The following is a 57,671-nucleotide window of genomic DNA, read 5'->3' as shown; positions in this document are numbered from 1 at the left end:
AGCACCTCGGCGGCGATGTCTTGCATATTTTGCATCAAATTTTCCTTACATTAGATAGATGATCGGCACAATGGTCGGATATTTTTTGATCTTTCTAAAAATGTGCTTGCGGATGACTTGGCGCACCTGAGCTTCGAGCATGCGGTTGTCTTTTAAAAGCTCCTCTTTGACATTGCTTAGAAACTGCACCAGCACCTCTTCCATCTCTTTGCTAAACTCATTATCCTGCCTGTCCGCGACCAGTCCGTAGCTGATGACGCGCGGCTTGTTGATGAGCTTTTGGCTGTGGCGCGAAATTTGCGCGATGATCATCACCACACCCGCTTCGGCTAAATTTTGACGGTCGATGACGACGTCGTCTGAAATTTGTTTATTGATTTGATTGTCGATAAAGACTTTGCCCGTTTTCACGGTCTTAGCGCGCTTCATGTATTTTTGACAGATCTCCATCTGATCGCCGTCGCTCATCAAGTAGATGTTTCGCTCATCCACGCCGCAGCTCATCGCCGTTTCTTTGTGCTTTGCGATGTGGTTGTATTCGCCATGCACGGGCAAGAAAAATTTTGGCTTGATGAGGCGCAGCATCAGCTTTTGCTCCTCCTGCGCCGCGTGACCGCTCACGTGGATCTCGCTAAAATCCTGATACGCCACGCTAGCACCGCTTTTGATGAGGAAATTTAAGATCGTCGAGACGCTACCCTCGTTGCCAGGGATCGCTTTGGAGCTAATAATAATCTGATCGCTTGGCTTTATCTTGATGTATTTATGCTCGTCCGTCGCCATACGATAAAGCGCGCTCATCGTCTCACCCTGTGAGCCGGTGGTGACGATCAGCACTTCGTTATCCTTAAATTTACCAACTTCATTAGCGTCGATGAAAATTTTCTTATCCAGCTTTACGTAGCCTAGCTCCATCGCCGTGTAGAGGTTTCGCTCCATGCTTCGCCCGATGACGCAGACCTTGCGGTTGTATTTAAGCCCCCACTCGATCGCCTGATAGACGCGGTGGATGTTCGAGCTAAAAGTGCTCATTATCACGCGCCCCTTTGCCTTTGAAAATATCGCGTCAAAGGTCTTTCCCACGCTACTTTCGCTTTTTGTAAAGCCCTCGCGGTAGCTGTTCGTGCTATCGCTCATCAGGCACAACACGCCGCGCTCGCCGTAATACGCAAGCCGCCCAAGATCGCTTGGGTATCCGTCGATCGGAGTGTGATCGATCTTAAAGTCACCGGTGTGGATGATCGTGCCCGCCTTTGTCGTGATCGCAAGCGCGGAAGCATCGATGATCGAGTGAGTGATATGTATCCACTCAACCTCAAAATCGCCGATGATATAGGGCTTTCGCTTCTCAACCGAGCGAAAAAGGGAGCGCTCTTGCTTAAGCCCGTGCTCTTCAAATTTATTATTTATCATGCCAAGCGGCAGCGGTGTGGCGTAGATTGGGAATTTAAACTCTTTGTAAAAATACGGCACCGCGCCGATATGATCCTCGTGTGCGTGCGTAATGATGACACCTCTTATCTTGTCTTTTATCCTGCGCACGTAGTCAAAGTCCGGGATCAAAATATCCACGCCGTGCATGCTTTCGCTCGGAAAGCTCATGCCAATATCCACGATGATCGCACTAGTATCGGTCTCAAAGACGGTCATATTTCCGCCGATCTCGCCCAGTCCGCCAAGCGGCGTTACGCGGATCTTATGCTCGGTCGAGTTCTGAAATTTAAGCGGTTCAAGGCGCAATTCGTGCGTGGCCTTGTTCGCTTCCATCGCGTTTGCGATGTCTTGCTGCCACTGCTCGTTGCCGCTTAGTTTAGCGGGTAAATTTTTACGGATCTTTTTTTGTTTTTTATTTGGATTTTCGCCGTTTGAGCCGGAATTTAACTGCGCGTTTGGCTTTTGCTCTTGCTTTGTTTTGGTATTTTGAGCGTTTGAATTTTGCTTGCCGTGTTTGCTTTGTTTGTTAGCGTTATGATTTTTGTTAGTTTGCTTTGGTTGCGACGGTTGCACGTTTTTATCGCTTGTCTCATCACTCGCAAAGAAATTATCTATAACGCTTTGCGCCGAATTTACAGCCTCGTTAGTCGTGCCGTTTCGCTCTTTGTTTCTCGGGCGAAATCTGCGTTTTTTATTGCTCTTGCCCTGCGAGACTACCGCTTTTTCTTCGTTTTTGTCATTCATTATCTTCCTTTAAATTTTCAAATATTTTTAGATAAAGTTCGACATTTAGTTCGTGCGGACGCATAGTGGGGCTTAAATTTAACTCGCCAAAAAGCTTGATAAGCTCAAATTTATCAAATTTAGCCGATAAATTTTTCATCAGCGTTTTTCTTGGCGAAGCAAAGGCGGTTTTTAGAAAAATTTTAAAATTTTCATACTCAAATTTATCTTTAAATATACCGCTTTCGCCAAGCAAAATTTTACTTTTTTGGATCTTTATGACCGATGAGACGACCTTTGGCGGCGGGTTAAAGCACTCCGCATTCACGTCAAAAAGCAGCTCACAGCCGCCTTGAAGGTTTGCCAAGATCGCAAGCGAGCTAAACTCGCTCTCGCCGCCTTTTGCGCTAAATTTAAGCGCGACTTCTCGTTGTATCATCACGACAAGTCCGCGGCATTTTTCATCGTCGATCGCGCTTAGTATCATCTTCGTAGCGACATAATAGGGCAAATTCGCCACCAAAAAGTAGCCCTGCTCGCTCACTCCGCCCTCGTCCCACTTTTCAAGCGCGTCTTTACAAAAAAGTTTCAATCGTCCGTTTTGAACTTCTTTTGCAAATTTCTTTTCAAGTAGCGCAAACAGCTCGCTGTCTATCTCGTAAGCCGTGACGCTACAAATCTGCAAAATTTTAAATGTCAAATCACCTAAGCCAGGCCCAATCTCAACGATATTTTGCGTATCTTTGGGTATCGCTTGGATGATTTTATTTAGTGTCGCTTCATCTTGTAAAAAATTTTGTCCGAAGTGCTTTTTCGCCCTTATCATCTTTGTTTTACTCTATTTTCACGCCGCTTACACGCCGTGCATCGAAGCGTTTTTTCATTAAAATTTCGCCGATTTTATCCAAAACATTCTTATATAATGATTAGATAAGTGAGATTTTGCTAAAATGCAGCCAAAATTTAAGCAAAGAAAAAGCGATGAATCATTTTGCAAAACGCATCATCCCCTGCCTTGACGTCAAAGATGGACGCGTGGTAAAGGGGGTAAATTTTGTCGGGCTCATAGACGCGGGAGACCCCGTAGAGGTCGCCAAACGCTACAACGAAGAGGGCGCAGACGAGCTGGCGTTTCTGGACATTACAGCGACTCATCTGGGACAAGAGACGATGGTAGAGACGATCGCGCGGGTCGCAAAGGAGCTCTTTATCCCGCTGACCGTGGGTGGCGGGATACGCACGCTGGATGATATCTCGCGACTTTTGAACGTGGGCTGCGATAAGGTGAGCTTAAATTCAGCCGCGATACATAATCCAAATTTAATAGACGAAGCGGCGAATAAATTTGGCTCGCAGTGCGTCGTCGTCGCTATTGACGCGAAAAAATTTGACGCCACTCATCACGTTTTCATAAACGGCGGCAGGATCGACACAGGTAAGGATGCTCTGGCGTGGGCAAAAGAGGTACAAGAGCGCGGTGCAGGCGAGATTTTGCTAACGTCAATGGACAAAGACGGCACGAAAGACGGCTACGACATCACGCTAACAAACGCCGTTAGCAAAGCCCTAAATATCCCCGTCATCGCAAGCGGCGGGGCTGGGACGATGGAGCATATCAAGGACGCATTTTTAAACGGAGCGGACGCGTGTCTGGCGGCGTCAATATTTCATTTCAGGCAGATCGAGATACGCGAGCTAAAACGATACCTAAAAGAAAACGGCATAGAGGTCAGACTGTGAAATTTAGGCTTAAATTTAGGGCATTTGGAGCGGTGAAATGATAATCTGCGCTGGGCGAAATGAAATTTTTGACTTTGCCTTGCCAATGGGCGTAGGGCTGGTCGAAACGAGTATAAATTTAACCGCATTTTTACAAAAAAGAGCTATGGTTAGCGGCTGTGTTAGCGATAGATATGCGGCTGTTTTAGGCACTCGGACTGTCTCAAAGCTAACAGATGAGTTAACAAATTTAGAGGTTAGCGACGAGATAAATTTGGATAAATTTAGCAGATTTTTTAGCTCACAGCCAAACGGCAAACACGCCACAAGTGTGTCCAAAAATCCAAATAAAATTTTAAACGCCTTGTCCGACGAGATCATTTTTATCGGCTCGGGCGGACTTTATAAAGAGGGTGAAATTTTAGAAATTTACGAGGGCTTTACGGCGGGAAATGTCGAAATCTCAAGCCTAGAAAATAAAAGCTACACTCCGTTAGAGTGTGAAATTTCGTCTATAAATTTTAGCGACGTTCCACGTGAAACTATCAAAATCAACTCGTCAAACTACATCACAACCGATCAAAATTTAGCTCAAAAGCTGTTTGAGAGGGGCTATTTTTTAGAAAATATGGAATTTTTTGCCGTTCTAAAAACGGCTCAAAAGTTTCAGATCCCGGCTCGTGGGATCTTTGTCGCGACAAATTTCTGTAACCAAAACGCACACGCCGACTTCGTCAAAAATCATAACGTCGCAAAAGAAAAACTCGCGCAATATCTCAAAACAAAAGGTATGATTTGAAAAATTTACTCGACTACACGCTGTCCGAACTGGAAGCGATACTAAGCCCCAAATTTAGAGCAAAGCAAATTTACGAGTGGATATACAAGAAAAATGCCGAAAATTTTGATGAAATGCTAAATTTACCAAAGGATATGCGTGCAAATTTGGCGCAGAAATTTTACTTCGATCCGCTACGTTGCGTCAAATTTGAAGAGAGCTCGGACGGCTCGATAAAATATCTTTTCGCCCTAAAAGACGGCAATACGATAGAAAGCGTCCTGCTACCGATGAAAGAAGTCGAAGTCGATGAGGGCGGCAATATCTCGCGCCATGCACGCTACACGATCTGCGTTAGCTCGCAAGTGGGCTGTAAAATGGGCTGCTCGTTTTGCCTGACGGCAAAGGGCGGACTGAAACGAAATTTATCGTCAGGCGAGATCGTCGGGCAAATTTTATGGATCAAAAGAGCCAATCATATCCCCTACGAACGTCGCGTAAATGTCGTATATATGGGCATGGGCGAGCCACTCGATAACCTAATGAACGTCGCAAAAGCTATACAAATTTTAAAAGAGCCAGACGGCCTCGCTATCGCACCGCGCCGCCAGACAGTCTCCACAAGCGGACTTGGAGCGCAGATAAAAAAGCTTGGCGAGATGGATCTTGGCGTGCTGCTTGCCATCTCACTGCACGCCGTCACAAACGAGCTACGAAGCAAGCTGATGCCCGTGAATAACGCCTACAACATCGAAGCCGTGATGGACGCGGTGCGAGGTTTTCCGATCGATATGCGCAAGCGAGTGATGTTCGAGTATCTCGTCATCAGAGGCATAAACGATAGCGTCAAGGACGCAAAGACGCTCGTCAAGCTGCTTCACGGCATCAAAGCGAAGGTAAATTTGATCTACTTCAACCCGCACGAAGGCAGTGAATACGGGCGTCCGGAACTTGCGGATATGCTGAAATTTCAAGAATACCTACGCGCTCACGGCGTGACCTGCACGATCCGCCAAAGCAAGGGGCTAGACATCTCGGCAGCATGCGGACAGCTAAAACAAAGAAGTCAAAATTTATCACCAGTAAGCAATGATGGCGACAAGCTAACCGATACCCAAAAGAGTAAGTCATGACCGCACTTGACATCGCTCAGATCGTGTTTATCGTGGTAGTCGTGGCGGCTGGATTTGGGTTGATATTAAAAGTTTTAAGAGAAGAAAAATAATATCTTACGATTAACATTTTAGTATTTTAAGAAAGCTCTATTCTAACAAAGTATTGATTTTTAACTTGCAAAGCAGGAAAATGCGAATAGTACCCCTGTAAAAACCTTGCTAGCGAGATTTCGCCGTCGATTTTTGCTTCATGCTACGCGTTCGCAACGAGACTTCACTACAAGAACAGAGAAGCAGTAGTTGACTGCGTAGATCGTGCTCTATATAAGATTTGATTATAACATAGCCTTTAAGGAATAGCTTTATAAAATTATTTTTTATTTGATAAATTCCGTTTATCTTATTTATTCAAAAATTTCTATATTTTTTATTCTGGATACTGCTTTATCTTTCGGATTTTACTCTATAAACAAATATATCTCGCTCTGCGCCGTTTCACTCATAATTTTGCAAGAGGTGAAAGAAAACCGAACCTATGGCGCTATTTTTACTTCGCTCTATGCACTTGCAACTACAAGCAAATATGGTGGCGCTTGCTTACTCTCTATTTCGTAGCAAAGCTTTGCTTCGACTTCGTCTCGCAACTGCGAGCAGACCAACACTCGTCCTATTTTATTATGCCAGAACATCAGCAAATCAATACTTTTAAAGTAGAGCTATTTTATTTAATATATCTTCCAAAAAATAATTTACGATTTTATTTATACCTTAAATATTTTTAGATTCAAATTCAAACTTGGTTTTAGCCACTCGATAAAACTCATCTCGTGCGTTAAATTTGCTCTTTATGTGAAATTCCCGCCCTCTAAATTTAAACTCTATCTCATCCGCATGTAGCAGCAGCCTTGACGCTCCCGTTAAATTTACGCGCTCCGTTTCACTCATTTTGCCGTCTAAAATTTTGATGATTTGCTCTTTTGCCAGTCCGTAAAGCGGCTCGCCGATGATAGCGTGTTTCACGTGGAACAAATGTAGGCGAATCTGATGCTGCCTGCCGGTCAGTGGTACGGCTCGCACGAGCGTCGCGTCGATGTCGGCAAAATACTCCATCGGCTCAAATTCCGTCACCGCTACCTTGCCATCCTCACAAATCTGCATTCGCATTTTCACATCGTCGTAGTCGCTGGCTAGATCCATTTTCGCATTCACGACAAAGGGCTCGCAAATTTCACCGCGAGCCAGCGCGACATAGCGCTTTTTCACCGCCCTACTCTCAAACATCGCTTTGAGCTCTTTTTGCGCCGCTAAATTCTTTGAAACCACGATGAGTCCACTCGTTTCACGGTCTAGCCTATGCGTGACAGCCGCCTCACGCCCGTATAAGTGCCAAATTTCATCGTTTAGGCTATACTCGCAGCGCCTACCGTTTGGGTGGCTGAGCACTCCGCTTGGCTTGTCAAACACGGCAAACTCATCACACTCAAAGATCGGACTAAGCTCACGCGGGTTCGTTTCGTAGTCGATCAGGTGAATTTCACCGCTCAAAACGGCGTTTTTCTCACTCACGACCGCCCCGTCACAAAGCAGCCTGCCCTTATCGATGAGACGCTGTGCCTCGTGCATTTTAAAGCCTAAATTCATCAAAATTTCATAGGCTTTTTGCGAGCGAGCGATAGCGATAAATCTATTAACATAAGGCAAATTTTACCCTTTAATATCAAATTTTAGTTCAAAATTTAAGCCCAAATTTAGCGACCCCTAACCGCCCTTTCAGCCCAAATTTTATATAATTTCACTCTTAAAAAATTATACAAAAATTTCCTAAAAAGGCTGATAAATGGTAGAGAGATATTCGCGCGAGCAAATGGCAAAAAAGTGGAGCGTGCAGGCAAAATACGATGCGTGGCTGCAAGTCGAACTAGCCGCGGTCAAAGCGTGGAATAAGCTTGGCTTCATCGCGGACGCTGACTGCGAGAAAATCTGCAAAAACGCAAAATTTGACGTCGCGCGTATCGACGAGATCGAAAAGACGACCAAGCACGACGTGATCGCGTTTTTAACGAGCGTGAGCGAAAGCCTGGGCGAGGAGAGCCGCTTCGTGCATTACGGCATGACGAGCAGCGACTGCATCGACACGGCGGCGGCATTGCAGATAAAGGGTAGCTTGGAGCTCATCATCGAAGACGTCCAAAATTTACTCTCCGCCGTCAAGTCCCGCGCGATGGAGCACAAAAACACGCTCATAGTCGGTCGCAGCCACGGTATCCACGGCGAGCCGATCACGTTTGGGCTCGTGCTAGTCATCTGGTACGACGAGATAAAACGCGCGCTAAAACTCATCACGGACGCAAAAGAGGTCGCGAGCTACGGCAAACTAAGCGGAGCGATGGGAAATTTAGCCCACGCGCCGATGGAATTTGAGGAGCTGACCTGCGAGATCCTAGGACTCCGCCCTGCCCCCGCGTCAAATCAAGTCATCCAGCGCGATCGCTACGCGCATGTCATCAGCGCGATCGCCATACTCGCCGCGACCTGCGAAAAGATCGCCATCGCCATCCGCCACTACCAACGCACGGAGGTTTATGAGGCGGAGGAGTATTTCAGCCCTGGACAAAAGGGCTCGTCAGCGATGCCGCACAAGCGAAATCCCGTGCTAAGCGAAAACATCACCGGACTTTGCCGTATGCTGCGCTCATACGTGACGCCCGCACTGGAAAATGTCGCCCTTTGGCACGAGCGCGACATCAGCCACAGCTCGGTCGAGAGGTTTATCCTGCCGGATGCGTTCGTCACGGCTGATTTCATGCTCGCACGCCTGGCAAACCTCATCCAAAATTTAGTCGTTTATCCCGAAAATATGATGAAAAATCTAAATTTGACCGGCGGGCTGGTCTTTTCCGGGCGCGTACTTTTGGAGCTGCCAAAACGCGGCATCTCGCGCGAGGACGCCTACAAGATCGTGCAACGAAACGCGATGAAGGTCTGGGCCGACCTGCAAGAGGGCAAAAAGGCGATCGACGAGGGCGGACACAGCCTGTTTTTGCAAAATTTACTCGCCGACGAGGAGCTACGCCGCTCACTAAGCGAAGATGAGATAAAAGCGTGCTTTGACTACGGCTACTACACGAAAAACGTGGATAGGATTTTTGGTAGGGTGTTTGGTAAATGATGAAAATTTTTAGCCAAATAAAAACCGTCGTGCAAGGGGCAACCTCCTCCTACCTTAATCCATAAAAATTTAATCTCTAGCCCACAGTGGCTATTCATGGTAAAGTGATAAAAATCTAATTAAGAAAGAGAATTTATGAAAGTAATCAAACGAAACGGCAGGACCGAGGAGCTGGACATCAGCAAGATAAAAAAATACACGACGGCGGCGGTCGAGGGCTTAGAAAACGTAAATTTAAGTGAGCTTGAAGTGGATGCGAAGATCCAGTTTCGCGACATGATCACGACCGAGGAGATCCAGCAGACCCTCATCAAAACCGCAGTCGATAAGATCGACATCGACCGCCCCAACTGGACATTCGTCGCCGCGCGGCTGTTTTTATACGACCTTTACCACAAGGTCACGGGCTTTAACGGCTACAACCACCTACGCGAGTATCTGCAAAAGGGCGAAAAAGCCGGACGCATCATCGCAGGGCTCAAAGAAAAATACGATCTCGACGATCTAAACGCATACATCCGCCCCGAGCGCGACTTGCAGTTTGCATATCTAGGCATCAAAACTCTCTTTGATCGCTACCTCATCAAGGACAAAAACGGCGTACCCATCGAGCTTCCACAGCAGATGTTTATGGCGATTGCAATGTTCCTCGCACAAAACGAGCTTGACTGCCAAGGCTGGGCGAAGAAATTTTACGACCTCATCTCTAAATTTGAAGTCATGCTCGCCACTCCGACACTCTCAAACGCCCGCACCACGCGCCATCAGCTAAGCAGCTGCTACGTGGGCTCTACGCCCGATAATATCGAGGGGATCTTCGACAGCTACAAAGAGATGGCGCTGCTGTCTAAATTTGGCGGGGGCATCGGCTGGGACTGGTGCAAGGTGCGTGCGATGGGCGGCAGCATCGACGGGCACAAAAACGCAGCCGGCGGCATCATCCCGTTTCTAAAAGTCACCAACGACATCGCCGTCGCGGTCGATCAGCTAGGCACGAGAAAGGGCGCGATAGCCGTCTATATCGAGCCGTGGCATATGGACGTGGCGGACTTTTTAGACCTGCGTAAAAACTCTGGCGAGGAAAGACGCCGCGCGCACGAGCTATTTCCTGCGCTTTGGATAAATGACCTCTTTATGAAGCGCGTGCGTGAAAACGGGCGATGGAGCCTCTTTGACCCGGCACAAGTAAGCGACCTGTGCGACCTGTATGGTGAAAATTTCGAGCGCCGCTACGAGCAGTATGAAAACGACGAAGATATCCAAAAAAACGTCGTGCTGGCAAAGGAACTTTGGAAGAAAATTCTAACTAGCTACTTTGAGACCGGTATGCCGTTTTTGTGCTTTAAGGATAACGCGAACAAGGCAAATCCAAACGATCACGAAGGCATCATCAGAAGCTCGAATTTATGCACCGAAATTTTCCAAAACACAGCACCAAACTACTACAAAATCAAAATCACCTTTGATGATGGCGGCGAGCGGCTATTTGACGAAGAGGAGGACGTCACGATCGACAGCGGCATAACCAAAAAAGCCAAAAAACTAAGTGCGCTCGATAGTCTTGGCGGCAGGCAAATTTTCATCGTCGAAAAAGAAAGCGTCGAAGGCAAAACCGCCGTTTGCAACCTCGCAAGCATAAATTTAAGCAAGGTGAATAAAAAAGCCGACATCGAGCGCGTCGTGCCGATCGCCGTGCGCATGCTCGATAACGTGATCGATCTAAATTTCTACCCGCATAAAAAGGTCAAACACACGAATTTGGCCTCCCGCTCGATAGGTCTAGGCGTCATGGGCGAGGCGCAGATGCTAGCCGAGCGTGGCATCAAATGGGGCGGCTACGAGCATTTTGCGCTGATAGATAGCATCATGGAAAACATCAGCTACCAAGCGATCTACACGAGCTCGAATTTGGCCGTAGAAAAGGGCAAATACCCGACCTTCGAGGGCTCGAAATGGAGTCGCGGCGTGATGCCGATCGACACCGCGAACGAAAACGCCAAAGCTTTGCTAAACCGCGGCGGGCTATTTGACGAGGATGTGTGCGACTGGGAGAAGCTGCGCGCAAAGGTGAAAACGGACGGCATGCGAAACGGCTATCTCATGGCGATCGCTCCGACTAGCTCGATCTCGATCCTTGTGGGCACCACGCAGACCATCGAGCCCGTGTATAAGCGCAAGTGGTTCGAGCACAACCTAAGCGGCATGATACCAAATGTCGTGCCAAATTTAAGCCCCGATACATGGCAGTTTTACACGCCGGCATATGAGCTCGACCAGCGCGTGCTCGTGCGTGCCGCCGCCGTGCGCCAAAAGTGGATCGACCAAGGGCAGAGCCTGAATATCTTTATGAGCCTGGATAAAGCAAGCGGCGGGTATCTGAGTGAAATTTACACGCTTGCGTGGGAGCTGGGACTAAAATCGACCTACTATCTACGCTCGGAAAGTCCCGATAGTGAAAAGGTAAATAATGTCGCAGACCGCAGCATCGAGTGCGAGGGGTGTCAGTGACCATAAAAATAGTAAAAATTTCCATATTATTTTGACTTTAATATTTTTTAATCAAAATTTCAAACTCAAACTAAATTTAAGCGAATTTAAAAAAGTTCGCTCAAATTCCATGTAGTCCAAAATTAAAACCATAACGCAAATAAATCTAAATTTATAAGCCTATAATTAAAGCGTTACTCTTTTATTATGATAAAAGATATCATATTTTAAGCCAAATTTATCTATACTTCCAATAATTTTTAACTAAACAGGTCAGGGCATGAGAGAAATTTTAAAACGAGACGGAACCAGGCAGGAATTTGTCGCATACAAGATAGTAGATGCGATAAAAAAGGCGTTTGAAAGCGAAAACACACCATACGACGAGAAAATTTTCACAAATGTCGTTCAAGATATCTTTCAAAAATCAGGCGCCATAACGGTCGAAGATATCCAGGATGCGATAGAAAAAGAGCTCTTTGAGGGCCACTATTTCAATATCCTAAAAAGCTTCATGCTCTATCGCCACACGCACAAGCTCCAACGCGAGCAGGTTTTGGGGCTAAACGAAGATACGACTTATATAAATTCGACTCAAACGATAAACGAATACATAAACGGTACCGACTGGCGGATCGCTGCAAATTCCAACACCAGCTACTCAAACGCCGGCCTCATCAACAACACCGCAGGTAAAGTCATCGCAAACTACTGGCTAGACGCAGTTTATAGCAAAGAAGAGGGCATCGCGCACAGAAACGGCGACTATCACATCCACGACCTCGACTGCCTCACGGGATACTGCGCGGGCTGGAGCCTAAGAGCGCTTTTAAACGAGGGCTTCAATGGCGTTCGCGGGCGCGTAGAGAGCCGCGCGCCAAAGCATTTCCGCGAGGCGCTGTCTCAAATGGCGAATTTCCTTGGAATTTTACAGAGCGAATGGGCCGGAGCGCAGGCATTTTCGAGCTTTGACACATACCTAGCACCGTATGTATTTAAAGACGATTTAAGCGACATCGAGATCAAAAAGGCGATCACGAGCTTTATCTTTAACCTAAACGTCCCGGCTCGCTGGGGCCAGAGCCCTTTTACCAACGTGACCATCGATATCACCTGCCCAAGCGATCTAAGAGATCAGATACCTACGTCAAATGACGTGCATTTGTTTTCGAATTTCACCGACGAAGTGGCGCTAAAACGTGCTAAAGAGCGCGGCAGAGACAAGCTCATAGATATGACTTATAAAGACTTCGAGCCTGAGATGGCGCGCATAGACAAGGCATTTTATGAAATTTTGACCGAAGGCGATAAGTGCTCGCAGCCATTTACATTCCCGATCCCGACCGTAAATATCACCGAGGATTTCGACTGGGACAGCGAAGTGGCGCAGGTGCTTTTTGAAAATACCGCAAAAATGGGCTCCAGCTACTTTCAAAATTTCATCGGCTCACAATACACCATCGACGAAAATGGAAAACGCATTGCAAACGACTCGGCATATAAGCCGGGGCACGTGCGCTCCATGTGCTGCCGCTTACAACTTGATCTAAGAGAGCTTTTAAAGCGTGGCGGCGGACTTTTTGGAAGTGCCGAGATGACCGGTAGCATCGGCGTAGTCACTATAAATTTAGCTCGCCTGGGCTACAACTACAAGGGCGACAGAAAAGGACTCTACGCACGCCTTGAATACCTACTCGAGCTGGCCAAATCCACACTTGAGAAAAAGCGCAAATTTATCCAAGAGATGTATGATCGCGGGCTATATCCTTACACGGCGCGATATTTGAAGCATTTTAATAACCACTTCAGCACGATCGGTATAAACGGCATGAACGAGCTTTTACGAAATTTTACCGGCGATAAAGAGAACATTTCGACCAAATTTGGACGCGAATTCGCCCTTGAAATGGTAAATTTCTTACGCGACAAGATAAGAAGCTTCCAAGAGCTGACGGGCAACCTCTACAACCTAGAGGCCACCCCTGCCGAGGGTACGACATATCGCTTCGCGAAAGAGGACAAGAAGCGCTATCCTGACATCATCCAAGCCGGCATGGAGGAGAACATCTACTACACGAACTCCACGCAGCTTCCTGCAAATTTCACCGACGATGCGTTCGAGGCGCTCGACCTACAAGACGAGCTACAAAGCGCATACACCGGCGGAACGGTCTTTCACCTATATATGAAAGAGCGCATCAGCTCGCCTGAGGCCTGCAAAGAGCTCGTAAAAAACATCATCACGAACTACAAGCTGCCTTATATCACGATAACGCCGGTATTTAGCGTATGCTCTAAGCACGGATACATCGCTGGCGAGCATGAGTTCTGCCCGATCTGCGATGCAGAGCTGATAGAAAATGAAAAACGAAAAAATCAATCTTAATGAAAGGAGCAAACATGAGTGAAAAAGAAATTTTGACAAAACTCGCCGACAAACGCACAAAATGCGTAGTCTATACACGCGTCATGGGCTATCATCGCCCGGTCGAGAGCTTCAACCTCGGCAAAAAAGGCGAGCACAAAGAGCGCGTGAAATTTGACGAGTGCGCTAGCACTTGCCAAAAAAGCGCATAATCGCGCGAATTTAAAGGGCGAAGACTCATTCGCCCTTTTCGCCCAAGGAAAATTTTGCAACACCCGATATTTAGCATCACGCCCTTTACCACACTGGACTACCCTGGCAGAGTCGCCGCGATAGCGTGGTTTGCGGGCTGTAATATGCGCTGCGCCTACTGCTACAACATAGACGTCGTTTTATCAAGAGGCAAGCTAAGCGCAGAGGAATTTTGCGAATTTTTAGATAGACGCATAGGCAAGCTAAGCGGCATAGTCTTTAGCGGCGGCGAATGCACCCTGAGCCAGTCGTTTTTACCGCTCGCTCGCGAGGTCAAGAAGCGAGGTTTCGCGCTCAAAGTCGATACCAACGGCTCAAATCTACCCGTCTTAAAAGAGGCCATCTCGCAAAATTTGATCGATTACATCGCGCTTGATTTCAAAGCGCCAAAAGAGAAATTTCAAAGCGTGACCGGCTCGAGTCTATACGAGAAATTTATGGCTACGTTAGAGTTTTTACTAAGCATAAATTTTAGCTTCGAGGTGCGAACGACGCTGCATTTTGACCTGCTAAACGAAAAAGATATCTCGCAAATGGCGCAAATTTTATACCAAAAGGGCTATAAAAAGGAGTATTTTTTACAAAAATTCCTCGATACGGGCGAAAATTTCGCAAATCTAAAAGAGCCTAAAAACAGCTTTGACATAGCCCTGATCGACTCACCCATACCCATAAAACTACGAAATTTCTAGGTAATCGCGATCATTTGCCGTTAAAAGATATAATCTTTTGAAATTCCAAAGGAGTCAAAATGAGTAAAATTTTAAACCAGACATTCACACTGGCAAATGGCGTAAAGATCCCAAAGATCGGGCTTGGCACATGGCTGATAGATGACGATAAGGTCGCAACCACCGTGTGCGAAGCCATAAATTTAGGCTACCGTCACATCGACACTGCCGAGGCCTACGGCAACGAATGCGGAGTAGGCGAGGGTGTGCGAACATGCGCGGTGGCTCGCGAGGAAATTTTCGTGACGACAAAGCTAAGAGCTGAGATCAAAGACTACGAAACGGCAGCGGCTGCCATAGACGAGTCACTGCAAAAGCTCGGGCTTAGCTACGTCGATCTCATGATCATCCATAGTCCGCAGCCTTGGACGGATTTTCGTGAGGGAGAGCGCTTTTTTGAGGGCAACATCGCCGCATGGCGCGCTCTAGAGGCGGCCTACAAAGCAGGCAAGTTACGCGCGATAGGGGTGTCGAATTTCGAGCGCATCGATATTGAAAACATCACCGCAAACTGCGAGATAAAGCCGATGGTAAATCAAGTCCTAAGCCACATCGGCAACACGCCGTTTGAGCTCATCGACTACTGCCAAAAGGCCGGAATTTTGATCGAGGCTTATTCGCCCGTCGCGCATGGAGCGATCCTACAAAACGCCCAAGTCGCCGACATCGCCAAAGGCTACGGAGTGAGCGTTGCGCGCCTTTGCGTGAGGTATTGCATAGAGCTTGGGCTACTGGCTTTGCCAAAGACCGCGAACGCCAAACATATGAGAGAAAATGCGGATGTAGATTTCGAAATTTCGCCTGCGGATATGAAAATTTTAAAGCAGATCGCTCCGGTAGAAAACTACGGCGAGGCTAGCGTATTTCCGGTTTTTGGCGGCAAACTCCACAAAGACGGCAGACTAGAAGCCAAGAATTTCAAAAAATAGCTAGTCATATCATGTATTCAGGATCGCTGTCTTCGCCGTTAATGAGGTCGAAAATTTTAGCCTTGAGCTCGAAATATCTCACATCATGCGGGTTAAATTTGGGATTTGAGAGCTCTTTTATGATCCTACCATCGTGCAAAACGACGATCTTGCCAGCTAAAAACAGCGCCTCATCGATATCGTGAGTGACGAAAATACTAGTAAGCGTGCTTGAAATTTCTTTTAGCCTCAGCTGTAAATTTGCCCGTGTTATGGGATCGAGCGCAGAAAACGGCTCGTCTAAAAACAAAATTTCAGGACTCAGGCTAAGCGCCCTTGCGATCGCGACGCGCTGCTTTTGTCCGCCGCTTAGCGAGTGTGGGAACATCTGAGCTCTGTGCGTGAGCCCGACAAGCTGCAAAAACTCCTCCGCACGGCTCTCACGTAGCCATTTGTCCTTCATACCGCTGCATTTTAGGGCAAATTTTATATTTTCTTTCGCGCTTAGCCAGGGCATGAGCGAATAAGTCTGCGTGATGATCTGGCGCGATTTATCCATACTGACGCGACTAGTAAATTTGCGCTCGCCGATCCTGACCTCGCCGCCGTCAAGCTCGCTCGCACCGCTTAGGATATTTAAAAGCGTCGTTTTACCAGAGCCGCTACCACCAAGCAATACGCAAAATTCATTACGACCGATGTGTAAATTTATATCCTTTAAAATTTGGTGCTTGCCAAAGGATTTGCTTAAATTTTTTATCTCTATCATCGTCCCAACCTCGCCGCCGCCCACCTTTCAACCAGTGAAAATATAAAATTTATCCAGGTGCCGATCACGCCGATGACAAAGATCACGGCTAGCACCATATCGATGCGAAGCTGGTTTCGCGCGTCTATGATGAGATATCCCAGCCCGCTTTGAGCCCCGACCATTTCGCCCACGACTAAATTTATCCACGCGAGGCTGGCGGCGAGCTTTAGCCCCGAGATGATGCCAAAGAGGCTTGAGGGCAGGATGACGCCGATGATCGTTTGCAGCCTACTCGCTCCAAAGCCCCTAGCTGCCTGCATGAGCTCGGCAGGCGTGCTTTTGACGGCATTTGTAGTGAGTAACAGCATCGGGAAAAACACCGCATACGAAATGATGAAAATAGTCGGCTTATCACCGATTCCAAAAGCAAGCAGGGCAAATGGTATCCAAGCTATCGGCGATATCGGACGCAGTAACCCGATGAGCGGCTCAAAGGCACTCGCCACGCTAGGAAACAGTCCGAAAACCAGCCCGACCGTAACGGCAAAAATACAGCCCAGCACGAGTCCCGCGACATAGCGCGATATGGAAGCGGCGATACCGGTAGCTAAATTCCCGCTTTTTATGAGCTCTAAAAGTGCGGTCAAAGCATCTTCGGGCGAGGGTAAAAGATCGCCGCTAAAGCCCTGCCAAAGCGCTAAGACTGCGGCCAAAACTAAAATTTGATAAACATATCTCATCTTGCCTCCAGATACTCGCTGATGTCTAAATTTGCGAGATTTTCGTTGCCAAGCCCTTTGGCGACTAAAAAATCTCTAAGCTCCTCCAGCTCGGCTAAATTTAAGTCAAGATCATCGTATCGCGCGATATTTTCGTCTAAAATTTGCTCCAAAAGTGCGGCTTTTTGATTCATTATCGCCTCACCGAGCCGTGCGCTAGCGGTGTGCTCTTTCGTGATGAAAATAGCGGCCTTTTTAAACGCCGCTAAAAGCTCGTCAAAATAGGGCTCACTAAGCAGATCCGAGCGAAAATTCAGCGTGCAGCATATATGGTTTGGCTTGATATCTTTTGAAAAGAGCAAATTTTTGGCGCGATTTTTGAAATTTACAGCCATTTGCCCGAAAGGCTCGGCGACGATGTAGGCATTTATCTGGCGACTAAGTAGCACAAACGGCATCTCAGGAGGCGGCATCTCTATCGTTATGAAGTCGATATTTTCGCGCCTTGCGATGATGTCAAGCAAAAAATAATGCATACTGAATTTAGACGGCACGGCGATCTTTTTTCCAGCTAGAGCGCGCACGCTTGATATATCACTTCTAGCTACCAGTGACGAGCCGTTTTTGTGTGCGGACATGACGACTTTGATGTCGGCTTTATTCGCCCGCAGCATGAGCCCAAGCGGAGCTAGCAAAAAAGCCCCGTCTATAGCGCCCGCACGCAAGGCCTCGGCTAAATCGACCCAGCTTGCGAATTTTATCGGTACAATATTGAAATTTTGGCTTTGGCAAAGTTGCTTTGCGATGATGATTAGATGATCGCTTATGGGCACGAAACCGATCTTGACACCGGTCTTCGGGGCACTAGCAAGCATCGGCAGTCCCTGAAGCGCCAAAAATCCGCCCAAAATTTGCAAAGCGTTTCGTCTATTCATCAACTCTCGTCCTAAATTTAAAATGTGTGATTATAGCGAGCGAGATTAAATTTTTACATAAAATTTACGATACAGCGATATAAAATTTCGATTTCTTATCATAAAGCAAGTATTTTTGCGAAAAAATAATGATATAATTCGCTCCACATTGTAAAAATAATGTAAATTTATCAGCATAAAAGGAGCGAAATTATGCAAAACAATGACGAAATTTTAGGCATCAAAGTCCAGAAATACGGGGCTTTAGAACCAAACGAAAATGGAGTTTATCCATACGAGGACGGCGTGGAATTTACCGACTACAACCACGCGATCAATCTTTACAAAAAGACCTTCCCCGACAAAAAGACCGTCATCGAACAAACCCCGGACCCAGCCGTGCGTGAAATGCTCCTTAACATGCAAGAGGCCGGGATCGAGACCGTTTTTGACAGATTTGACAAGCAAAAACCTCAATGCACCTTCGGCATGGCGGGCATTTGCTGTAAAAACTGCTTCATGGGGCCGTGCAAGATAACCGCCAAAGCCACGCGCGGCATATGCGGTGCGACAGCGGATACGATAGTTTCGAGAAATTTACTCAGACACGTAGCTGCGGGTGCTGCGGCGCATGGAGCCAGAGGCAGAGAGACAATGCTGGCGCTAAAATACGCCGCCGAGGGCAAGCTGGACCTGCCGATCGAGGGCGAAGAGAAAATTTTAGCCGTGGCGGCGACTTTCGGGCTTGAGAGCGAGGGCAAGACGGTAAAAGAGCTGGCCGGCCAGATAGCTGATATCTTGCTAGAAGATCTCTCGCGCACGGTGCCTGCTACTCACAAAACGATAGAGAAATTCGCTCCAAAAGAGCGTCAAGAGGTGTGGCGAGAGCTTGACTTGCTACCTGTTGGCGTCTATCACGAGGTCTTTGAGAGCCTGCACCGCACGACTACGGGCACGGACGGCGACTGGCGAAACATCATGAAGCAGTTTTTGCGCACGGGAGTAGCGTTTGCGTGGTCGAGCACGCTAGGCACGTCGATCGCGATGGACTGCCTTTACGGCTTGCCAAAGCTAAACGACGCGCAGATAAATTTAGGCGCGATCAAGAAAGGCTTTGTAAATATCGCCGTGCACGGCCACTCGCCGCTATTAGTAAGCGTCATCGTAAAGCTTGGTAAAAGCGAGAAATTTCAGGAGCTGGCGAGGTCAAAAGGCGCACTTGGCATCCAGTTTTACGGCATTTGCTGTAGCGGACTATCGGCGATGTATCGCTACGACGGCGTCATCCCGCTTTCAAACGCCGTGGGCTCGGAGCTAGTCATGGGCACGGGGGCGATCGATCTTTGGATCGCGGACGTGCAGGATGTATTCCCGTCTATCATGGAGGTCGCGCAGTGCTTCAAAACCACGGTCGTAACGACAAGCGACTCGGGCAGACTGCCTGGGGCGGAGCATTACGGATTTGATCATCATCACTCGAATTTAGCCGACATCCACGCGATAGCCGAGAAAATTTTAAACCGCGCTATCAAGAGCTTTGAGGCTCGCCGCGGCGTGCCGGTCAAGATCCCGATATACTCGGTCGAGGCTAAAATGGGCTTTTCAGTCGAAAACGTCAATAAAATTTTCGGCGGACTGGAGCAGATAGCAGAGGCACTCAAAAGCGGCAAAATTTTAGGCCTCGTAAATCTCGTGGGCTGCTCGAACCCTCGCATCGTCTATGAAAAAGCCGTCGTCGAAGTCGCGCAAATTTTGCTAAAAAACAACGTCCTTATCATGACCAACGGCTGTGCGTCGTTCCCGCTTTTAAAGCTTGGCTTTTGCAACGCCGGTGCGCTGAAATTTTGCGGTGACGGGCTGAGAGAATTTTTAGAGCCTTATAATATCCCGCCGATCTGGCACATGGGCGAATGCCTGGATAACGCGCGCGCCAGCGGTATGTTCAACGCCCTTTCGGCAAAGCTTGGCGTAAAGATCAAAGACCTGCCATATGCTTTCACGAGTCCCGAGTGGTCGAACGAAAAGGGCATAGACGCCGCACTTGCTTTTAGGCTACTTGGCATCTCGTCTTATCACAGCGTGCAAGCTCCGGTAGAGGGCTCGCAGGCGGTGAAAGAATTTATGGCAAACGGCACGCTGCCGATACTCGGCTCAAAAATGGTCGTAAATGTCGATCACAACGCACTTGCCGAAGGGCTCGTGGCTGATTTGAAAGCCAAACGCGAAGCTCTAGGCTGGGACTAGGCCAAATTTAGCTCTGGATTGACGGTGTCCGGGGCTAGCCCTCAAATACTGCGAAATTTCACACCACTATCAATTTTATTCAGTAAAATCAATACTCTATCGTAAGCGCTTCGCAAATATTTGACTCTGTTTTGAAAAGGGTTTATTTTTAAAATTTTAAACGTTCTGGTGTAGTCAAATCTTATGTAGCAACGCTATCGCCGCCGATTTACAGGGAAGCGGTAGCTGACCGCGTAAATCGTGCTACACGTTCGACTACTCGCTCCCGCACAAACGCTGTTCGCGTCCGTGCCAGGTCTCTCCTGGAGTAAATAAGATTTACGAAGCGTTTGCTTAAAGGTATCAACACTTTTTAAAACAGAGCCATCTTACTCATTACATGAGCACCCTAGCACAGGCACAAACAGCGCGAGCAACCAAGCGAAAATTTCCAAAAATTTTAAAATTTGTAGGATCAGGCAAGGATTTTGGAGTATCTATCTATCGCCGTTTGCTTTTAAAGGGCTATAATTTTTAAAATTTCAAAGGAGAAAGCATGCAAGATTTTAGTTTCTGTAATCCCACTCGTATCGAATTTGGCAAAGGCAAAGAGCGAAATATCGGCTCATATATGAAAGATTTCGGCGCTAAAAAAGCGATCATCATCTACGGTAGCGAACGCGTGAAAAAAAGCGGACTTTTCGACACGGCGACAGACAGCCTGAGGCGAAACGGCATAGAATTTACCCAGTGTGGTGGCGTGAAAAGCAACCCCGTGCTGAGCAAGATAAAAGAAGCTATCAAGATCGCTAAGGATTTTGGCGCTGACAGCGTGCTGGCTATCGGCGGCGGCTCGGTGCTAGACAGTGCCAAGGCGGTCGCAGCGGGAGCCTGCTATGACGGCGACGTTTGGGACTTTTTTACAGGCAAGAGCCCGAGCCTGGCACTAAAGATCTTTGACATCATTACATTAGCCGCGACTGGCAGTGAGATGAACAGCGGTGCTGTCGTGACGAGAGAAGAGACTCGCCAGAAATACGCCATAGACGGTCGCGTGCTATACCCGAAGGTCTCGGTCATCGACCCCGAGCTGCAAGCTAGCGTCAGCCGCGAATATCTAGTGTATTCGGCGAGCGACATCATTGCGCACAGCATAGAGGGCTATTTCACCGCGAACGTCCAGCCGGGACTCATCAGCTCATACGTCGAGGCCAACATCAAAGCCGTCATCAAAACGACTGAAATTTTGCTCGCAAATCCCGATGATTACGATACTAGGGCTGAATTTGCCTGGGCTGCGACGATGGCGCTAAACGGCCTGACCTACGTCGGCACGGGCGGCTTTAGCTATCCAAATCACATGATCGAGCACGCTATGAGCGCGGTGACAGACTGTGCACACGGAGCGGGGCTATCGGTCGTGATGCCCGCTTGGATGAAGTGGTATAAGGGCAGGAATTTAGCTCAGTTCGAGCGCTTTGCGCGTGAAATTTTTGGCCTTAAGGGCGCAGACGAGGGCATCACGGCGCTTGAGGCGTGGTTTGATAGGATCGGCACTCCGACCAGGCTTAGTCAGCTAAACATAAAAGGCAGCGTCCTAAACGACGTCATCGCGGTCGCCTACACAAACGCAAAGGACTGGGGCATGAGTGAGATTTATACGAAAGAGGCGATAACAGAGATTTTCGAGCTAGCAAAATAAATCGCGATAAAGGAGATGAAAATATGAAAATTTTGATTTTGGGCGCGACTGGCAGTCTTGGCAGATACGTCATAGACGAGCTTTTAAAAGAGCAGAGCGTGAAGCTAATGCTTTACGTGCGAAACCCCGCGAAGGTGGAGAAATTTAAAAGTGACCGTGTAGAGGTCATAAAGGGCGATGTGCTAGACGAGGGCGCGCTAAAAGACGCGCTTGATGGCGTAGATGCCGTCTATGCTGGGCTCGCGGGAGAGCTGGAAGCGATGGCGCGAATGCTGGTCGCCGCGATGGGTGCAAAGGGCGTAAAAAGGCTCGTTTGGATCAGCAGCTACGGCATTTACGGCGAGGCGGGACGCGGGTCTATGCCGCCAAGCGGATACGTAAACTCAGCCGCCATCATCGAGGGCTCGGGGCTTGATTACACGATCATCCGCCCGCAGTGGTTTTCCGGCGCAGACGAGATAGACTATGAGACCACGAGCTAGAACAAAAAGGAGCGTTTCAAAAATCCGGACGCCAAAATTTCGCGCAGATCGATAGCGAATTTAGTTGCGCGTTGCGTATTTGAAAATTTCGGCATACGCGATAGCATCGGGATAAATAAGCCAGCAAGGTAAATTTTGCGGGCGTGGCAAATATAAAATCAAAGGAGCAAAAATGAAAGCATTAGTAGCATATTTTTCAGCTAGTGGCATAACTAGGCAGGTCGCGCTTACTTTGGCGGAGGTTTTGGGCGCGCAGGTTTTTGAGATAGCGCCGCTTGAGCCATACAGCGCGGCGGATCTTGACTGGACGAACGCGGGGTCGCGCTCGAGCGTAGAGATGGCGGATAAAGCCTCGCGTCCGCAAATCGCCGCAAAATGCGAAAATATCGCGGAATTTGACGTGATATTCGTAGGATTTCCCGTTTGGTGGTACACGGCGCCGCACATCGTAAATACCTTCCTCGAGGCGCACGATCTGACGGGCAAAACTATAGTGCCTTTTTGCACGAGCGGGGGCAGCGATATAGGCAAAAGCGGCAAGGACATGGCAGTCTCGGCGCCGAATGCGAAATTCCTACAGGGTCGCAGGATAAATTTCGGCGAGTCCAGAGCGCAGATAAGAAAGTGGGTCGAGAGCCTGAATTTAGCGTAAATTTGGCTGAAATCGGTTTAAAATTTTAGAAAGGATAAAAAATGTCTCAAGTTTGGTATATCACGGCTGGTAGCGGAGGGCTGGGGTTGGCGCTCGTAAAGGAGCTTTTAAAGCGCGGTGAGCGGGTCGCGGCGACATCTAGGGATCTGGAGAAATTCGTCCAAAAAATGGACGGCGAGAGCGAAAATTTCTTGCCTTTGGAGCTAAAATTCGGTGAAAATTTAGAAGCGAATATCGAAGCGAATTTGGCCGCCGTCAAAAGGAAATTTACTCGCCTCGATAATCTCGTAAATAACGCCGGCTACGGGCTTTTGGGCTTTGTCGAGGAGACTAGCTTGAGCAAACTTAGGCGGCAGTTTGAAACCAACGTCTTCGCGCCCTACCTCATCGTGCAAAAGGCGCTAAAAATCATGCGTCCGCAGGCGGTAAAAGAGGGCGGCAAGGCAGGCGAGATCAGAGCTAGAATTTTTAATCTAAGCTCGATAGGTGGCTTTCGCGTCTCGGGCAGCTCGACATGAGCAAATTCGCCGTCTCGGCGCTGAGCGAGGGACTGGCGCTCGATCTGGAGCCCTTTGGCATCGCCGTGATAAACGTGATGCCGGCGGGCTTTCGGACGGAATTTGCAGGCGCAAGCGCGAGTTTAAGCGGCGGCAGGATAGAGTGCTACGACGAGCGGCGCAAGGCGTTTGAGGAGGGCGTGAGAAACTACAACGGCAAGCAGGCGGGCGATCCGCAGCGCTTTGGAGAGGTGATGTATAAAATTTCGCGCATGCCAAAGCCTCCGTTTAGCCTATTTATGGGCGGCGCAGCGTTTAGATCCGCTCAAAATAAGCTTGAAGCGGTCAAAGCCGATATGGACGCGACGCGCGAATTTGCAGGCGCTGCGATGGATTTTGCTGACTCAGCGGGCAGTGCGTTTGATAGGCGTTAAATTCAGCGGCGCTAAGTTTTTATGAAACCAACAGGTGTCGCTTAAATTTATAGCTTAAATTTGCCGTCTGACGCGCAAATACCGCAAAGATAGGCAGCTGCCGAATTTGGTGGGTGGCTAAAATAAGGCTTTATTTCAGTAGGGTGCTAGTTTTAAGATTTGGCTCAAGATAAGTTAAAAACTTTCAAAGGAGTTTTTAACTATGATCCCGTCGATGAAAAATAAGTATATCTATCGTTCCCGAATTTCAGAGAAGAAATTTAGAGAAATTCTCAAGTATTTTGCAGAGGATATGGAGGCTACTAAAATAGCAAATTTAACCGGGATTTCTAGAATTTCCATTAATAAGATTTTAAAAAGCATTAGAGTTTTGATGTCTAAAGAGTGTGAAAAAATATCTAAGTTCTCAGGTGAGATAGAGATTGATGAAAGCTACTTCGGAGCCAAGAGAGCAAGAGGAAAAAGAGGTAGAGGTGCAGCAAAGAAAACACCGGTATTCGGAATGCTAAAGCGTGACGGCAAAGTTTATATCCAGATAGTTAAAAACTGCTCTGCAAATGAACTAATACCGATATTATCGGAATTTAGCGAATTAGACGAGAGTGTAATTTACTCTGATTGCTGGAAAGCCTATGATGGATTAGTGGATTATGGAGCCAAGGCACACTACAGAGTAAAACACTCTAAAAATGAATTTGCTAATGGTAAAAACCATATAAATGGCATAGAAAATTTCTGGGGATACGCTAAACATAGACTAGCTAAATTTAAAGGCATCAAGAAAGAGAATTTTTTACTTCATCTAAAGGAGTGTGAATTTAGATATAATACTAAAACTACACAGGAAAACTTATATCAGAAACTGTTGAAATTGATAAGAGAGAATCCGCTTAACTTATCTTGAGCCTAAGATTTTAAGCATTCTGGCGTAGTCAAATCTTATGAAGCGACACTATCGCCGCCGATTTTCAGCGAAACGAAGTGAGCGCTAAAATCGTGCTACATGTTCGGTGTTTTGTGGAGCAAGTAAGATTTGCGAAGCACTAGTTTAAAAAACAGATATTTTGTCAAAGAAAGCCAAAACAAAGGAGCAAAAATGAACGATCAAAAGGAACAAATTTTAACGAAAAAAGAGAAGCTGAAGGTCTATGACAAGGTCTCGAGCGAGATCTTTGCAGGCGGACTGCCGCGCGTGACACTGCTTTTTGGTGCGACGTCATACGCAAACGCGGGCGCAGCGCTCGTAAGCTTCCCAAAGGGCGTGCGAACGGCGTGGCATACGCATCTGGCGGGGCAAAATCTAATCGTCACGAAGGGCAAAATTTACACCGGTACGGCTAGCGGCGTGGTGCAGATCGCGCGCGCAGGCGACGTGGTGCTCTGCCCGCCCGATGTGAAGCATTGGCACGGAGCGGGGCTGGACGAGGACGGCGAGCACATCGCCGTAACCTTTGAAAAGGACGGGCGAAACGTCGTCTGGCTGGAGCATCTAAGCCAAGACGAATACGAAAATTTTGTAAAGCTCGCGGACGAGCAAGAGCAAAAGGATAAATAAAATTTGCAAATTTATCCGCGCTTAGAGTGGCTGCGATGATGCGAGTCAGCGGTGTAAATTCGTCATACCTTTTGCCATTTTGCACGCGGGATATGCGTCAATAAAGCCCGTAAGTCGGGTGTCAAAGGAGAAAAAATGAAAAAATATATAGCCATAACGGGTGCTAGTAGCGGTATCGGAGCGGCGGCGGCAAAGGCTTTTGCAAAAAGAGGCGAAAATTTGATCCTAATCGCCAGGCGCGGCGAGAAGCTAGAAAATTTAAAAACCGAAATTTTAAATTTCGCCCCGAATCTGGACGTCGCCTTAAAGACCTGCGACCTTTCGCGACTAGAAAACGTCACGCAGCTTTGGGAGTGACTGGACGGCTATGAGCTAAAGGCGCTTATCAACAACGCCGGATTTGGCGATTACGGAGCGGTGGGCGAGCGCGACCTAACTAAGATCACTGGGATGCTAAATCTAAACGTCACGGCTCTGGCGCTACTCTCGCACCTCTTCGTGCAAAGATACAGGCGCGAGCCCGCCACGCTCATAAACATCTCCTCTGCCGGCGGCTATACCATCGTGCCGGGCGCCGTTAGCTACTGCGCGAGCAAATTTTTCGTATCGGCGTTTAGCGAGGGGCTTTATCACGAGCTGGCGCAGGATAAGGACGCCAAAATGCGCGTGAAGCTACTAGCGCCTACGGCTACGAAAACGGAATTTGGCGCGGTGGATTATGACTACGACGCGAGCTTTAAAAATTACCATTCAAGCGAGCAGATGGCTGAGTTTTTATTGCAGCTTTATGACAGCGACAAATGCGTAGGCAGCGTCGATAGGAACACGTTCGAGTTTAGCCTGAGCGAGCCCAAATTTAGCTATGCGATAAAGTATCGTTAGGTGGCTTGCGGCGCGCCGCCTGAGAATTCGCAACTTGGCGGAGCAAATTTAGCGTTTGGTTACGCTTTTGGCGTATAATCAACATAGCTTCAAATTTAAGGAGCAAACATGCAAAATATAAAAGACAAGGTCGTGATCATCACGGGTGCAAGTAGTGGTATCGGTGAAGAGGCGGCGTTAGAGCTTGCCAAACACGGCGCGAAGCTCGTGCTAGCCGCGCGCAGAGTGGATCGCCTGCAAAAGCTGGTCGAGAAGATAAAAGCCGCTGGCAGCGAGGCGATAGCGGTGGCTACGGACGTGAGCAAAAATGCCGATGTGGTGGCACTCGCAGACGCTGCGAAGGCGAAATTTGGCCGTATAGACGTGCTCGTAAATAACGCGGGCGTCATGCTGATGGCTCCGATGGCAAAGTGCAAAGTCGATGAGTGGGAGCGGATGATCGACATCAACGTAAAGGGCGTGCTCTACGGCATCGCGGCGGTGCTGCCGACCATGCAGGCGCAAAAAAGCGGACAGATCATCAACATCTCCTCCGTCGCGGGGCTCAAAGTCTCTTCCGGTATCGGCACAGTGTATAGCGCGACGAAATTCGCGGTCAAAACGATCTCCGAGGGCTTGCGCGCTGAGAGCAAGGGCGACGTGCGCGTCTGCACGATCTATCCGGGCGCGATCGCTACGGAGCTAGCGCAGCATTCTAGCGACGAGGCGGCAAAGGCCGGCATACAGGCGTTTTACGCTGCAAACGAGATCACTCCTGACGCGGTCGCTCGCGCTATCGTTTTTGCCGTTTCGCAGCCAGCCGATATCGATATAAACGACATCACGATACGCCCGAGCAGGCAGGAATTTTAGGCTGAATTTGCGCTTTGGGCGGGCTTTGGCGAGTTAAATTTATATGCTCACACGAGACAGTTTGCGGTGTAGCTCGCCCAAATTTTGGGCGGCGTTAAATTTGCCTTGCCGACAAATTTACACTTGCAGATACTGTCGCGCCCTGCGCCGATGTCGCGTGATATTTTGTGGTCGCGCGTAGCGAATTTTAGCTTTAACGACGCAAGAGAGCTGGTGCGGGCTTAAAATTTAAAAAACAGCTGATAGTGGCTTTCGCACTACGATTTTGGCGTGCACGGCCAAAAAACGAGCAAAATTTAGCCTCGCTTGGGCGGTAAATTTACAAACGAAAGGAAAATATGAAATTTATGAAATCTATCATTTTGCCCTGCGTGGCGGCTCTAAATTTATGCGCTGGCGAGCCGGTGGTAAATTTTTTCGAGCTGACAAACGCGCCGGGAAAATTTGAAAATTTTAGGCGGCTGGGTGAGGATAACATCATAAATTCGCTCGAAAAAGAGCGCGGCACGCTGGCGATGATGTGCGTCAGCCGCGCGGACGATGAGAATTCGCACTTCGTGTTTGAGATCTATGCGGACGAGGCGGCATATGAAGCGCATAGGCAAACGCCCCATTTTAGGGCTTATATCGAGCAAAGCAAAGACTTGGTCATAAGGAAAGATTTTATAAAAATCAAAAATTTGATCTCCCTTAGCAAAGGTGCATTTGCGGGGTAAATTTACGTGCCGTGGGGCAACGTGGCGATATTTCACAAATCTTACGGCGGCAACAGTGATCTTTATAAACTCGGTAAATTTGACGAGAATATAGCGAGGCTTGTAAAATTTAACGGCGAAATACGCGTGCAAAAAGTGGAGTGAAATTTTAGTAAATTTAAAGGAGAGAAAATGCAATACGTAAATTTAAACGACGGCAATAAAATGCCGATTTTGGGCTACGGCGTGTATCAGATCGATGATCTCAAAGAGTGCCAGCGCTGCGTAGAAGACGCGCTCGCGGTAGGCTACCGCCTGATAGACACCGCGCAGGCGTATTTTAACGAAGAGGCTGTGGGCGCGGCGATAAAGACCGCGCTGGCTGGCGGCGTTAGGCGCTAGGAGCTTTTCGTCACCACCAAGCTTTGGATCAGCGATATGAGCGAGAGCGGGGCGGCTAGGGCGTTTGAAGCGTCTATGAAAAAGCTGGGGCTTGACTACCTCGATCTTTATCTTTTGCATCAGCCCTTTGGCGACGTGTATGGCGCGTGGCGGACGATGTCGCGCCTAAAAAACGAAGGGCGTATCCGCTCGATCGGCGTTAGCAACTTCTATCCCGATCGCTTGATGGACTTTTGCCTGCATAATAAGATAGCTCCTGCGGTCGATCAAGTCGAGTGCAGCCCGCTATACGCGCGCTTTGATGCGCAAAAGACGATGGCGGAGCTTGGCGTAGCGATGCAGGGCTGGGCACCCTTTGGTGAGGGGCGAAGCGGACTGCTCGAAAATGAAATTTTAAAAACTATCGGCGCAAAGCACGGCAAGAGCGTGGCTCAGGTCATCTTGCGCTGGCTCGTGCAGCGCAGCGTCATCGTCATACCAAAGACGGTGAGCAAGGAGCGTATGGAGCAAAATTTCAGCGTTTTTGACTTCGCGCTTGACGAGGCGGACATGGCGAGTATCGCGAAAATGGACGGCAAAAAGAGCCTGTTTTTAGACCACCGCGACCCGCAAACGGTCAAATTTTTGAGCGATTATCATAAAAATAGGAGTTAAATTTGATAGACATCAAGTATTTTCGGTTCGTGTTCGCGTTTATAATGGCGCTTTTCATGTCGTGCATCATCGCTGGCGTGCTGACTTATATAAATTTGGGTTTGATCGAGGACTTTTTTAAAATTTGGATGCTTGGCTGGGTAAAAGCCTTTGTCGTGGCGTATCCGTGCTTGCTTTTGCTATTTCCGGTCGTGACCAGGATGGCAAATGCTCTGTGTAGAAAATGAGAGTGTGAAAAGGCGCAAATTTTCGGGCTTTGCGGCGACGTTTGCGCTGCTTGCTAACGCGCCGTATCAGGCCGCACAAGAAAGGAAAATATAATGAAACTAACGAAAAAGACGAGCGAATTTTACGAAAGCTGGCTGGGCGGCACTCATCCGCTTGAGGACAGCGATCCCGAATTTACGGAAATCTATCTAAATTTTTTATTTGACGATGTGAGTAGCGAGATAAATTTAAGCATGGACGAGCGGCTAAAAATCACGCTTGCGTGCCTTGCGGTAATCGGTGCGAAGCGCGCATACGGCAGGCTCGTTACAGCTGCGCTCAAAAACGGTGTGAAGGCAGGGGAGATAAGAGAAATTTTATATCAAGCCGCCCCTTACGCGGGTTTTGGCAGGCTCGAGGAGATATTTTACGCGATGAACGAAGCTTTTAAGCAAGCGGGCGTAGAGCTACCGCTAGCGGGTGCCGGCACGACTACGCGCGAAAACCGCGAAGAAAAGGGGCTTGCCGTGCAAAAAGAGATATTTCCCGCTATCGATAAATTTAACGCCGATGCGCCCAAGGATGAGCGCCATATCCGTAAATTCCTCTCTGCGAATTGCTTTGGCGATTTTTACACGAGAGAGGGCTTGGAGCTTAAATTTCGCGAGCTGCTGACTTTCGTGTATGTGCTCTCTTTGGGCTACGCAAAGCCGCAGCTTTTGGGGCATATCGTAGGGAATTTTCACGTCGGCAACGACCGTGCCAAGCTCATAGACGTCACGACCGTACTCGTGCCATTCATCGGCTATCCGATGGCGCTAAATGCCTTTACCGCGATCGATGAGGTCAGCAAAAAGGGCTAATCCTCCTGCGGCTTTAGATCCTCTAGTCTATTGGCCTCAAATTTCGCGTTTAGCTCGGCGATCTCGGGCTCGTTTTGTATCGCTTTACTTGAAAGCTGCTTAAAGCGCTCCACCTTGCCAAGCAGCCCTTGCTTACCCACGAGCGAGGTCACGGCTTGATTGTAGTGGTTGCTCGCGGTATTTAGCGTGCCGCCAAGCCTCGCCAAAGCGTCCGCCACACCGCAGACTTTGTTGTAAATTTCACCCGCGCGAGCGGCGATCTGCTGGGCTTCTTGGTTGCCCCGCTCGATGCGCCATAGATTTGCTATCGTGCGCAGGATCGGCATCAGCGTCGTGTGAGAGACCAGCACGACCTTGCGCTCGTAGCCATAGTTGAAAAGCCCGGTGTCAAATTTCATCGCCTCGATATATGCGGGCTCGACCGGCATGAACATCAGCACGAAGTCAGGGCTCTTTAGCCCGTCAAGCGAGGCGTAGTCCTTCTTTGCAAGCTCATCGATGTGCCTCCTCACAGAGCGGACATGCTCGCTCAAAGCCGCACTCGCCTTTGCCTCATTGCCCGCACTGACCGCCTCCTCGTAGGCGTTTAGAGAGACCTTGCTGTCGATAACGATGTGTTTTTCATCGGGTAGCCTGATGATGAAGTCAGGCACCGCCCTATCTCCGCTCTCGCTTTTGAAATTTTGCTGCGTGAAGTAGTGCTCGCCCTTTATGAGTCCCGCAAACTCTAGCGTGCGCTCCAGCTGCGCCTCGCCCCAGTTGCCGGCGATCTTGTTGTTGCCCTTTAGCGCAGTCGTGAGGCTGTGCGCCTCTTTTGACATATTCAGCCCGACGCTAAGCACCTGCTTTATCTGCTCCTCCAGGCTCACGGAGCTTTTGACCGCCTCGCTATGCACCTCGTTCACGCGGTTTTGAAAGCCGGCGATCTGCTCTCGTAGGGGCTTTAAAAGCAGCTCCAGCGAGGTCTGGCTCGTTTTATTAAAAGAGCTCGTCTTTTCCTCGAAAATTTTATTTGCAAGGTTTTGAAATTCTAAATTCAGACTTTGCTTAAGCTGGGCTAAATTTCCCTCTTGGGCGCGTAAATTTTGCTCCTTTGCATTAAGATCGCTTTTTTGCACCTCGATACTTTTTTCAAGCTCGCTTTTTTGCGATCCCATCGCCTCTAGCCGTGCAGTCAAAATTTTTAAATTTTCATCCAGTTTGGCATTTTGCTCTTGTTTTTCATTTAGCGTGGCCCTCACACTTTCCAGCTCGCCTTTTAGATCCTCCACGCTCTTTTGGCTTTGGATATTTGCCGCCTTTAGCTCCATGATGATCTGCTCTTTGTTTTTTAAAAACTCTTTGTTGCTTCGATTTTCGCCGCTCTCCTGGCCTAAATTTTGATTTAGCTCGGATATAGTTCGCTCCAGCTCATCCTCTTTGAGTAAGGCTGCTTCAAGCTTGCTTTCCAGCTCGGCGTTTTTGGCTTCATTTGCCCTTAGCATGGCGCTTACGGTGCTAAATTTATTGCTTAGAATGATAGTAAAAACGATAAATCCAAGCAAGATCACGCCTAGCGCTATAATGGCGATCAGCAGCTGATTTTCATTCATTTTTTCCCTTTGTGTCTTAACGTCACGTTTGCTGATGAAATGCGCTCAGCACGTAGCATTCGGGGCAAATCTGCACGTAAAGTATGCCCTCGCTATTATCGATGAGCGACCATGGGATCTGCGCTAGCAGCTTCATCGTCTTGCCGCATTTAGGACAGTCGCAATACTCAGCATCCTGCACCCAGTCGCCATGCCCGCCGATGCTGACGTCAGACTCAGCAAAGCAGGGATAAAACGGTGGCTTTGGTGCGCGATCTAGCCTAAATTTATGCGAAACTATCTCGTTCATCGTATCTTTGTTGATATAGTTTTGCACTCCGATCTTTTCAAGCTGTGTCCTATCAAAGCTCGTTTTTACATTACCGTCTGCAAAATTTTCGCAGGTAAAGGTGCTAAAGGCCACGCAGTTTGGGCAGCAGCGCATACGCATGTCGTGCTTTAAATTTAAAAATTTAAAGCTTGGCTCACCAGATTTTATGCTGATGGCATCGATCATCTCACATCCGCAAAATTCGCACTTCTCGCCAGTTCTTTGTGCTATTTTTACAGGCTCGTTCTCGCAGCCGCTTTCACACTCCTTTAGAATAAGGCACTTTTCAAATACCAGACTTCGTCGCTCGCCGCTTGTATCAAACGTCCAGCCGCCGCTTTGTGCGTAGATGGCAGGACCTACATATAGCCCTTTGCGCCACTCTTTGGGGTGCTTTTCAAACTCTACGAACGCTTGCAAAGTCTTCTCATCGCCCTGCATGGCAAGCGCCAAAAGCAGATCGTTTGCGCATGAGGGTCTCTCGTCTAAAAGGCGTAAAAGCTCGTCTCTCACATCACTTGGCGCCTTGTAATGAAGCTGATGCGGGTGGTAGATCTCAGCCTTCAAAGCAGCCCTTGCGATGCGTTCGTCGCTAATGCCACGCAGCGTAAAAAGCCCCCAAAATTCATTGTAGGCCTCGCCATAGTTTTGCATTTGTTCGATATTTTGAACGATATTTTTTATCTTTTCTTCGATTTGCTCATCGCTTAAATTTAAAAATTTATCTTGCTCGTTTTTTATCTTACATTGATAGCAAACGCCATTATATCCGATCTCTCGTCCGCATTGCTCGCAGGGATAAATAGCCATTTTGCTCCTAAATTTAGCTCTTAAACTGATTTAGCTTGTTGTTTAGGCTATCTACTTGCTCGTTTAGCATACTTGAAGCCTTTGAAATTTCATCGACGCTTCTCGTATTTTCGGCAGACAGCTTATTGACATTAGCAAAGCTGTTTATCGTGCCTTGTATGGACGCGCTCATCTGCCCGACCTCCGCTACGGCGAGACTAGTTTTTTCTATCGCCTCGTCAAGCAGCCTCGATGTCTCCTCGATCTCGACTTTTGAGCCGTTAGACTCGCTCGCGATGCCGGCTATGAATTTAGAATTTTCACTCATCATCGTGGAGGCGTCATTGACGGACTGGGTTATGAGATTTACGGTGTTGTTGATCTCGACCAGGCTCTTTGAGGTCTTTTCGGCTAGCTGTCTGACCTCATCGGCCACGACGGCAAAGCCGCGTCCGTGCTCGCCTGCGCGTGCCGCCTCGATAGCGGCATTTAGAGCGAGTAAATTTGTCTGATCGGCGATATCGTTGATGACTTTTAAGACCTCTTTGACCTCGTCTGTGTTTTGAACCAAATTTTGAAGCCTGTCAGAGAGCTCGTTTTCGGTTTGAGCGGCGTTATTTATGCCGCTGACCGTTTTTATGATATTTTCTTTAGTCTTTTGCAGGGTCTGGCCGACCGATTTTAGATCGGTTATGGCTTCGTTTGATTTATCGTTTGAGCTTTGAGATAGGGCGGTCATCGCCTCGGCGTCTTTGGTGATGCCTTGAATGATATTAAATTCGTTTTGCACGCGCGATTTTATCTCTTTGGACGTGGCGCTTAGCTCCTCTGAAAGCGATGAATTTTCGCTACTGCTGCTCTTTGCCTCGTTGATCAAAATCCTGATCTTTTCGATGAATTTATTCATATTCGAGCTGATTTGGCCCAGCTCGTCTTTTGAGTCAAAGTCTAAATGCTTGGTCAAGTCGCCTTCGCCGACGGCAAGATCATGCGAGAGCTCCATCAGCTTGATGACCGGCTTGAACAAAATTTTAAGTAAAAGCACGATCAGCACGATACTGATGACTATCGCTACGACACCCACCATGGTGCTAAACTGCGCATTTTTCTTATTTTCCGCCATCGCATCGTCAAGCCTAGCCATGAACGTGACTATAAGACTGACGCCATCGATATTTGCAAAAGAAAGTATCTTATCATCGCCCTTATATTTGTAATAAAAAAGCCCGTCTTTACTTTTACTCGTGCGTGCGACGAGCTCTTTTAGGCTTGGGTCTTGATCGCTTATATTTTTGCCGATGAGCTGTGAATTCGGATGAAAAAGTATCTTGCCGGCCTTATCTATGAGCATGAAATACCCAGTCATATCGTTATCGCTGTTAAACATCGCGATGACCTCGTCAAATGGCATATCCGCACCCATCACGCCGATAAATTTACCCTCTCTTACGATAGGAGTGGCGACCGTGGTGACTAGCTTTTTAGTCGCCTCATCGATGTAAAATTCCGTAGCGATCGGTCTGTTTTCTCTTTTGGCTTTTTCGTACCACTCTCTTGTTTTCGCATCGTAGCTTGCATCAGGCACCCAGTCGTCGCTAAATGCCGTCTCGCCATTTTCCAGCGCGTAATAAGTAGCTACGAATTTGCCCTTGTCGTTCGTGGCCTTTATGACTTCGATGTTCTTTTGCCTATCGTGCCCGGAGAGCACCGACTGCATCGCGTCAAGCAGCTGAGCCTTTAGTCCATACCACGTCTCGATCTTTTTATCGACCTGCTTTATCAGTAGCGTGGAGCTAGCTTCCGTCATATTTGCGATGACGTTTTTAGTGCCGTTATAGCTCACGCCAACAAGCGCTACGACCAAGATCGTAAGCAAGATCGATACGCAAACGACTACTTTTTGTCTAAAACTCATGTTTTCTCCTTTTAGCTCATTAAAATTTGACTACACTTCCAAAATCGCCCCGTTGCTCGCATTTGTAACCAGACGCTGATACTGCCTTAGCCATTTGCCTTTGAGCTCTTTTTGCACGGGCTTAAACTCCGCCTTTCGCTTTAGGGTTTCAGCCTCGCTCAGGCGCACATTTATCGAGTAGGTATCCACGTCGATGTCGATGATGTCGCCGTCTCGCAAAAGCCCGATCATACCGCCCTCCGCCGCCTCGGGGCTGATATGTCCGATACTTAGCCCCCTCGTCGCGCCGCTAAAACGCCCGTCCGTGATGAGCGCGACGTCAGCACCCAGCCCGCGCCCCATGATGAGGCTTGTAGGGCTTAGCATCTCTTGCATCCCCGGGCCTCCGCGCGGTCCTTCGTAGCGGATGACGACCACATCGCCCTTGCCGACTTTGCCGCTAGAAATGCCCACTATCGCCTCGTCTTGGGAGTTAAAGCACACCGCCTTGCCGCTAAATTTACGCTCGCCCACGATGCCGGCTGTTTTGATGACGCAGCCTTGCTCGGCTAAATTTCCAAAGAGTATCGCCAGCCCGCCCACTTTCGAGTAGGCGTTTTCGACCTTGTGGATCACGCTCTCGTCCTTTATCTCGCTTAGCCCGACGCGCTCGCCTAGTGTTTCGCCGCTCACGGTTAAATTTTCAAGGTGCAGCATGCCGTTGTCGCGGCGCGAAATTTCCTTTATCACGGCGTTCATGCCGCCAGCGCGCCCGATGTCCTCCATATGCACGTTTGGTAGCGACGGGCTTATTTTGGCGATGTGAGCGATGTTTTGGCTGATTTTATTCAGCTGCGAAATCTGCAAATTTACCCCCGCCTCGCGGCTGATAGCCAGCATATGAAGCACGGTATTTGAGCTGCCGCCCATCGCCATATCCACAACCAGCGCGTTTCGCACGGCTTTTTCGTTTAGGATGTTGCGAATTTTGAATCGCTCGTCCAGAGCTATCTCGCAAATTCGCCTGCCAGCGCGGCGTATCAACTCCTCGCGCTCTTTGGTGAGTGCTAGTATCGTACCGTTGCCGCTTAGCGCGATACCCATCGCCTCGCACAGCGTATTCATCGAGTTTGCGGTGAACATCCCGCTGCAACTGCCCCCGCTCGGACAGGCGTTGCACTCGATGTCTTTTAGCTCCTCCTCGCTGATCTCTTTGGTCTCAAATTTACCCACCGCTTCAAACGCCGTCGCCAGGTCGATAGGCTGACCGCTTTTGGTGTAGCCCTTTCTCATCGGGCCGCCGCTGACAAATATCGTCGGGACATTGACGCGAAGCGCACCCATGACCATGCCGGGCACGATCTTGTCGCAGTTTGGCATGCACACAAGCGCGTCGAGGGCGTGCGCGTTCATCACGGTCTCGATCGAGTTTGCGATGATCTCGCGGCTTGGCAGGCTGTAAAGCATCCCGCCGTGTCCCATCGCGATGCCGTCATCCACGCCGATCGTGTTAAATTCAAATGGCACGCAGCCATTTTTGCGGATCTCGTCTTTTAAAATTTCAGCGTATTTGTTTAAGAAAAAATGCCCCGGGATGATCTCGATGAAGCTGTTTGCCACGCCGATGAAGGGCTTAGAAAAGTCATCGTCTTTTAGCCCGGTCGCGCGCAAAAGCGAGCGGTGCGGCGCTCTGGTGTAGCCTTTTTTTATCACGTCACTTCTCAAATTTGATCCTTTATTGAAATTAATTTAAATCGATTTTAGCAAATTTAAACTAAATGATAGGTTTAGACCGCAATGAAATCAAAAATCGTGCTAAATGTTTGGCCACTCGCTCCCACACAAAATTAGGGAAGCCCGCAGGGGCTGAGTAGTTTTTTGCGAAGCAAAAAGATTTCCTTTAAACGCTGTTCTACTCGAATGCTGTTCGCATTCTCCTGTGCCGGGTCACTCCTGGAGTAAATAAGATTTGCGAAGCGTTCGTTTAAGACTATCAACACTTTTTATTAATACAAAACCTAGGAATTTTAAAACGAGGAGAAAAAATTTGAGCCCGAAGGCTCAAATTCAGGAAATTTAGTCAGATACTTTCAGAGTTCCGCCTGCGCCCAAGCCGCCTTTTACCTTTTGGGCTTTGTAGTTTCTGACGGCGTCGATAAGGTTATTCATCGAATCAGTGAAAGCCGCTACGATGACCTTGCCTTCAGGGGTTTTAGCATAAGCTCCGAGCGCTCCACCGGCCGAGCTGCCAAATAGCCCGCCAAGTCCTGCAAAGTCGTAATTTCTAGCGCTTCCCTCAGCCGCTGCTAGCTGTACGCCCGAGCGGTTTTCGATGAGAGTCAAAACCGTGCTCGCATCGCTCGTATTAAAGCCGCCGGCTACCGCTCCGGCGATACCGCCAAAGAGCGCGCCCACTACACCGCCTACGCCGCTAGTATCCTCAGCGCTAAAGATCACCGAAGGAGTGATGGTATAATCAGCCGCGACCATTTGGCCTTTTTTGAAATTCGAGTTTTTTCTAAGCTCGCCTGACTGCATCAAAGCGCGCTCTTCCATCATTTGATTAAACGCCTTGCCCCGCTCGACGATGACAAAGCAGTTTGACTGCTGAGCCAAGAGCCTGATGACAGGGACAGTCGAAGGTAGTCTGTAATCTCTCGTAAGGATAGTATACCAGTCGGAGTCTCTATCCTCGTAAATAGTCACCGTGCCCAAAGACTGGCTACATCTTTTAAGCTGCGAATTGGCATTTTGAGCGTTCTCTCCACCTGCCGAGCCGGTAGCTGCGGTCTTAGCACTGCTTGAGCCCATATCCATAGACGATAGGCATCCAGTCAAAAGAAACGGCAAAGAAAGTGCGGCAAATTTTGCCAACCTGTTTGGAAATGATTTTATCATTATTTACTCCTTAATATATCTTGGGATTGTAATATACGTGTGCTAAAAATTTACTTTAATTTTAAAATTTATATTATAAAATGAGTAACGAATAACACGGCAAGGAGCGCGTAGTGAAAAAGCTGCTTTTTATCGGCCTGATCGCGGCATTTTGTGTAAATTTAGCAGACGCTTACGATAGATATCCAAACGAATCTTTAATAGTCATTCCCAAAAAATATAAAGATAGAAGACGCAGCAACGAATACAACAACAATATGCTCTCGAATTCCGACGTCATCTTGCTTTTAGAAGAGCCGCTCGATGATGGTTACAGAAGAAATTACAAAAGAAGAGACTACCGCAAAGAGATAACAAGAGACTACATGAGACGAAATAACATCCGCGAATACGGCGACGACTACTACGACAGGCGAAACGACGATAGATACGACAGGTATCACGATGACGGATATTACGACAGATACGACGAGCCAAGGCCTGGCATCGAGATACGCATCAGATAATCCGCACCAAGCATAAATTTAACGATTTCTAAATTTAAGATATGCAAATGTATAATTTTACGTTTGCAACAAAATTCATAAGGAAATCCCCATGCTCTATACAAACCCCGTCGTCGTAAGTATCCTCGTCATGACGATCCTTTGTCTGCTGCGTTTTAATATCCTTTTATCGATCCTAGTCTCCGCGCTCGTTGCCGGAGTGATGTATAAGCACGGATTTAGCGGGTTTGAAGACGGTCTGGCAAGTGGCTTTAAAAGCCTACTTGACGCACTAGCGGACACCACGTCTACGCTGATAACGGGCATGAAAGGCAACCTCGAAACGTCGCTTAGCTACATCTTGCTCGGTGCACTCGCAGCCGCGATAGCAAATACGAATTTAACAGCCATCTTGATAAACGGCATAAGCAAATTTCTAAGCTCGAACCGCATAAATTTCATACTCACCATCGCCTTTGTCGCGTGCTTATCGCAAAATTTGATCCCGGTTCACATCGCATTTATCCCTATCCTCATACCGCCGCTTTTAGTCTTGATGAACAAAATAGGCATAGATCGCCGCGCGGTCGCATGCGCTCTCACGTTCGGGCTTCAAGCGCCATACGTGAGCCTTAGCGTGGGGTTTGGACTGCTTTTTCACAACATACTGAAAAAAGAGCTCGAAAACAACGGCATCAAAGTTGAGCTAAGCGACATCAGCTCCGTTATGTGGATAGGCGGCGCATCGATGCTGGTGGGACTATTTCTGGCGGTTTTTATATTTTACGTCAAAAGGCGCAAATACGAAAATACGAAATTTGAAGAGCAGGAGCTTCGCGAAGTCGAGCATGCTAAAAATTTAAAAATGACACGCAAAGAGTGGGCGGTGCTAGGCGGAGCGATCGCCGCTTTCATAGTGCAAATTTACGCTGGCTCGCTGCCGCTTGGAGCGCTTATTGGGCTCATCATAATGGTGATCTTTGGCGGGATCGAATACAAAAAGATAGACAAGATAATGGATAACGGCCTCGCGATGATGGGCTTTATAGCCTTCATCATGCTAGTAGCGGCAGGCTTTGGCTCAGTCTTAAGGGAGAGCGGCGGTATCGAGCAGCTCGTGAATTTCGCCAGCTCAATTTCGGGCGGCAAGCTGGGCGGAGCATTTTTGATGCTGCTTATCGGACTTCTCGTGACGATGGGCATAGGCACCAGCTTTGGCACGATACCGATCTTAGCTTCCATTTATGTGCCGCTTTCGCTTTCGCTCGGATTTTCAAACGCTGCGATCATTTTACTAATCGGTATCGCAGCAGCACTAGGAGACGCGGGAAGTCCGGCCAGCGACAGCACACTAGGACCTACGTCCGGTCTAAACGCCGACGGACAGCACAATCATATCTATGACACCTGCGTGCCGACGTTTATATTTTTCAACATCCCGCTAATGATAGGCGGCATCGTCGGGGCGATGTTGCTTTAATGTGCTATAATCTAAAAAATTTTGGAGGAAAAATATGATTTTATTTATACCAAATGCGGACAATGCCCTACTCACGATGTTGCGGGCTATAAACGAAAAAATGAGCGAGCCTTATAAACTGCAAATAGACGAAAATCAAGAACAATATCTAGGCGACGCTGATATAGAAAATTTTAAAGAGTTGCTTAAAAAGAAGGCTAAGGGTGAGCTAAAATTTTATAGTCAAGCCGAATTTAGCGATAAAATGGTGCAAAAGGGCTATAAATGGTGATCCGTTATGCAGATGAGTTTTGGCAAAATTTAAATGAAATTTTGGACTTCATATCTGCAAATAGTGAGTCTAACGCTCAAAATTTTTTAAATGAACTAAAGTCAAAAATCATGGCGATCACCGATATGCCATATCGCTTTCGTAAAAATTTAATAGCAAACGATGACAATATCAGGGATTTGATCTTTAAAGGCTATGTCATACCCTTTGAGGTAGATAAAGAAACTATAAAAATTTTAACTATATACAAATTTAATCTCTGGCATTGACTACAAAACCGCCACTTCCAAATAGCCAATTATCTCCTAAATTCCTAACTATAAATTTTTGGAACACCTTTTGCTTATAGCTATACAATAAATTTAAAACACACAAAAAGGATAGACTCATGATGAGATCACTTTGGTCTGGCGTTTCAGGCTTGCAAGCCCACCAGATAGCTATGGACGTAGAGGGTAACAATATCGCAAACGTAAATACCTACGGATACAAATACAACCGCGCGAATTTCGCGGATATCTTGAGCCAGACTCCGCGCGTCGCGACTGCACCGCAGGGCGAGCTGGGCGGTCAAAACCCTATGCAAATAGGCCTTGGAACGACGATAAATTCAACTACCAGGATTTTCTCTCAAGGCACACTCACCTCAACCGACAAGCAAACCGACCTTGCGCTTCAGGGCAACGGCTTTTTCATCGTATCTCCGGACGGCGGCACTACGCGCTATTATACGAGAAACGGCGACTTCGTGCGTGATAAGGCGGGAAATTTCGTAAACAATAGCGGACACATCGTGCAAGGCTGGACTAGAGACGAAGAGACCGGCACTATCGACTCCACAGGCCCTATCAAAAACATCGTCATCAAAGAGGGTCTAACGACTCCTGCACGCGCTACGACCGAGGTCAAGATAAAGGGAAATTTAGACTCAGGCAACACGATCGGTGCTAGAAGTACGCCTATTTATTCTCTTGACTCCGTTGCCGGTGGTAGGGACTATAACAACAACGGCGAGCTTGACGGTAACGAAGTGCATAATGAAAACGACGTAAATAACAATGAATTCTATACGAATTCCAAAAATGAGCAGGTCTTAACAGAGCGCGGCGTCGATCTTGGCGTGACATTTGACGAGCTTGGAAACGGGCTCGCGCTAAGAAACAACCAAGGCGTTTGGATAAGCTATGCGAATGCGAAATCACAAAAATTCACAGTCGGTAGCGGTGCGCCGGCGAATAAAGGACAATTTCCGGCAGGCGCTACACTAAATGTCACGATAAACGGCACGACTATAACAAGCAAAGCCGGCGCTATAAACAGCATCAGCGATGTCGCTGCAGCCATAAACGCCCAGTATAACAAAACCGGCGTTCAAGCCGAAATTTCAGAGGGCAACAAGCTCACTCTAATCAACAGAAACAACTCTGGTACGACCGATAGCACCAAAAATATCCACCTAACGGTAAATGGCGGTGATAACACAGGCCTATCAAGCGTTGATATCATCACTGCATATAAATATGTCTATACAAATTCCCAAACTACGGCGGTGCATCCAAATGACGACAGGATAGCAAGGACGGTCACGACGACTGAGGATCTACGCGCTGCGATGCAAGAGGACGCGAGAAACCACGTGGACTACGACGGAGACGGCAGGATAATAAACGCAAAGACCGACGCTGACGCCCAAACTCAAGTAAAAGAGGCAGTAGAGCAAAACTATCTAAACAACGCCTATAACGTAGCCTACAATAATACATACGCGGCCAGGATAGCCGCAGGAGATACTGCAGCACAAGCAGCGACCGCGGCGGAAACAGCGGCGGCAGCGGCCAAAACAGCGGCGGCAGCGGCGGCAGCGGCGGCAGGTACAGCGGCAGCGGCAGGTGTGACAGCGGCGGCAAATTCCGATCTAAATGACGGTGCTAAATTTACGGTAAATAATGCGGGGCAATTTCAAGTCGAAAACCCTGCAAGCGGGACTTTCGATAAAGCCCTTTATATGACGACGACTGGCCTTACCACCGAGGCGAAAAATGGAACGGCTGCGGTAAATGAAAACGTCAGACTAACTACCGTCATGAAAGCCCTTGACGGCGCTCTAAGCCCCGGTCAAGCCCTACGCAACAGCGGCAAACTGATGATGTCAAGCCACGGCTCAACAGCTGAAATTTACGACTCCCTGGGCTCAAAGCACACAGTCAGCATCAAATGGGCTAAAACAGGCACTACAAACGATGGCGGTACCGAGTGGAGCATGATCATACAAGTACCGGAACCGGCAAAGATAAACTACTCCGGCGTTGGCCCGGATAACGTTATCACCGGCTCTCTTAGATTTAACGCTAACGGCTCGTTAGCCAGCTTCCATCCGGCTACATTTACCTTTACGGCAAACAACGGCTCGCAAGCAGGCCAAAACGTGAGCCTAAATTTTGGTCTGGGCACTGATTTTAACGGCCTAACGAGCTTTGATAAAGACTCATCGACCGAGTCTATCTCGCAAGATGGCTACACCGGCGGAACATTACGAGACATCAAGATAGACGAGACGGGAACTATCATCGGAGCTTTCACAAACGGAAAGAGCTTTGGCCTAGCGCAAGTAGCACTAGCGACATTTACAAACAACGAGGGCTTGCAGTCTGAAGGTGGCAACGTCTTTTCTCAGACCGCAAACTCCGGCGAAGCGGTCATCGGAGCGGCAGGAACGGGAGATAAAGGCACCGTCGCAGCCTCAAAGCTAGAAGCCAGCAACGTCGATCTCAGCCGAGCGCTCACCGATCTCATCGTCATCCAAAGAGGCTTTCAAGCAAACTCTAAGACGATAACCACGAGCGACGAAATGCTAAATACGTTGCTTCAGCTAAAGCAATAATTTACTCTTACTTAAAGGCGGTTCGCCGCCTTTTGCTTTTTAAAATTTTAAACTTCATAGAGCGTTTTGTAAAAGTGCAAATTTTTAAATTTACTTATCCTAATAATCAACCTAATAAAATTACGATAAGCTCTGCTCCACTTCGTTTGTAGCTTTTCAAGAAGCAGTTACAAAGCGTCTGTTAGGTTACGAGCAAAGCGGAGTAAAAAATAGTGTCGCTTCATAAGATTTGACTACGCTAGATAAAAATCAACCCTTTTTTAAAACAGAACTTAACGATATTGCCGCTATTTACACCTGAATTAAGCCAAATTAAATTTAATATATTAACGAAGTCAAATTTTAGAGAAAAGCTAGAAAATTTAAGAAAATTTTCTAGCAGATAGAACTAAATTTGGTGATTAAAGCTTAGCCTTAAACTCCTCAAAAGCCTTTACCTGAGTCGGCGAAAGCTCTCTTTTTTCATCGCGAGCGACGTAAATTTTAAAGATATTCTCGCCATTTTTGTCATAAAACTGCACTGATTTCGTCACTAACCCCATAAAAGTCTGTGTAACGAAAAATATCTTCTCTATCGCATCAGCCCTCAAATGACCGCCCAAGATCCCAAGGCCGTGCGACTCCTCGCCTTTTGCACCCATGCCGAAGTTGTAAAAGCCTTGTGCGTTGCGACCGCTTGGTATCTTTGTTCTAAATTCTATGATGAAATTAGGCGTATTTTTGACAAAAAGCACCTCGCCCCAGCCCTCAAGCTCCTTTATAACGTCGCTAAATCTCTTGCCGCCAGCCGCTTTGCAAAGCTCCTCCGGTAAATTTAGCAGCACTTCATAATCGCTGATATTTAGCTCTTTAGCTATCTCGCCCAGTGAAATTTTAGGGTTTTGCGCCAAAAGCGCTTTGATCTTTTCTCTCATATGTTCTCCTTTGAAAATTTCGCCTTATTTTAGCAGATTTTTAATAATTACTATCATAAATTACCCACAAATTTAATGTGCATCTTGTTTGTCTCTTGCTCTAAATATAAATTCGCTAAACGAGATTCTTCTTTTTTGAAATTTCACTCCTAGCTCAATCAGCCTATTTTCAAGCGTCTTTATGACCTAGATCAGACAATTGGCTTCACACAGACCTTTAAATTTTTTGATCTGAGCAAGTGCGGTTTAAGTGGAGTTGCTTTGAGTAAGGCTGCTAGTGCCTTTAGTAGTTTTAAAGCCCTAGCGGGCCTTAAAATTTTAGATTTATATTTTTGCCATTCTTCTGCGCTGAGTAGGGTCGAGATAGCGCTTACGAACGCGGATATTTAGAGGCGTGACCTCGACTAGCTCGTCATCCTCTATCCACTCAAGCGCGCGCTCAAGGCTCAGCTTTCTAGGTGGCACGAGCTTGATCGCATCGTCCGAGCCGCTGGCGCGCACATTGGTCAGGTTCTTGCCTTTTATAGGGTTTACGTCAAGGTCGTTTGGACGGCTGTGCTCGCCGATGATCATACCCACATAGACCTTTGCCTGCGGGTCTAAAAATAATACGCCGCGATCTTGCAAGTTAAATAATGAATACGCCAGCGTTACGCCGTTTTCCATCGATACTAGCGCGCCGTTCGTGCGGTGCTCGACCGTTCCGCTTAGCGGGCGAAATTCCAAAAAGCTATGATTCATCACGCCCTCGCCCTTGGTATCGGTCAGAAACTGGCTCCTAAAGCCGATGAGTCCGCGAGCCGGGATCTCAAATTCTATCCTGGTCTGCCCGTCGCCGGTTGGATTCATCGAGGTCATCTCGGCCTTTCTTTTGCCTAGCTTTTCGATGACCGTGCCGGTGCAATCATCCGGTGCATCGATGACTAAATGCTCGAAAGGCTCGCATTTTACGCCGTTTATCTCTCTTACGATGACCTCCGGGCGCCCGAGTAAAAATTCATACCCCTCACGGCGCATATTTTCCGCCAGGATGGTTATCTGAAGCTCGCCGCGACCGCTTACTTTAAATTTGCCCTCGCCGATGTTTTCATACTTCATCGCGATATTGGTTTTCATCTCGTTTGCGAGGCGCTCGTCGAGCTTATTTGAGGTCACGTGCTTTCCCTCGGTGCCTGCGAGCGGTCCGTCATTTACGCTAAAAACGACGCTTAGAGTCGGCTCCTCGATATGAAGCGGATCAAGCGGCATAGGGTTGCTAGGATCGACAACGCTGTCGCCCACGTCAAGCGCCTCAAAGCCTGCGATCGCGACTATATCGCCCGTGCCAGCTTCGTTGATGTCTTGTCTATCAAGGCCCAAAAAGCCGATGAGCTTTGAAATTCTGCCATTTGTCTTGCTGCCGTCGGCTTTCATCAAAGTCACATTTTGATTTTTTGAAATTCTGCCGTTAAAGATACGCGCGATGCCGATCTTTCCGACGTAATTATCATAATCAAGCGTGAAAACTTGAAGCTGAAGTGGATTTTCGTCGCTACCGCTTGGTGCTGGCACATGAGAGAGGATCGTCTCAAAAAGTGGCTGCATATCGACGTTCTCATCGCTTAAATTTAGCTTTGCGTAGCCGTTTTTAGCCGCGGCGTAAACGACAGGAAATTCAAGCTGGTCGTCATTTGCCTCAAGTGCGACGAAAAGATCGAAAATTTCATTTACTACGCGGTCAGGATCGCCTGCAGGTTTATCTATCTTGTTTATCACGACGATCGGACAAAGTCCCAAAGAAAGCGCCTTTTTGACTACGAATTTAGTCTGAGGCATGACGCCTTCTTGCGCATCGACTAGCAGCAATACGCCATCGACCATTTTTAGCACTCGCTCGACCTCACCGCCAAAGTCAGCGTGTCCCGGGGTGTCGATGATGTTGATTTTGGTATCTTTGTAACGTATGGCGGTATTTTTAGAAAGTATCGTGATGCCGCGTTCGCGCTCGATATCGTTGCTGTCCATTACGCGTTCGCCGATGCTCTGGTGCTCGTTAAATGTTCCTGATTGTTTCAAAAGTTCATCGACCATCGTAGTCTTGCCGTGATCGACGTGAGCTATGACGGCGATATTTCGTATCTTTTCCAAAATTTATCTCCATTTTCTAAAATAGGGGCTGATTATATCTAAAAAATTCTTACAAAAATAATAACTCAAAAATTTAAAATTTGGAACAAAATTTGCATACAAGGCTTTAGTCTAAATCAAAAAGGAACCAAATGCAAGCTTATACGGCAAAAAATAGCGTAGATTTGCTGACGCCAAGCCAGACCAAAAAGCAAGCGCCTAAAAACGATAGCGGTAAAAACGGGAATGGGGGCGACTTTTTATCGATGGTGCTCGATGCCGCCGCGTCAAAGGCGAACGTAGGTGAAAAGATAACTCAAAAAGACGTCAAAGAGATCGTAAAATCAGTAAGCATGCAGCGCGAGCAACAAGATAAGGAGCTAAATGACTCGATGGCTAAAATATCGAGTCAGCTTGATGAAAAGCTCGACGATGACACCAAAAACGAGCTTTATGAAAATGCAAATTTCATGCAGCTTTTGCAGGTGCTTGAAATTTTAAACGGCGATGAGAAAGTCAGCAAATTTCCAAATTTCACCGATAAGATCGCAAATTTCTTAAGTGTGCCTGAAAATGTCAAAGAGCTTAGCGAAGTTAAAAGCGTCAAAGAGCTTATTGATCTGGCCAAGAAATTTGACCTCGGACTTGAAAAGATAAGCATCTCTACGCAGGACGTAGCTAAGCTGGAGGATACGTTTAAAAATTTAGGTAAGAAAGAATTTTTCACGCCCGTAGCTGCAAAACCTCAAAATTTTTATAGTCAAAATCTAAAAAAAGAGGTCGAGCAGACGATAAATCAAAGCCAGGTCAAAGAGCCGCCAAAACTAAACGAGCTACTTCAAGAGGTCGCAAAAGAGCCCGCACCAAAGGCTAAGCAAGAGCAAACCGAGCAGACGAATGTAAAAGAGATGATAACGCAGGCGAGTACTCAAAAGGTCAAAGAGGAGCTGACAAAAGAAAAGCCGCAAACGGCTCAAACGCAAAATTTCGCCCCAAAATCGGTAGAAAACGGTGAAAAAACGCAAAAAGCTCCGACATTAGAGTCGCTTTTATACCCTGAGCGCGAGCAAAACGCACAAGAAAGCATGGAACAAAACAGCGGCGAAAGTAAGGGCGATAACGAGCTAAATTCCATGATAAAAGATATCTCGCGAAGCGCGCAGCATCAGATGCAAAACAAAGCGCAGGTGAGGGAGACGCTAAGCAATTTCAGCGAAACGCTAAGAGATCAAATACAAAGCTACAAGCCGCCTATCACGCGCTTTAACATCACTCTAAACCCGCTAAATTTAGGCGAAGTCGAGATAACGATGGTAAATCGCGGCAATAATTTGCATGTAAATTTCAACTCCAACACCGCCACGATGAATCTCTTTTTACAAAATCAGGCGGAATTTAAAAACAGCCTCGTGAATATGGGATTTACCGAGCTTGAGATGAATTTCAGCGATCAAAACGCCAAACGCGACAATAATCAGCAATCAAACAAGAGATACGCACAAGATCAACAAAACGACGATGAGACTGCACAAGCGGAACAAAATTTGCTTGAGCTTGTCATACCAAGATATATTTAGGAGGTTATCATGGCTTCAGTACCAGATGTAACTACGAAAACTACGGAGGCAAGAAACGCCGAGAAAAAGGCTGCGGCAAAGCAAGCGGCGACGGGCACGACGGGGGCAAATCCAAATTCGCAGCTTGATAAGGATGCTTTTATGAAATTATTATTGACCGAGCTTCAATACCAAGACCCTACAAGCCCGATGGATACCGAAAAGATGCTGACTCAAACGAGCCAACTAGCAGCGCTCGAGATGCAAGAAAATACGAATTCCACTATGAGGCAGCTGGTAGCCCAGCTTCAATCAAATGCAAACGCCTACGCGATCTCGGCACTTGGCAAGATGGTATCGACCGGCTCAAACGCCGTCAATATCACCGACGATACCAAAGAGATAAGCAGTGCCCTGTATTTTAAAACCGACGCTACAAAAGGAAAGCTCGAGATCAAAAATGCAAATTCTCAAGTAGTAAGAACGATAGAATTTAAAGACGTAGCCGCCGGCGTAAGCAAGATAGGCTGGGACGGAAAGGATGACGCGGGCAATCAAGTGCCTAACGGATCATACACGATAGAAGCCCAATACGTCGATAAAAACGGCAAATCCTATACCACTCAAGTAGGTCAATACCCTGTCGAAGCGGTAAAATTCGTCGATGGCAAGGCTCAGATCAGGATCGCCGGCGAATACGTCCCTATGGATAAGATCGCAGAATTTTACGAGGCCTAACGATCATGATGCGAGGTTTTTACAACGGAGTCAGCGGCATCAAGACGCAAAGCTTCGGTATGGATGTATGGTCTAACAACATTGCAAATATCAATAATGCTGGCTTTAAGGCTTCGATCCCGGAGTTTAAAAACCTCATAAATCAAAGTGCAGTGTCCGCAGGAAACTACCCTACTACCGACCAAATAGGACTTGGTGCGGTCAAACAAACCACGGCTTTAAAAATGAGTAACGGCGGCTTTCAAACGACGGATAAAAATTTCGATCTAGCTATCGGCGGAAAGGGATTTTTTGGCGTTACGGACGCAAACGGTAAAATTTACTACACTAGAACAGGCAGCTTCAACATCGACGCAGCTGGAAATTTAGTCAATAATAACGGAAATTTACTACTTGGGACGCTCGCAAATTTCACTCCGACTACGCCCAGCCAAAACGCCTTGAAAAAATTCGGCCAAAGCCAAAACATACCTCAAGCCTTTACGCTATCTCAAACCGATATTAGCTTAGCCGCCGAAGGAGCGCAAACGGGTATAAAGCTACCTAAATTTTTATATTTGCCCGCCGAAGCGACGACAAAGGTAAATTTAAAAGGCAACCTCGACTCAAGCCTGATAACCAGCCAAACCAGCACCCAGTTAGACAGCACAAGCTACACATACACGCTGGATAATGCGAACAAGACCATAAGCTTCAGCGGTCAAGTAACCATAGGCGGTGCAAATTCCGGGCTTAAAAAAGGCGACAGCGTCGTCGTAAAGGTCGAAGATGCAAGCGGTAAATTCAGCGAATTCTCAACTCAGATCGATGAAAACGGCAACTGGAGCCTAAATAATCAAAGCATAAAATACATGGATATGGCCTCTCTTAACGTATCTGCAAAGGCCATCGGAAACATCGAAGTAGCAAACACTCAAAAGCTCACGACCGATCTCTTCAACGCCGACGGCACGAAAAGCTTGCTGACGCTAAATTTGACTAAAAAGATCCCGCAAGCAAGCAACGAAACCGTCTGGAACGCGACTGCGACGATCACAGATAGCGCAGGGAACGTGCAAAACAGTGCCAGCGGAGCTTTGACGTTTGACAGCAGCGGACGGCTCGTGTCAAATACATTAGCCAGCGTCGGCAGCGTAGCTTTAAATTTTGGCGGCAACGGCGATGCGAACGTCTATAACGGCATGACTAGCGCGGCTAATAAAAATAAAAATTTCAACATCACAAGAGACGGCTATGCGGAGGGATTGCTCTCTAAATATAGCATGGACGATAGCGGAAACGTGATAGCGAATTTCGACAACACGAGGACTTTCCCGGTAGCCAAGGTAGCGCTTTATCACTTTCAAAACGAGCAAGGCGTATCAAAAGTAGGCGACAATCTATATGAAGCCACGCCAAATTCCGGTGAGGCTTTCTTTTATAAAAACAAAGCCGACCAGACGATATACGGAGCAAATATAATTGCAAATAAGCTTGAGATGAGTAACGTCGATCTAGGTCAGGCACTGACTGAAGTGATCGTGATACAAAAGGCCTATGACGCAAGCGCTAAAAGCATCACCACAAGTGACGAGATGATACAAACTGCTATCAAGATGAAGCAGTCTTAAATTTAAAATTTAGCCTGTCAATAGCGATAAACAGGCTAAATTTCGTCAAACCATAAACATGACTTTCGCAAAAAGCACTATAAAAAATCCAAATACCAACACGATCTTATGAAAATGCTCGCGCATGAAGCGAGGCGGCTGCTTGCCAAAGGCTTTGTGAGTGAGGTTAAAGATCACACCGCAAGCGATGAGTAAAGCCAAGATCACTTTAGCCATGAAGACCTTTTGAAGCGGAGTCTCAAAGTATCCACCGGCCTTGCTGCCGACCCACGTACTCATCATCATACCGCCAGTCATCACAAGTAGCAGGAGGCAAATCGGCATTATTTTTATAGCTCTTGAGCCGATAGCTTGCTTGACGCGCATAAAGTCATCACCTAAAACGCCCTTAAGACGAGAAAAAATGACCACGTCAAAAAAGACATAGCCAAGAAAAATGATCGCCGAGAAAATGTGAACGATCTTTAGATAATCATACATATCAGACATATTTATCCTTTGAAATTTTCGGTGATTTTAGGGTATTTCACCCTTTTATGCAATGATTTTTATCAACGGCTTAAACTTATAAATTTCACATTAAGCCGAGCGAAATTTTATTTATCAGGTAGATAGATCCTGACCTCATTTATCAAAAACTCATAGACGCGCTGCTGGATGAGTATCTCCTCCTCACACCCGCTCATAAAACGGCGCAAATGAGAGAAATCTATCTTTTTAGCGTATCTGCGGTGGTCTTTTAGCTCTTTATCTATGCTTAAAAGTAGTGCATCAAGCGTTATGTGATCGTTCTTTTTGATCCTTGCGACATACTCTTTTGTAGTTTGTATCAAAAAATCCTTACGCGTCTGATCATTGTCGTAAATTTCGTTTGCTATGTCTGATAGCGTATAAAAGTCGTCCTCATCGGGGTCAAATTTCGCTGATATTATCGCGGCAAAGACCTTTGCACGAAATTCCAGCGACTTATGATGATATACTAAAAATTCCCGAAAAGTCGATAAAAGATGTAACCTAAATTTAAATGCCATCCAAAATTCTCATATTAAAATCAAGCGAATTATATAGTTTTTAAATTTAAAAATAGCTAGAAAAGCGGCATAAATGAAATTTTAAGCATTGTTTTAGTATTATTCGTCCGCTCCTTCTTAGACCTGTGCAATGCCGTTTATGAGCACCGCTTCAGGGTGGGAACACAGCAGAGCACTTGTTTATGGTGTGTGCCGCAGTTATCTGAGAGGGGGTTTCTCCAAACCGAAATGCTCATTGAACTCATCGCAAATTTTTAAAAAATCCACTCCGTCGATCTTTGGTTTTTGACTAAAATTTTTATGCATATTATTAAAGCCGTCAGTCAGTTCCTTTGACTTCACACCGTAGCTTATAGATATGCCAGCCTCGATGTAAGCGGCTAGTTTGTCGCAGTATTTGAGGGCTTTGCCATCTATCGGGTTAAATTTATCCTCGTTTACGTTTTCCATCGTGCCTTCGTGATGAAGGATCTTGCTCTCGTAAATCCTGTTTTCAAACTCATCTTTTATAAATTTCCCGTCTTGTTGGCGGATGCCTAAGATATAGCTGAACTCATCTCTGAAATTTTCAGGCACGAACGGCAAAATTTGCTCGTCTATGAGCCTCATTTCGTATTCGCTGATTATTTCATTTAGCCCTTTCACACCGTATTTTACAGGGCTTATGATATCTCTTGTGAGGCTTTCTGGCAGGTCGTGAAAAAGCGCACAAAAGAAGTTATTTTCCAAGCGTTTTTTACAAGCTTTCACCTCGAGCGAATAAAAATAACTCAAAATCGCCACTACAAGCATATGGCCAAGCACGGCAGTCTCAGGGATACGCGGTGTTTGTGCCCAGCGCTTTTGAAAGCGTAGTCTGCCGCTAAGATCGACTAGGCGGGCTAGTTTTTGATTCATCGCGATCTTGCGAACGCCTATTAGCTCAAAATAATCCTCCATCTCCTCCTCGACCTTGCGCTTTAGCTCGTCGATATCGCTTAAAAACTGGCTCGTTTGATAAACGATGGAAAACTCCCAGCGCGTGGCAAGATAGCTTGCAGCCTTTAATATGAGCCTCTCTTTTTCATGCTTTTTATCGCTTTTGGTTAGGAAAATTTTAAGACGGTTTAAGAATTCTCCGTCCTCGATATCTTTTGTCAAATTTTCAAGATTGCTTAAAACCCAAGCATTTACCTGTTCTTTTTTACTCTTTTGGATATGATGAAACACATCCGGGCGTATGTCGGTCACCACGACACGGCTTAAAAATTCAAATATCCCGGCCTCGATCATATAGTTCATATCGATATCGCGTTCTAGCTTTGCGATGAAATAAGCGATGATAAATTTATGCGCCTGTTTATCGAGCTCGACTAGATTTGTCATCTTTGGATAATCATTCCAGCGCGATATGGACGCGGCTTTAAAGATATGCTCGATCAGCTCGGGGCTTATCATTTATTTTTCCTTTTTGACGACACGAGGCTTTTTATCGCCCTCATAGCTTATCTTTCTAAAGCCGTCTTTATTTGCAGCTCTTTTTGGCTTTTCATCGCTAAATTTCCTAGTCGAGCTTTTAGCATTATCTCTGCCGGAGCTTCTTTTACCGCTGTCACGCTCGTTTATGCGTCTAGCTGCGATACGTTTGCTATCATTAAAAGATTTGAATTCTCTTACCGGTTCTAAATTTTCACTCTTTTTAAGGATACTCTCAGAGCATACTTCGATGATCGTATGCACGTTGCCACGCGGGTTGAAATCGCCGATTATCTTCATAAATTTTGGCTCGAGCTTCATAAAAAGTACATCGTAAATTTCGTTTATACTATCCTCATGGCTGATATTACGGTTCATAAAGCTGTTGATGTAAAGTTTGATCGCTTTTAGCTCGACTACCAGCTTATTTGGGATGTATTCAAGATATATCATCGCAAAGTCAGGATATCCGGAGCGCGGGCAAAGACAGCAAAACTCGGGCAGAGTGATCTTTATAGTGTATTCACGCTCGTGCTTATTTTCCCAGACTTCAAGGTCGGTTTGCGGGTTGAATTCTTTTAAAATTTTCTCGCCGTATCTCATTTGGTTTTGCTCTTCGCTCATTTTTTACCCTTTTAAATTTTAAATATCAAGATGTTTGACATCTTTAGCGTGATCTTGGATGTAGTTCCTACGCGGCTCGACCTCATCGCCCATGAAAAGGTTGAAAGTATCGCTAGCGCTTATAGCATCTTCTATGCTGATTTTTAGCAAGCGGCGATTTTCAGGGTTCATCGTAGTTTCCCAAAGTTGCTCCGGATTCATCTCACCAAGACCTTTATAACGCTGGATATATGCGCCTTTTTTGGCATTTTTCTCTATCTCATCTAAAATTTCGATCACATCTTTTTTGAAATTTATCTCCCGTTCTTTGATCTTTTGATTGATATAAACGGCCTCTTCGTAGAGTGGATTTGTAAAGAGCCCTTCGTTTACGATAAATTCTTCCAGTCCGCTCTCGGTTTGAACGTAAATTCTGATCTCATCGTCATTAACGTAAGAATTCAAGATATTGTGTCCCTGATCTTTTAAATAGCTCTTTAAAATTTCAAAAATTTCAGGATAGCTCTTTGAAACGATGTCAGGATTTTCGATCATATAGCGAATCGCACTAAGCACGTTAAAACGCTTTTCAAGTTCTTTTAGCACGCTTCTGTAAGCTGCGACGATCTTTAAAAAATCGATGAGATCGGCGTTTCCGATACCTTCAAATTCCACGCCCTCAATGCCGGTTTCGATTAAAAATTCATTCAAGGCTTTTTCATCTTTTAGATAAATTTCCTTTTTACCCTTTTTGTAGCGATAAAGCGGCGGCTGAGCGAGATATATGTAGCCGTTATCCACGACTTGATGTAAAAATCTAAAAAAGAATGTGAGAAGCAGCGTCTGGATGTGGCTGCCATCGACGTCGGCATCGGTCATTATGATGATTTTATGATAGCGAAGCTTTTCCGCGTCAAATTCATCTCCGATACCACAACCTAGTGCTGTTATCATATTTTTTATTTCATCGGATTTTAAAATTTTATCGAGGCGCGATTTTTCGACGTTTAAAATTTTACCTTTTAATGGCAAGATCGCCTGAAATACGCGGTCGCGTCCTTGCTTTGCCGAGCCACCCGCAGAGTCGCCCTCCACTAAGTAAAGCTCGCTTATACTTGCGTCCTTACTTTGGCAGTCGGCAAGCTTGCCAGGTAGCGTTCCTACGCTAAGTCCCTCTTTTTTACGCGTTAGATCGCGTGCTTTTTTAGCCGCTTCGCGTCCGCGTGCCGCCATCAGCGCTTTATTCATTATAGCGCGCGCTTCGATCGGATTTTCTTCAAAATACTTACTTAAAACGTCAAAAACCATCTTTTGAACGATAGGTTTAACGTAGCTTGAACCAAGTTTGCCTTTCGTTTGTCCCTCAAACTGCGGCTCCGGTACTTTTACACTTATAACCGCGATAAGGCCCTCTCTGATGTCATCGCCGGTGATCTTAGTATCTTTCTCACGCACAGCGGCGTTTGCAGCGATGTAGTTTGTGATGACGCGAGTTAGACCCGCACGAAATCCCGCCTCATGTGTTCCGCCATCCGGAGTTTTGATATTATTTACAAAGCTTAGTAAATTTTCACTGTAAGTGTCGTTATACATAAGCGCGAAATCGACCATCACGTCTTCTTCACCACCACTAAATGACACGGCTTTGCTCACAGCCTGAGCTTTATTCATATCAGTTACGAAACTTTCTAGCCCACCTTCAAAATGATAACTCTCATTAAATCCGTCTCTTTGATCTTTAAAATTTATCGTTATTTTAGGATTTAGATAGGCTAGCTCGCGAAAGCGTTTGGCTAAAATTTCCCTGTCAAATTCTGTAACCTCAAATATACTATCATCTACGAAAAACTCGACTTGCGTTCCGGTGCGGTTCGTAGTTTTTATCGTCTCAAGCGCAGTTACCGGGATACCTTTTTGAAATTCTTGCCTATAAACGTTTCCATCGCGTTTTATCGTTAGTATGAGCTTTTTTGAGAGTGCATTTACGACCGAGACACCCACGCCGTGCAGACCGCCTGAAACTTTGTAAGTATCTTTGTCAAATTTACCGCCTGCATGTAGCACAGTCAAAACCACAGTCGCAGCCGGTAGATGCTCGGTCGGGTGCATATCTACTGGGATACCTCGCCCGTTATCGGTCACTATACAACTTCCCTCGTTCGTTATTTCGATATCTATCGTGTCACAATATCCTGCCATCGCCTCATCGATCGAGTTATCTACGACTTCGTAGATCATGTGATGAAGTCCGCCGATATTTGTGTCACCTATATACATACCAGGGCGTTTCCTGACAGCCTCAAGACCTTTTAAAACTTTGATATTACCGGCGTCGTAGTGTTTTTCTTCCATAAAATTTCCTTATATATTTATCGGCATTATAACCGTCGTAAGCTCTTTTGAACTCACTATGAATGCGAGATTGCTATCGTTAAATCCAAGCTCAAAATCATCATCCTCTATGCTAGTTAAGAAATCTAGTAAATATCTATTTTTGATGCCTATGAAAATTTCATCTTCAAGCCCTGTTTGATACTCTATCGTTGTCTTTGCTTCGGAGTTATCTTCTATTATGCTCTCAAACGTTATGCTATCTTTTGTAAATGTTATCTTCATCTGATCGCTTAGCATAGAGATAGTCCTGATACCGTCGATCATCTTGTCTCTGTTTAGTTTTAGACGTTTTTTTATCTCTTTTGGCACGACTCGCTCGTAGTCAGGGTATTTTCCGTTTATGAGCTTGGTGAAAAACTCGAAATTTGCACTTTGAGCGATCAAAATATTTTCATCATAATAAATTTCGATCCTGTCAAAAAATAGCTTTTGTATCTCATTTATCGCTTTTTTAGGGATTATGATAGAAAATTCTCTCTCGGTTGGAGTTTCAAATTTAAATATACTAAGTCTTTTCGTATCGGTCCCTACGATGTTTATGAAATTTTGTCTTATATCTAAAAGCGCTCCGTTTAGCTCGAATTTTGGATTATTGCTATCGATGCTAGGTAAAATTTTCTTTAAGCTTCGTCCTAACATCACCGCATCTACGTCAAATTTTGACTTTCCTTCACTGCTTGGAAAGTCAGGAAAATCTTCAAATTTATACATCGGAAGCTTATATTTTGAGTTTTTTTGCTTGATATAGAGATAGTTATTTACGGTTTCTAGTATGACTTCATCGTCTTTTAGGCTTTTTATGATATCAAGCAGCTTTTTACCGTTTGCAGTAGCGTAGCCCTCGTCAGTTATTTTGACGTTTGAAAGCTTATAGGCAAGTCCTATCTCGTGATCTGTAGCTCTTATGTTTAAAACTCCATTTTTAGCCGCTATGTAGATGTGAGATGTTATAGCGCTCAGGTCTCGTTTTTCCAGATACGGGTTCGTATTTGTGACTATACTTTCAAGGACATTTTTGTTTATCAAAACTTTCATATGTTTTTCCCCTTTATTTTTAAATTTCTTTTAGTAGCATTAGTAGGCGTCGTTAAAATGTGAAAATCACTTTTTTTTCCTAGAAAATCGATATTTGATATGTGAAAATAGTCATTTTGTTTTTCACAATTATTCACGAATTTCATTTTGTAATCATCCTTTTGTCAAAATTTTATTTTTGAGTTCGCTCACTCGAAGGTTGAAAATTTCGTTGTTCTCGATGAGCTCGTTTATTTTTTTTATGTTGTGACTGACTGCGCTGTGGTCTTTCATACTAAAATAGTTTGCGATCTGAGGCATGGAATTCGTCGTCAGCATCTTTGCCAGATATATGACGATACGGCGCGCTTCTACGATGTTTTGGACTCTTGATTTGCTTTTTATATCGCTTGGTTTGATGTTTAGCTCTTTACTGACGACTTCTATTATGTTTTCTAAATTTATATTTTCACGTTTTTCTTTTATGAGGTCGCGCATCACGTTTTTGGCAAAGTCCAGCGTTATCTCCTGGCGCATCAAATTTGCATAAGCGTTTAAATTTATGATCGCACTTTCGATCTCGCGGATATTATCGCCCATATTTGTCGCGATGTAGTTTATTACGTCTTTGTTTAGATAAATTTTGTCAAATTCACATTTTTTTTGGATAATGGCTATTTTGGTATCTAGCTCAGGTGGCGTGATATCGGCCATTATTCCCCATTCAAAGCGCGTCCTGAGCCTATCTTCAAAGCCTTTTAAAAGCTTTGGCTGACGATCGGAGGTCATCACGATTTGTCCGTTTTTACTGTGAAGTTCGTTAAATGTGTGAAAAAATTCCTCTTGAATTTTGTCTGTTTTTCCTAAAAATTGCACATCGTCGATCAATAAAACGTCGCAGTTTCGGTATTTTTCACGAAAGCGCTCCATCGAGTGGTTGTTTATGTTATAAGTAAAATCAGTCATAAACTGCTCGCTAGTCACGCAAATAACGACTTTGCCTTGATTTAGGCAAAAATTTCCGACTGATTGTAAAAGGTGAGTTTTACCAAGTCCGGTCGGTCCATAGATGAATAGCGGATTATAAATTTTACCCGGTTGTTCGGAGGCTGCTTTAGCGCTTAAAAATGCGTATTCATTCGAGCCGCCGACGACGAAATTTTCAAATGTATAAGCCGGGTTTAAAAGCGTGCTTTGAGCTTTTATCTGTTTGATATTGACTTGATTTTGCTTTGAACTTTTTAGCCTCGTTTGCGTCGTGATCTCGATATTTGGCTTTATCCCCGTTTTGACCTCGAAAAAATGGGCGATCTTGGCTGCGTATTTTGTTTTTGTAAATTTTGCTATCAGCTCATTTGGTGCGTTGAATACGACTGTTTCGTCGCTCGAAGCCTTTTCGTTGAATTTTAGCTGTTTTATGTAGTATTCGTATTCGTTTGGCGATATTTCGGCGCTTAAGAGTTCCAAGACTTCGTCTGCTAGCAA

General features: G+C 46.5%; 50 protein-coding genes, 1 other RNA gene and 4 pseudogenes (1 of these 55 running past the window's edge). 33 read left to right on the top strand and 22 right to left on the bottom strand.

What is annotated here, in order from left to right; translation table 11 throughout:
* The 3 genes in view from CCVT_RS00275 to rsmA are tightly spaced (at most 10 nt apart) and all read right to left on the bottom strand, a layout consistent with a single transcriptional unit that may run on beyond the window.
* Positions 1-35: the 5' portion of a KpsF/GutQ family sugar-phosphate isomerase gene (locus tag CCVT_RS00275; RefSeq protein WP_018137291.1), read on the bottom strand. Its footprint begins 928 nt before the window's first position; 35 of the gene's 963 nt are visible here — the first part of the coding sequence; the start codon lies at positions 33-35; its stop codon lies beyond the left edge, outside the window.
* Between the two features lie 10 nt (positions 36-45).
* On the bottom strand, positions 46-2,178 hold the full coding sequence (locus CCVT_RS00270; protein ID WP_018137290.1) for a ribonuclease J: 2,133 nt from the start codon (positions 2,176-2,178) through the stop codon (positions 46-48).
* Positions 2,171-2,983 carry a 16S rRNA (adenine(1518)-N(6)/adenine(1519)-N(6))-dimethyltransferase RsmA gene (rsmA, locus tag CCVT_RS00265; protein ID WP_026175543.1) on the bottom strand — a complete coding sequence of 271 codons (813 nt, stop codon included), beginning with the start codon at positions 2,981-2,983 and terminating at the stop codon, positions 2,171-2,173. The genes CCVT_RS00270 and rsmA overlap by 8 nt, the downstream gene beginning before the upstream one ends.
* Before the next feature lie 155 nt (positions 2,984-3,138).
* On the opposite strand from rsmA, the gene hisF reads away from it, so the two are divergent.
* The 3 genes from hisF to rlmN are packed head-to-tail and all read left to right on the top strand — an operon-like array spanning position 3,139 to position 5,787.
* Positions 3,139-3,897, top strand: a complete 759-nt coding sequence (gene hisF / locus CCVT_RS00260; RefSeq protein WP_026175542.1) for an imidazole glycerol phosphate synthase subunit HisF — start codon at positions 3,139-3,141, stop codon at positions 3,895-3,897.
* A gap of 37 nt (positions 3,898-3,934) precedes the next feature.
* A complete protein-coding gene (locus CCVT_RS00255) occupies positions 3,935-4,675 on the top strand; it encodes a purine-nucleoside phosphorylase (RefSeq protein ID WP_018137288.1) in 741 nt (246 codons plus the stop codon).
* Complete coding sequence (rlmN, locus tag CCVT_RS00250; RefSeq protein WP_018137287.1) at positions 4,672-5,787, top strand: 23S rRNA (adenine(2503)-C(2))-methyltransferase RlmN; 1,116 nt, start codon at positions 4,672-4,674, stop codon at positions 5,785-5,787. Before CCVT_RS00255 ends, rlmN begins: the two co-directional genes overlap by 4 nt.
* Positions 5,788-6,537: 750 nt before the next feature.
* Here the strand turns inward: rlmN and CCVT_RS00245 are convergent.
* Positions 6,538-7,470, bottom strand: coding sequence for a pseudouridine synthase family protein (locus tag CCVT_RS00245; RefSeq protein WP_018137284.1), 933 nt, complete (start codon positions 7,468-7,470; stop codon positions 6,538-6,540).
* Between the two features lie 136 nt (positions 7,471-7,606).
* Here CCVT_RS00245 and purB point away from each other — a divergent pair, with 136 nt between their 5' ends.
* The 6 genes from purB (at position 7,607) to CCVT_RS00215 (ending at position 15,702) form a co-directional block, all read left to right on the top strand.
* Positions 7,607-8,938, top strand: a complete 1,332-nt coding sequence (gene purB / locus CCVT_RS00240) for an adenylosuccinate lyase (RefSeq protein WP_026175541.1) — start codon at positions 7,607-7,609, stop codon at positions 8,936-8,938.
* Between the two features lie 135 nt (positions 8,939-9,073).
* Entirely contained in the window at positions 9,074-11,446 is a 2,373-nt protein-coding gene (locus CCVT_RS00235; protein ID WP_018137283.1) for a ribonucleoside-diphosphate reductase subunit alpha, read from the top strand.
* A gap of 259 nt (positions 11,447-11,705) precedes the next feature.
* Complete coding sequence (locus tag CCVT_RS00230; RefSeq protein ID WP_018137282.1) at positions 11,706-13,811, top strand: ribonucleoside triphosphate reductase; 2,106 nt, start codon at positions 11,706-11,708, stop codon at positions 13,809-13,811.
* A gap of 14 nt (positions 13,812-13,825) precedes the next feature.
* Positions 13,826-14,002: an anaerobic ribonucleoside-triphosphate reductase gene (nrdD, locus tag CCVT_RS10010; RefSeq protein WP_009649543.1), complete on the top strand. Its 177-nt coding sequence runs from the start codon at positions 13,826-13,828 to the stop codon at positions 14,000-14,002.
* Positions 14,003-14,056: 54 nt separating this feature from the next.
* Entirely contained in the window at positions 14,057-14,734 is a 678-nt protein-coding gene (locus CCVT_RS00220) for an anaerobic ribonucleoside-triphosphate reductase activating protein (protein WP_018137281.1), read from the top strand.
* A 59-nt stretch (positions 14,735-14,793) separates the two neighbouring features.
* Positions 14,794-15,702 (top strand): aldo/keto reductase, encoded by a 909-nt coding sequence (locus CCVT_RS00215; RefSeq protein WP_018137280.1) that lies wholly within the window; start codon positions 14,794-14,796, stop codon positions 15,700-15,702.
* 4 nt (positions 15,703-15,706) lie between these two features.
* Here CCVT_RS00215 and CCVT_RS00210 read toward each other — a convergent pair whose 3' ends face one another.
* From CCVT_RS00210 to CCVT_RS00200, 3 genes are read right to left on the bottom strand one after another with little or no spacing between them, the layout of a single operon-like run.
* Positions 15,707-16,450 (bottom strand): ABC transporter ATP-binding protein, encoded by a 744-nt coding sequence (locus CCVT_RS00210; RefSeq protein ID WP_018137279.1) that lies wholly within the window; start codon positions 16,448-16,450, stop codon positions 15,707-15,709.
* The gene (locus CCVT_RS00205) at positions 16,447-17,172 is read right to left on the bottom strand and encodes an ABC transporter permease (protein ID WP_018137278.1); all 726 of its coding nucleotides are present in this window, start codon (positions 17,170-17,172) and stop codon (positions 16,447-16,449) included. Before CCVT_RS00205 ends, CCVT_RS00210 begins: the two co-directional genes overlap by 4 nt.
* Positions 17,169-18,086, bottom strand: coding sequence for an ABC transporter substrate-binding protein (locus CCVT_RS00200; RefSeq protein ID WP_018137277.1), 918 nt, complete (start codon positions 18,084-18,086; stop codon positions 17,169-17,171). Before CCVT_RS00200 ends, CCVT_RS00205 begins: the two co-directional genes overlap by 4 nt.
* Before the next feature lie 192 nt (positions 18,087-18,278).
* On the opposite strand from CCVT_RS00200, the gene cooS reads away from it, so the two are divergent.
* The 15 genes and pseudogenes from cooS (at position 18,279) to CCVT_RS00120 (ending at position 30,165) form a co-directional block, all read left to right on the top strand.
* Entirely contained in the window at positions 18,279-20,309 is a 2,031-nt protein-coding gene (gene cooS, locus CCVT_RS00195; protein ID WP_018137276.1) for an anaerobic carbon-monoxide dehydrogenase catalytic subunit, read from the top strand.
* 535 nt (positions 20,310-20,844) lie between these two features.
* Complete coding sequence (locus tag CCVT_RS00190; RefSeq protein ID WP_018137275.1) at positions 20,845-21,990, top strand: iron-containing alcohol dehydrogenase; 1,146 nt, start codon at positions 20,845-20,847, stop codon at positions 21,988-21,990.
* 23 nt (positions 21,991-22,013) lie between these two features.
* A complete protein-coding gene (locus tag CCVT_RS00185) occupies positions 22,014-22,472 on the top strand; it encodes an NAD(P)H-binding protein (RefSeq protein ID WP_018137274.1) in 459 nt (152 codons plus the stop codon).
* A gap of 172 nt (positions 22,473-22,644) precedes the next feature.
* Positions 22,645-23,124 carry a flavodoxin gene (locus CCVT_RS00180; protein ID WP_018137273.1) on the top strand — a complete coding sequence of 160 codons (480 nt, stop codon included), beginning with the start codon at positions 22,645-22,647 and terminating at the stop codon, positions 23,122-23,124.
* A 41-nt stretch (positions 23,125-23,165) separates the two neighbouring features.
* Positions 23,166-23,642, top strand: coding sequence for an SDR family NAD(P)-dependent oxidoreductase (locus CCVT_RS00175; RefSeq protein WP_018137272.1), 477 nt, complete (start codon positions 23,166-23,168; stop codon positions 23,640-23,642).
* Entirely contained in the window at positions 23,639-24,055 is a 417-nt protein-coding gene (locus CCVT_RS00170; protein ID WP_018137271.1) for a Rossmann-fold NAD(P)-binding domain-containing protein, read from the top strand. Before CCVT_RS00175 ends, CCVT_RS00170 begins: the two co-directional genes overlap by 4 nt.
* A gap of 202 nt (positions 24,056-24,257) precedes the next feature.
* Positions 24,258-24,959 carry an IS1595 family transposase gene (locus CCVT_RS00165; RefSeq protein ID WP_018137270.1) on the top strand — a complete coding sequence of 234 codons (702 nt, stop codon included), beginning with the start codon at positions 24,258-24,260 and terminating at the stop codon, positions 24,957-24,959.
* A 192-nt stretch (positions 24,960-25,151) separates the two neighbouring features.
* Positions 25,152-25,610, top strand: a complete 459-nt coding sequence (locus CCVT_RS00160) for a cupin domain-containing protein (protein ID WP_018137269.1) — start codon at positions 25,152-25,154, stop codon at positions 25,608-25,610.
* Positions 25,611-25,745: 135 nt separating this feature from the next.
* Positions 25,746-26,492: pseudogene (locus tag CCVT_RS00155) on the top strand (SDR family NAD(P)-dependent oxidoreductase).
* Between the two features lie 108 nt (positions 26,493-26,600).
* Positions 26,601-27,344, top strand: coding sequence for an SDR family oxidoreductase (locus tag CCVT_RS00150; RefSeq protein ID WP_018137268.1), 744 nt, complete (start codon positions 26,601-26,603; stop codon positions 27,342-27,344).
* Positions 27,345-27,682: 338 nt separating this feature from the next.
* Positions 27,683-28,060 carry a putative quinol monooxygenase gene (locus CCVT_RS00140; protein WP_018137267.1) on the top strand — a complete coding sequence of 126 codons (378 nt, stop codon included), beginning with the start codon at positions 27,683-27,685 and terminating at the stop codon, positions 28,058-28,060.
* Between the two features lie 6 nt (positions 28,061-28,066).
* On the top strand, positions 28,067-28,204 hold the full coding sequence (locus tag CCVT_RS10005; RefSeq protein ID WP_018137266.1) for a hypothetical protein: 138 nt from the start codon (positions 28,067-28,069) through the stop codon (positions 28,202-28,204).
* Between the two features lie 27 nt (positions 28,205-28,231).
* A pseudogene (locus tag CCVT_RS00130) lies at positions 28,232-29,095 on the top strand (aldo/keto reductase).
* 2 nt (positions 29,096-29,097) lie between these two features.
* Positions 29,098-29,322 (top strand): DUF2798 domain-containing protein, encoded by a 225-nt coding sequence (locus tag CCVT_RS00125; protein WP_018137263.1) that lies wholly within the window; start codon positions 29,098-29,100, stop codon positions 29,320-29,322.
* Between the two features lie 93 nt (positions 29,323-29,415).
* Positions 29,416-30,165 carry a carboxymuconolactone decarboxylase family protein gene (locus CCVT_RS00120; protein ID WP_018137261.1) on the top strand — a complete coding sequence of 250 codons (750 nt, stop codon included), beginning with the start codon at positions 29,416-29,418 and terminating at the stop codon, positions 30,163-30,165.
* Here the strand turns inward: CCVT_RS00120 and rmuC are convergent.
* The 6 genes and pseudogenes from rmuC to CCVT_RS00095 all read right to left on the bottom strand — a co-directional run bounded on the left by rmuC (position 30,162) and on the right by CCVT_RS00095 (position 37,648).
* The gene (gene rmuC, locus CCVT_RS00115; RefSeq protein ID WP_018137260.1) at positions 30,162-31,757 is read right to left on the bottom strand and encodes a DNA recombination protein RmuC; all 1,596 of its coding nucleotides are present in this window, start codon (positions 31,755-31,757) and stop codon (positions 30,162-30,164) included. The genes CCVT_RS00120 and rmuC overlap by 4 nt on opposite strands.
* Before the next feature lie 22 nt (positions 31,758-31,779).
* Complete coding sequence (locus tag CCVT_RS00110; protein WP_018137259.1) at positions 31,780-32,877, bottom strand: hypothetical protein; 1,098 nt, start codon at positions 32,875-32,877, stop codon at positions 31,780-31,782.
* Positions 32,878-32,890: 13 nt separating this feature from the next.
* Positions 32,891-33,379 (bottom strand): annotated as a pseudogene (locus CCVT_RS10080) (methyl-accepting chemotaxis protein); the annotation flags it as partial.
* 369 nt (positions 33,380-33,748) lie between these two features.
* Positions 33,749-34,573: pseudogene (locus tag CCVT_RS10075) on the bottom strand (cache domain-containing protein); the annotation flags it as partial.
* A 228-nt stretch (positions 34,574-34,801) separates the two neighbouring features.
* Complete coding sequence (gene ilvD / locus CCVT_RS00100) at positions 34,802-36,475, bottom strand: dihydroxy-acid dehydratase (protein WP_018137257.1); 1,674 nt, start codon at positions 36,473-36,475, stop codon at positions 34,802-34,804.
* Positions 36,476-36,826: 351 nt separating this feature from the next.
* Complete coding sequence (locus CCVT_RS00095) at positions 36,827-37,648, bottom strand: CsgG/HfaB family protein (RefSeq protein ID WP_018137256.1); 822 nt, start codon at positions 37,646-37,648, stop codon at positions 36,827-36,829.
* Positions 37,649-37,761: 113 nt separating this feature from the next.
* Between CCVT_RS00095 and CCVT_RS00090 the strand changes: the two genes are divergently transcribed.
* From CCVT_RS00090 to flgE, 5 genes are all read left to right on the top strand, one after another.
* Positions 37,762-38,154, top strand: coding sequence for a hypothetical protein (locus CCVT_RS00090; protein ID WP_018137255.1), 393 nt, complete (start codon positions 37,762-37,764; stop codon positions 38,152-38,154).
* A 91-nt stretch (positions 38,155-38,245) separates the two neighbouring features.
* A complete protein-coding gene (locus CCVT_RS00085; protein ID WP_018137254.1) occupies positions 38,246-39,613 on the top strand; it encodes a Na+/H+ antiporter family protein in 1,368 nt (455 codons plus the stop codon).
* A gap of 34 nt (positions 39,614-39,647) precedes the next feature.
* Positions 39,648-39,884: a hypothetical protein gene (locus tag CCVT_RS00080; RefSeq protein ID WP_018137253.1), complete on the top strand. Its 237-nt coding sequence runs from the start codon at positions 39,648-39,650 to the stop codon at positions 39,882-39,884.
* The gene (locus CCVT_RS00075) at positions 39,878-40,153 is read left to right on the top strand and encodes a type II toxin-antitoxin system RelE/ParE family toxin (protein ID WP_018137252.1); all 276 of its coding nucleotides are present in this window, start codon (positions 39,878-39,880) and stop codon (positions 40,151-40,153) included. Before CCVT_RS00080 ends, CCVT_RS00075 begins: the two co-directional genes overlap by 7 nt.
* Before the next feature lie 119 nt (positions 40,154-40,272).
* Positions 40,273-42,765 (top strand): flagellar hook protein FlgE, encoded by a 2,493-nt coding sequence (flgE, locus tag CCVT_RS00070; protein ID WP_018137251.1) that lies wholly within the window; start codon positions 40,273-40,275, stop codon positions 42,763-42,765.
* 401 nt (positions 42,766-43,166) lie between these two features.
* Here the strand turns inward: flgE and hutX are convergent, their stop codons facing one another.
* A complete protein-coding gene (hutX, locus tag CCVT_RS00065; protein WP_018137250.1) occupies positions 43,167-43,679 on the bottom strand; it encodes a heme utilization cystosolic carrier protein HutX in 513 nt (170 codons plus the stop codon).
* 324 nt (positions 43,680-44,003) lie between these two features.
* Complete coding sequence (gene typA, locus CCVT_RS00060) at positions 44,004-45,806, bottom strand: translational GTPase TypA (RefSeq protein WP_018137249.1); 1,803 nt, start codon at positions 45,804-45,806, stop codon at positions 44,004-44,006.
* 131 nt (positions 45,807-45,937) lie between these two features.
* On the opposite strand from typA, the gene fliK reads away from it, so the two are divergent.
* Genes fliK through CCVT_RS00045 form a run of 3 tightly spaced genes read left to right on the top strand, consistent with a single transcriptional unit; the run spans position 45,938 to position 49,689 of the window.
* A complete protein-coding gene (fliK, locus tag CCVT_RS00055; RefSeq protein WP_018137248.1) occupies positions 45,938-47,362 on the top strand; it encodes a flagellar hook-length control protein FliK in 1,425 nt (474 codons plus the stop codon).
* Positions 47,363-47,371: 9 nt separating this feature from the next.
* Complete coding sequence (locus CCVT_RS00050) at positions 47,372-48,079, top strand: flagellar basal body rod modification protein (protein WP_018137247.1); 708 nt, start codon at positions 47,372-47,374, stop codon at positions 48,077-48,079.
* A gap of 8 nt (positions 48,080-48,087) precedes the next feature.
* A complete protein-coding gene (locus CCVT_RS00045; RefSeq protein ID WP_018137246.1) occupies positions 48,088-49,689 on the top strand; it encodes a flagellar hook-basal body complex protein in 1,602 nt (533 codons plus the stop codon).
* A gap of 45 nt (positions 49,690-49,734) precedes the next feature.
* Here CCVT_RS00045 and CCVT_RS00040 read toward each other — a convergent pair whose 3' ends face one another.
* The gene (locus tag CCVT_RS00040; protein ID WP_009649513.1) at positions 49,735-50,178 is read right to left on the bottom strand and encodes a copper resistance protein D; all 444 of its coding nucleotides are present in this window, start codon (positions 50,176-50,178) and stop codon (positions 49,735-49,737) included.
* 107 nt (positions 50,179-50,285) lie between these two features.
* Positions 50,286-50,720: a hypothetical protein gene (locus CCVT_RS00035; protein ID WP_018137245.1), complete on the bottom strand. Its 435-nt coding sequence runs from the start codon at positions 50,718-50,720 to the stop codon at positions 50,286-50,288.
* Between the two features lie 114 nt (positions 50,721-50,834).
* On the opposite strand from CCVT_RS00035, the gene ffs reads away from it, so the two are divergent.
* Positions 50,835-50,932: signal recognition particle sRNA small type (ffs, locus tag CCVT_RS00030), an RNA gene on the top strand.
* On the opposite strand, the gene CCVT_RS00025 is transcribed toward ffs, so the two are convergent.
* The 5 genes from CCVT_RS00025 to dnaA form a co-directional block, all read right to left on the bottom strand.
* Entirely contained in the window at positions 50,919-52,157 is a 1,239-nt protein-coding gene (locus CCVT_RS00025; protein WP_018137244.1) for an HD domain-containing protein, read from the bottom strand. The genes ffs and CCVT_RS00025 overlap by 14 nt on opposite strands.
* Positions 52,158-52,799 carry a preQ(1) synthase gene (queF, locus tag CCVT_RS00020; protein ID WP_018137243.1) on the bottom strand — a complete coding sequence of 214 codons (642 nt, stop codon included), beginning with the start codon at positions 52,797-52,799 and terminating at the stop codon, positions 52,158-52,160.
* An 18-nt stretch (positions 52,800-52,817) separates the two neighbouring features.
* Positions 52,818-55,130 carry a DNA topoisomerase (ATP-hydrolyzing) subunit B gene (gene gyrB, locus CCVT_RS00015; protein WP_018137242.1) on the bottom strand — a complete coding sequence of 771 codons (2,313 nt, stop codon included), beginning with the start codon at positions 55,128-55,130 and terminating at the stop codon, positions 52,818-52,820.
* A 9-nt stretch (positions 55,131-55,139) separates the two neighbouring features.
* The gene (gene dnaN / locus CCVT_RS00010) at positions 55,140-56,207 is read right to left on the bottom strand and encodes a DNA polymerase III subunit beta (protein ID WP_018137241.1); all 1,068 of its coding nucleotides are present in this window, start codon (positions 56,205-56,207) and stop codon (positions 55,140-55,142) included.
* Positions 56,208-56,360: 153 nt separating this feature from the next.
* A complete protein-coding gene (gene dnaA / locus CCVT_RS00005) occupies positions 56,361-57,671 on the bottom strand; it encodes a chromosomal replication initiator protein DnaA (protein ID WP_018137239.1) in 1,311 nt (436 codons plus the stop codon).

It is taken from the genome of Campylobacter curvus (genome assembly GCF_013372125.1).
Lineage (GTDB): Bacteria > Campylobacterota > Campylobacteria > Campylobacterales > Campylobacteraceae > Campylobacter_A > Campylobacter_A curvus.
The sequence above is the reverse complement of the archived record's forward strand: the minus strand, read 5'-3'. Positions and strand labels throughout refer to the sequence as shown.

Coding starts and splice junctions, on each gene's coding strand:
- rsmA (WP_026175543.1), bottom strand. CDS start 2,983: ATGATAAGGGCGAAAAAGCACTTCGGACAAAATTTTTTACAAGATGAA.
- CCVT_RS00140 (WP_018137267.1), top strand. CDS start 27,683: ATGAAATTTATGAAATCTATCATTTTGCCCTGCGTGGCGGCTCTAAAT.
- gyrB (WP_018137242.1), bottom strand. CDS start 55,130: ATGGAAGAAAAACACTACGACGCCGGTAATATCAAAGTTTTAAAAGGT.
- flgE (WP_018137251.1), top strand. CDS start 40,273: ATGATGAGATCACTTTGGTCTGGCGTTTCAGGCTTGCAAGCCCACCAG.
- CCVT_RS00210 (WP_018137279.1), bottom strand. CDS start 16,450: ATGATAGAGATAAAAAATTTAAGCAAATCCTTTGGCAAGCACCAAATT.
- CCVT_RS00025 (WP_018137244.1), bottom strand. CDS start 52,157: ATGATAAGCCCCGAGCTGATCGAGCATATCTTTAAAGCCGCGTCCATA.
- purB (WP_026175541.1), top strand. CDS start 7,607: ATGGTAGAGAGATATTCGCGCGAGCAAATGGCAAAAAAGTGGAGCGTG.
- cooS (WP_018137276.1), top strand. CDS start 18,279: ATGCAAAACAATGACGAAATTTTAGGCATCAAAGTCCAGAAATACGGG.
- CCVT_RS00270 (WP_018137290.1), bottom strand. CDS start 2,178: ATGAATGACAAAAACGAAGAAAAAGCGGTAGTCTCGCAGGGCAAGAGC.
- hutX (WP_018137250.1), bottom strand. CDS start 43,679: ATGAGAGAAAAGATCAAAGCGCTTTTGGCGCAAAACCCTAAAATTTCA.
- CCVT_RS00255 (WP_018137288.1), top strand. CDS start 3,935: ATGATAATCTGCGCTGGGCGAAATGAAATTTTTGACTTTGCCTTGCCA.
- CCVT_RS00050 (WP_018137247.1), top strand. CDS start 47,372: ATGGCTTCAGTACCAGATGTAACTACGAAAACTACGGAGGCAAGAAAC.
- fliK (WP_018137248.1), top strand. CDS start 45,938: ATGCAAGCTTATACGGCAAAAAATAGCGTAGATTTGCTGACGCCAAGC.
- CCVT_RS00185 (WP_018137274.1), top strand. CDS start 22,014: ATGAAAATTTTGATTTTGGGCGCGACTGGCAGTCTTGGCAGATACGTC.
- CCVT_RS00215 (WP_018137280.1), top strand. CDS start 14,794: ATGAGTAAAATTTTAAACCAGACATTCACACTGGCAAATGGCGTAAAG.
- CCVT_RS00170 (WP_018137271.1), top strand. CDS start 23,639: ATGAGCAAATTCGCCGTCTCGGCGCTGAGCGAGGGACTGGCGCTCGAT.
- CCVT_RS00200 (WP_018137277.1), bottom strand. CDS start 18,086: ATGAATAGACGAAACGCTTTGCAAATTTTGGGCGGATTTTTGGCGCTT.
- CCVT_RS00190 (WP_018137275.1), top strand. CDS start 20,845: ATGCAAGATTTTAGTTTCTGTAATCCCACTCGTATCGAATTTGGCAAA.
- CCVT_RS00150 (WP_018137268.1), top strand. CDS start 26,601: ATGCAAAATATAAAAGACAAGGTCGTGATCATCACGGGTGCAAGTAGT.
- CCVT_RS00235 (WP_018137283.1), top strand. CDS start 9,074: ATGAAAGTAATCAAACGAAACGGCAGGACCGAGGAGCTGGACATCAGC.
- CCVT_RS00075 (WP_018137252.1), top strand. CDS start 39,878: ATGGTGATCCGTTATGCAGATGAGTTTTGGCAAAATTTAAATGAAATT.
- nrdD (WP_009649543.1), top strand. CDS start 13,826: ATGAGTGAAAAAGAAATTTTGACAAAACTCGCCGACAAACGCACAAAA.
- queF (WP_018137243.1), bottom strand. CDS start 52,799: ATGAGCGAAGAGCAAAACCAAATGAGATACGGCGAGAAAATTTTAAAA.
- hisF (WP_026175542.1), top strand. CDS start 3,139: ATGAATCATTTTGCAAAACGCATCATCCCCTGCCTTGACGTCAAAGAT.
- CCVT_RS00110 (WP_018137259.1), bottom strand. CDS start 32,877: ATGGCTATTTATCCCTGCGAGCAATGCGGACGAGAGATCGGATATAAT.
- CCVT_RS00165 (WP_018137270.1), top strand. CDS start 24,258: ATGATCCCGTCGATGAAAAATAAGTATATCTATCGTTCCCGAATTTCA.
- CCVT_RS00160 (WP_018137269.1), top strand. CDS start 25,152: ATGAACGATCAAAAGGAACAAATTTTAACGAAAAAAGAGAAGCTGAAG.
- CCVT_RS00205 (WP_018137278.1), bottom strand. CDS start 17,172: ATGAGATATGTTTATCAAATTTTAGTTTTGGCCGCAGTCTTAGCGCTT.
- CCVT_RS00230 (WP_018137282.1), top strand. CDS start 11,706: ATGAGAGAAATTTTAAAACGAGACGGAACCAGGCAGGAATTTGTCGCA.
- CCVT_RS00095 (WP_018137256.1), bottom strand. CDS start 37,648: ATGATAAAATCATTTCCAAACAGGTTGGCAAAATTTGCCGCACTTTCT.
- CCVT_RS00080 (WP_018137253.1), top strand. CDS start 39,648: ATGATTTTATTTATACCAAATGCGGACAATGCCCTACTCACGATGTTG.
- CCVT_RS00085 (WP_018137254.1), top strand. CDS start 38,246: ATGCTCTATACAAACCCCGTCGTCGTAAGTATCCTCGTCATGACGATC.
- CCVT_RS00045 (WP_018137246.1), top strand. CDS start 48,088: ATGCGAGGTTTTTACAACGGAGTCAGCGGCATCAAGACGCAAAGCTTC.
- CCVT_RS00175 (WP_018137272.1), top strand. CDS start 23,166: ATGTCTCAAGTTTGGTATATCACGGCTGGTAGCGGAGGGCTGGGGTTG.
- CCVT_RS00120 (WP_018137261.1), top strand. CDS start 29,416: ATGAAACTAACGAAAAAGACGAGCGAATTTTACGAAAGCTGGCTGGGC.
- CCVT_RS00180 (WP_018137273.1), top strand. CDS start 22,645: ATGAAAGCATTAGTAGCATATTTTTCAGCTAGTGGCATAACTAGGCAG.
- CCVT_RS00035 (WP_018137245.1), bottom strand. CDS start 50,720: ATGGCATTTAAATTTAGGTTACATCTTTTATCGACTTTTCGGGAATTT.
- rmuC (WP_018137260.1), bottom strand. CDS start 31,757: ATGAATGAAAATCAGCTGCTGATCGCCATTATAGCGCTAGGCGTGATC.
- CCVT_RS00040 (WP_009649513.1), bottom strand. CDS start 50,178: ATGTCTGATATGTATGATTATCTAAAGATCGTTCACATTTTCTCGGCG.
- dnaN (WP_018137241.1), bottom strand. CDS start 56,207: ATGAAAGTTTTGATAAACAAAAATGTCCTTGAAAGTATAGTCACAAAT.